Raw genomic sequence first — 55,498 nt, 5'->3', positions numbered from 1 at the left:
GCTGAGCCCTTCGGAAGACGGCGGCAGCGCGTCCGATGCCTCTGCCTGTGCGGTCATGGTGGCCCTCCCTGGCGAGCAGTTGAGCTGACGACGACCGCACCCTGGCGCGCCTCGGCGGCGCGGGAGTGAACGCTGAGTTGCCAGAAGCCCGTTGTGCGGGCCGTGACGGCCCACGGAGGCGATTCTTGCCCCCGCCTTGCCCGCGCCTTGCCCCCGCCTTGCCTCGCCTTTGGGGGCTGCGCCCGCGCCCGCGCCGAACGTAGGCTCGGTACCGGCCGAATCGCAGCCACGGGAGAGGGACGCATGCCGAGTGGGCTCGTAGCGCTGGCACTCGGCGGTTTCGGCATCGGTCTGACCGAGTTCCTCATCGCCGGCCTGCTGCCGCAGGTGGCGTCGAGTTTCGCGGTGTCCGAGGCGGCCGCGGGCCGGCTGATCTCCGGGTACGCCCTGAGCGTCGCGGTCGGGGCGATCGCGCTCACCGCGGCGACCGCGCGGCTGCCCCGCAAGCAGATCCTGGTCGGCCTGGTGGCGTTGTTCGTCGTCGGCAATCTGCTGTCCGCCCTGGCGCCCAGCTATCCGGTGATGCTGCTCGGGCGGATCGTCGCGGCGTTGTGCCACGGTTCGTTCTTCGGTATCGGCTCGCTGGTCGCCCGCAGTCTGGTCGCGCCGGAGAGGAAGTCCCGCGCGGTGGCGGTCATGTTCGCCGGGCTGACGGTGGCGAACGTGCTGGGCGTGCCGCTCGGCGCGCTGGTCGGTGAACGCTGGGGCTGGAGAGCGGCGTTCTGGGCGGTCACCGCGATCGGCGTGCTCGCGCTGGCGGGCATCGCCGCCCTCGTACCCGCTGGCGCGGGAGATGCCCGGCCGCGGACGGTGACGGGCGGCTCGGACCTGATGCCCCCCGACGGCCTGCGGGCCCAGTTCCGCGCGTTCCGGTCCTGGCAGGTGTGGCTGACCCTGACGGCCACCGCGCTCGGCTACGGCGGGATGTTCGGTGCGTTCAGCTATATCGCCTACACGTTCACCGAGGTCGGCGGCTTCTCCCCGGGCGATGTCCCGTGGCTGCTGATGGTGTACGGCCTCGGCCTGGTCGTCGGGAACGTGGTCGGCGGGCGCGCGGCCGACCGGGACCGTGACCGCGCCCTGGTCCTCGCCCTGCTCGGACTCGCCGTCACCCTGGCCGTGTTCGGTCTGCTCGCCGACAGCGCCGTCGCGTCGGTGATATTGGTCTTCCTGATGGGGCTGTTCGGGTTCGCCGGCGTGCCCGGCCTGATCACTCGCGTCACCGACTTCGCCCACGGCGCGGCCCTGGCCGCCGGCGCCAACGTCTCCGCGTCCAACATCGGCAACGCGCTCGGCGCGTGGCTCGGGGGGCTGGCCATCACCGCGGGCCTCGGCTACACCGCGCCGCTCTACGTCGGCTCCGGCATCGTCGCAGTCTCCGTCGCCGTCATGGCCGTAGCCGCCCGCCGGGCCAGGACGCCCGCCCAGGAGCCCGCCCCCCACGGGTGAGCCGACGCGGCGTCGCCGCCGTGTCGCGCGTCACCGTCGCGGGCCGCTCCAGGGTGCGCCGTGTGTGGTCAACCGGTACTTCAGGCAGAAGGCGTGGTCTCGAACCACGTGGGTTCGTCGGAGAGCGCCTGCTTGATGCGGAACAGCTGATCTTCGTGCATGGGCGGCAGGGCGTCCACCGCGAACCAGCCCACCGCGACGGACTCGTCGTCGTTGACCCGTGCCTCACCGCCGACGGCCCGGCAGCGCAGGGTGACGTCCATGAACTGGCACTTGTCGCCGTTCGGGTACTCCAGCTCCCGCCCCGCGCGGACCAGGACGACCCGCTCGGGGACGCAGTGCACGCCCGCCTCCTCGTACACCTCCCGCACGGCGCAGTCGGCGGGCTGCTCCCCCGGGTCCGGGATGCCGCTGATCACGGTCCACTCGTGGTTGTCCGCGCGCTGCCCGAGCAGCACCCGGCCCTCCTCGTCGAAGACGATGGCGCTGACGCCGGGGAGCCAGAGCAACTGGTGGCCCGCGGAGGCCCGGATCTCGGTGATGAAGTCAGGAGTCGGCATGGGCCGACCCTACCGGGGCGTCCTGAACCGGTGCTTCCCGAACCCGGGCGTCCCGAACCCGGGCGTCCTGACCGGTTCGTCGTCCGTCCTTTGTCGGTCCGCGGTCCGCCGTCGTCAGCTCGTCGCGCGGCGTCGGGCCCGCAGCCCGGTGCCGATCGCCCACCCCAGGCCGCCCGCGGCGACGAGCACCAGGGCGATCTCGGGCAGGATGCCCAGCTTCGTCGCCGGCGTCTCCGAAGAGCGCAGGGGCACCTTCTGCACCAGCGAGTCCGCGACGAACATGCCGGTCTTCTGGGTGATCCTGCCGTCCGGCATGATGATCGCGCTGACGCCGCTGGTCACGGGGACCGTGACGGTCCGGCTGTGCTCGACGGCGCGGACGCGGGACATGGCGAGCTGCTGGTAGGTCATCTCGCTGCGGTCGAAGGTGGCGTTGTTGCTGGGCACGGAGATCAGCTGCGCGCCGTGGGTGACCGTGTCGCGCACGGCCCAGTCGAAGGCCGCCTCGTAGCAGGTGGCGAGGCCGACCTTGGCGCCGTCCATGTCGAACACGCCCGGCTTGCTGCCCCGGCTGAAGTCCTGGCGGACCATGGAGGTCCAGTTCTTGTTGATGGCGCCGATGAAGGAGCGCAGCGGAAGGTACTCGCCGAACGGCTGAACCTGCCGCTTGTCGTACGTCTGGGTGGGTCCCTTCACCGGGTCCCACAGGATCTGCTCGTTGTAGAGCTTGCCGTCCCGCCCGACGACCCCGCCGACCGAGATGGGCGCGCCGATCGCCTTGGCCGCGTTGTCGATCACGACGGCGGCGTCGGCGTAGGCGAAGGGGTCGATGTCGGAGGAGTTCTCGGGCCACAGCACGAAGTCGGGCTGTGGGACCTTGCCCGCCTTGACCTCGGCGGCCAGGCGTTGCGTCTCGCGCGCGTGGTAGTCGAGGACGGCCCGGCGCTGGGCGTTGAACTCCAGGCCGAGACGGGGCACGTTGCCCTGGATGAGGGCGACCGTCGCGGTGCCGTCCTGCGCCTTGTCGCTCACCAGACCGCGTGCGGCCACGGCTCCGACGACCGGAACGGCCACGCTGAGCAGCGCCACGGCAGCGGCCGACCGCCGCACCTCGCCTGTGCTGCGGCGCTCCAGGACGAGGCGCACGACCTCGTACAGACCGAAACCGCACAGGACGACCGCGAAGCCGAGGACGGGAGTGCCGCCCAGTGCGGCGAGGGGCAGGAAGACGCCGTCCGCCTGACCGAAGGCGATCTTGCCCCAGGGGAACCCGCGGAAGGGCACACGCGCGCGTGCCGCCTCGCCGGCGATCCAGAGCGCGGCCGCCCACACCGGCCAGGCCGGCAGCTTCGACACGGCGGCGACGCCCACGCCGACCAGCGCGACGAAGACCGCCTCGATCGCCACCAGGGCGAGCCACGGGCCGGGGCCGACCTCGACGCCGGTCCACACCAGGAGCGGCAGCAGAAAGCCCAGGCCGAAGAGGTAGCCGAGGCCGAGCGCGGCCTTCCAGCTGCGCCCGCGCAGGACCCAGCCGAAGCCTGCGAAGGCCGGCAGCGCCAGCCACCACAGGGTGCGCGGCGGGAAACTGACGTAGAGCAGCACTCCGGAGAGCGCCGCGACGGCGGCCGGGACGAGGCGCAGGAGCCGCGCGCCGCGCGAGGGCGGCGCGGTCTGGGGTTCCAGCTGGTCGGGCTGGCCCACGGGAGGTGCGGTGACGGTCACTCGGGGAGTGTACGGCGGGTGCCCTTTCGGCCGACAGCACGGTCCGCGGAGCGGGCCGGTGGGCTACGGCACGCCCCGGCCGTCGCCAGGCGCCCCGGACGGCGCTCGATCACCGCACGAACCGGCGCACAACCCGGCGCAAGTCATCCACAAACCGCCCATCAGCCGTTACGGTGTGGCAGAGCTCCGGTCGTTCAGGCGTTCGGGGTCCGTCACGGTTCAGGTCCGTCACGGTCGGGGGGCGACCGGGTTCGGGGGGACGGGGTGGGTTCCACGGGGATGACGTCTGCGCCCGGCACGGACGCGGACGGGGAGAGACGAAACGTTTCCGACGCGGCGGGCGTGGCCGTGTTCGGGGCCTGCGCCATCTGGTCCCTGATCACCGCCGCGGTGCACGGCGGCCGCCCCGAGGGCGTCCTGCTCGCGGTGCTGGCGCTGACCGCCGGATACGCGGCGGGCCGGATCTTCGGGGTGCTGCTGCCGGTGGCCGCGCCCTGCGCCGGGGCGCTGGCGGGGCTCGCCCTGACGGTGGCCCTGCCCCGGCTCGCGCCGGGACCCGAGATCGTCGAGCCGCTGGGCCACGCCGGCGCCACCGCCGCGCTGCTCACCCTGTCGGCCGGCGCCGCGTGCTGCGCCGCCCGGGCCACCCCGTTCCCCGCGCTGCGGTACGTGCTGTGGCTGCTCGCCGGGGTGATCGCGGTCACGGGGGCTCTCCTGGGCTCGACCACGGCCGTGGTGACCTGTGGCGCGGTGCTGCTGTGCGCGCTGGCCGCCGGCCGGCTGCGCCGCCGGGGACCGGGCCTGCTGGCGCTGGCCGGCGCCGCCTCCCTGGTGACGGGCCTGACCTGGGCGATCGCCGCGGACGCCCTGCCCGCCGGTCTCATCGACGCCCTGCGCGACCGACTGACACCTCGCCGGGTCGACCTCTGGCACGACGCCCTGGGCATGGCCCGTCACCAGGCCGGACTCGGCGTGGGTCCCGGGCGCTTCGGAGAGCTGAGCACGACGGCGGTGCAGTCGCCCCTGTCCGACGGCAAGCCCCATTCCGCGCCGCTGCAACTGGCGGCGGAGCAGGGCGTCGTGGGGGTGCTGCTGCTCGCCGCGTGCTTCTGCTGGGTGGTGTTCGCCCTGTGGCGCGCACCGCGCCCCACGCCGGTCGTCCTCACGGCGGGTGCCGCGCTCACGGCCCTCGCGTGCGTCGCCGCGATCGGCAACGCGCTGAGCTTCACCACGGTGTCGGTCGGCGCGGGGCTGCTGGCGGGCCTGGCCACGGCCCGACCGCTCACCGAGGAGGCCGCGGTGCCCGAGGCGTCGGCGGTGTACGAGAGGAACCTACGGCACGACGACCGCCCGGCCGCCTGACAGCGCCTCGACCCGGAGTGGCACGCCGGACGGCTGTCGAAGGGACGTCAGTGTGCCGCGCCCGCGGCGCCCGTCCGCAGCCGGGCCCTGATGACGCGTACGGCGGACTCCGCGTCGTCCACGGTGATCGTGAACGTATGACCGTCCCACAACCGCAGCACGACGCCTTCACCACGGCGTACGACGACGGCGGTGCCCTTCTCCGGTCGCCAGCGGTAGCCCCAGCCGCCCCAGTGGCGCGGGGTGACGAGCGGTTCGAAGTCGGCGCCGGCGACATGGGCCAGCGGGATGCGGCGGCGCGGCAGGCCGATGTGACCGCACCGTACTTCGAGGGACTCCTTGTCGAGCTTCAGGTCGACGTGGACGAAGGCGAGGGTGCCGAAGAGGACCAGCAGCCCGGCGGCGATGCAGCCGACGACGGCCATGGCGAGCGGGGCGATGCCGGACGTCCACGCCGAATCGACTGCGAGCTCGATGCCGAGCGCCATACAGGCGGCGCCGACGAGCGCGAGCAGCCATTGGAACCGGTTGGTGGCACGCCCGGTCCAGATGTCGGGGTGCGGGGCGTCACGATGCGGGACGTCGGGAAGCGGAGTGCTCTCGTCTTGGGGGTGGTCCCTCATACGAATGAGGTTACTCAGGTTTCGCTGCGCCGGTAGCACGTTGCGCACAGTGACTGCTCCGCGGGGGCGGCGAGCCGGCCGAGGGACGGCGTCGGCCGCCCGTGGGTCACTGCGCGGGACTGACGGCCTGGAGCAGGCGGCCTTCCGCGTAGGCCAGGGCGGGCGCCGGGAGACCGCCCTGGCGGCCGCTGAGGATGACGGTCACCGTGCCCAGGGCCGTCGCCTCGGGTGCGGGGCGCGCCCCGATCCGGCGCAGTGCCTGGGCCGCCACGGCGCCGGCCGAACCGTGCAGGACGAGCGGCGGACGCCCGGGGCGCTGCACGGCGGCACGGATGCGGTCGGCGACCAGTTCGTAATGCGTGCAGCCCAGGACGACGGTCGTCACCTCGTCGGGGGTGAGCGCGGCTGCCGCGGCGACCGCGGCGTCGATCGCCGTCTCGTCGGCGTGCTCCACGGCCTCGGCCAGTCCCCAGCAGGGCACCTCGGTGACCGGGACCCCGTCGGCGAAGTCCTGGATGAGCCCCCTCTGGTAGGGGCTGCCGGTGGTGGCGGGGGTGGCCCAGATCGCGACGGGACCGCCGCCGGCCGCGGCCGGCTTGATCGCCGGGACGGTGCCGATGACCGGGATGCCGGGTTCGAGGCGGGCGCGCAGGGCGGTCAGGGCGTGTACGGTCGCCGTGTTGCAGCCCACGATGAGGGCCTCGGGCCGGTGTGCGGCGGCGGCGTCGGCGACGGCGACGGCACGCTCGGTGAGGTCCTGCGGGGTGCGCGGACCCCAGGGCATGCCGTCGGGGTCGAGGGAGAGCACGAGATCGGCGTCGGGTCGCAGACGCCGTACCGCGGCGGTGGCCGCCAGCAGACCGATTCCGGAGTCCATGAGCGCGATCTTCACCCGGCCACCATAGACGATGTGGTCTTGGCGCCCGGTCGGGTGGGGCAGACTGCGCGCGTGAGCGCCATCGTGTGGATCGCCGCCCTGTCCCTGGCCGCCTGGCTGTGGCTGCTGCTCTGCCAGGGCTTCTTCTGGCGCACGGACGTGCGGCTGCCGGCTCGGGTGGAACCGGAGCGGTGGCCGTCGGTCGGTGTCGTCGTCCCCGCGCGCGACGAGGCGGCGGTGCTGCCCGCCAGCCTGCCCTCGCTGCTCGCGCAGGAGTATCCCGGGCGGGCCGAGATCTTCCTCGTCGACGACGGCAGCTCGGACGGCACGGGCGAGCTTGCGCGCGGTCTCGCCAGGCAACTCGGCGGGCTCCCGCTGACGGTGGACTCGCCGGGTGAGCCGCCCGCGGGCTGGACCGGGAAGCTTTGGGCGGTGCGGCACGGGATCGCGCTGGCACGCGCGCGTGAGCCGGAGTACCTCCTCCTGACGGACGCCGACATCGCGCACGCGCCCGACAGCCTGCGCGAGCTGGTGGCGGCGGCGCGGACCGGGGGTTTCGACGTCGTCTCCCAGATGGCCCGGCTGCGGGTGGAGAGCCGGTGGGAGCGGCTGGTGGTACCGGCCTTCGTCTACTTCTTCGCACAGCTCTACCCCTTCCGGCGGATCGGCCGGCGCGGGGCGCGCACGGCGGCCGCGGCGGGCGGCTGCGTCCTGCTGCGCGACGAGGCGGCCGAGCGGGCCCGGATCCCGGACGCCATCCGGCATGCCGTCATCGACGACGTGGCGCTCGCGCGCGCGGTGAAGGGCGGGGGCGGTCATGTCTGGCTGGGGCTGGCCGACCGGGTGGACAGCGTGCGCCCGTACCCGAGGCTGCACGACCTGTGGCGGATGGTCTCGCGCAGCGCCTACGCGCAACTGCGTCACAACCCGTTTCTGCTGGCCGGTACGGTGCTCGGCCTCGCCCTGGTGTACCTGGCGCCGCCGCTCGCCCTGCTCACCGGGCTCACCGTCGGCAGTACGGCCGCGGCGGTGCTCGGCGGGCTGGCGTGGCTGGTGATGACGGGGACGTACGTCCCGATGCTGCGTTACTACGGTCAACCGCTGTGGCTCGCTCCTCTGCTGCCGTTCACCGCGTTCCTCTACCTCCTGATGACGGTGGATTCCGCGGTGCAGCACTACCGGGGGCGCGGTGCGGCCTGGAAGGGCCGCACCTACGCACGTCCGGACGCCGTGACCGACGAGGGCTGAACCCTGGGCGGGGCCCTACTTGCGGCCCGGCGTCCAGTTCATGCCCCATCCGTAGGCGTGGTCGACGGTCCGCTGCGGGCTCACCCCGCGCTCGGGAACCAGGTAGCGGGCCTCGCGCTGGACGACGAGGTCGCCGCCGTGGTTGGTGATCAGTGCGAGGGCGCACACGGTCGAGGGGACCGTGCACTCGTCCAGGGAGAAGTCGATCGCGGCGCCGAACTGCGGTCGCAGGGTGACCGTGGCGTGCAGGTCGGCGAAGGAGCGGGCGCCCTCGTAGATGGTCACGAAGACGAGGATGCGCCGGAAGTCGTTCTTGTGGTCGAGGTTGACGGTCAGGTTCTCGCCGCTCGCCACCGCGCCGGTGCGGTCGTCGCCGTCGAGGTGGATGTAGGGCGGCTGGTGCAGGGCGCCGAAGGCGTTGCCGAGGGCCTGGACCACGCCCTTGCGGCCGTCGGCGAGTTCGTACAGGGCGCACAGGTCGAGGTCGAGGTCGTTGTGCAGGGCCATCGCCCGCCCGCGTTTGCTGCCCCACCCCGAGAACTGCTTGCGTGTCTCCCAGTTGAGGTTCACGTGGAGGGCGCCCGAGGTGCCGCCCTGCTTGGTCAGGGAGACCGACGGGGCGGCCTTGGTGAGCGTCACCTTGGTCAGCCGGACCGGCGCGGCCGGCGGCGCCGACGGCGGGGGCGGGGCCTGGTGGGCGGGCGGGGGAACCGTGGCCGGGAAGGCGGGCCCGGCCGGCGGCGGAGGGGGCGGGGACTGCGGGGTCGGCGGCGCCGGGGCGGCGGTGTGCTGCGGCTCGTCCACGGTGATCCCGAAGTCCGTGGCCAGGCCTTCGAGGCCGCTGTCGTAGCCCTGTCCGACGGCGCGGAACTTCCAGGCGCCCTGGCGGCGGTAGAACTCGCCCAGCACGAAGGCCGTTTCGACGGTGGCGCCGGAACTGTCGAACCGGGCCACGACGGTGCCCGCGGCCGCGTCCCGTACCTCGATGTAGAGGTCCGGGACCCGGCCGAACGAGCCGCCGTCCGTCGAAGCGGCCAGGACCACGGTCTCGATCGTGGGCTCCACGCGCGCGAGGTCGACGAGAAGGGTGTCCGTGACGCGGCCCGCGGCGTCGCGCTTGCCTTCGTGGCGAACGGCCCCGGAGGAATGGGCCGGCTGGTTGTAGAACACGAAGTCGGCGTCGGAACGGACCTTTCCGCCCACGAGGAGCAACGCCGACGCGTCCGCGTCCGGAACGCCCGGTCCTGAGCGCCAGCCCAGTTCGACTCGCAGTGCCGTGGTCGGCACCGGGGCATTGGACCCCTTCGACATTGACATGCACGTCCCCCTTGTGTCGGTGCGCCCAGGGGGCACGCCCGGCACCCCTCGGGTTGTCTACCCGGCCAACCTATTGCGCGGGACAGCGAACTCCCATCCGGGGCACAGGATCAGCGTCGGCCGAACGTCGGCCGACCCGCCGGTAACCCGCTCGGAACTCGGCCTTTACACGATCTACAGACAGCCTTCCGTCCCTTTTCCCCAACTTCGCTCGCATTAGGGATCCGAGGCCACGACCGACACGGAAAACAACCCTCTTATCGGTCTCCCCAACCAGCACATCGTGGGCTTAACTTATGTGCCATGACCTCCCCCCGCTCCACCTATGGCGGCAGCTACTACGCCTCCTTCCCGGACACTCCGATCTACGACTCGCTCGTGGCCGAGCGGGGGACCCCGCAGATCGCCCCGATCCGGGTCCCCGCCGCGTACGACATGGGCAGCAGCAACCTGCCCGCGTTGCCGTCGGCGCTGCCCGCCCTCCCGGCGGGCCCGTCCCAGGCGCCCTACGGCTACCCGCAGGCGCAGCAGCCCGCTCCGCTGCAGCAGGCCCCGGCGGCGTACATCCCGCCGCAGGCCGCCGCGCCGCGCGGCTATCCCGGGCCCCAGGCGCAGCAGCAGCCGCGCCCGGCGGGTCACGGCATGGGCTACGAGGCGATGCGCCCGGCCGCGCCCCGGCCCGCCGCGCCTCAGTACCAGGACCCGTACAACCAGCAGCAGCAGTACCGCGGCGGCTACTGAGTCGCCCCGCCCCGGGTTGTCGGTGCCGCCTGGCAGGATGACCCCATGGGGAATGCGGAGCTGCTGTCGATACACGTCCATCCGGTCAAGGCGTTCCGGGGCCAGGCGCCCCGGGAAGCCGTCGTGGAGCCCTGGGGGCTGGCCGGTGACCGACGCTGGACGCTGATCGACCACGGGGGAAAGGTCGTCACACAACGCCAGCAGCCGCGCCTCGCGCTGGCCGCCGCCGAGCTTCTGCCCGGCGGCGGCGTGCGTCTGTCCGCGCCCGGTCTGGAGCCGCTGGCCGTGCGGGCGCCCGAGCCGGTGAGCACGGTGTCGCTGGAGATCTTCGGCGACAAGGTGGAGGGGGTCCTCGCCGACGCCGCCGCACACGCCTGGTGCAGCGCCCACCTCGGCGCCGACGTACGGCTGGTGCACATGGACGACCCTGCGACGCGCAGGCCCGTCGATCCCGAGTACGCGCTGCCCGGCGAGACCGTGTCCTTCGCCGACGGATATCCGCTGCTGGTCACCACGACCGCATCCCTCGACGCCCTCAACTCCCTGATCGCGCAGGGCGGGCACGCCGGGGAGGGGCCGCTGCCGATGAACCGTTTCCGGCCGAACCTGGTCGTGGCGGGCACCGACCCCTGGGCCGAGGACGGCTGGTCGCGCCTCGCCGTCGGCGAGGTCGAGTTCCGCGTCGCCAAGTCCTGCGGACGGTGTGTCGTGACCACCACCGACCAGAGCACGGCCGGGCGCGGAAAGGAGCCGCTGTCCACCCTCGGCCGGCATCGGCGCCTCGACGGCAAGCTCGTCTTCGGACAGAACCTGGTGCCCCTCTCCCGGGGCACGGTCAGGGTCGGCGACGCGGTGCGCGTCATCGCGTAGTGATCGCGCAGCCGTCGCCCAGTCATCGCAGGGCTCCGGCCTCGATCAGGGCCTGGGCGATCCGTGGGAACCCCCGCCCCGTCCCGGAGCGTTGGCACTGCGTGAGAAGTTCATGAGAGGTCCCGAGCCCAGGTGATATCGCTCTCTCTTTCACCGGGCTCGCGCGTGAACGGCTCCGACGGGAGTTATCACGGAGGGGGAAGGGGGTGCGGACGGTGGGAACGATCCGCGGAATCTGGCACTGGCGACACAACCCGCTGCGCCGTGCGACGGACCTGGCCGAGGCCTGGGTGGCCCTGTCGGCCCTCCTTCTGATCCTTCTCGTGGCGCCCGTGGTGGGCTCCGTCGTCGGGGCGGTCGCACAAGGCGTCCTGCAGCAGGCGGTCCGCGAGCAGCGCGTGTCCCGCCACGAGGTCACGGCCACCGTGGTGCGGAAGGTGGACGGCTCGCCCCTGGACGTGGACCCCGAGACGGCCACCGGCCGGGACGCGCGTACGCGGGTCGTCGCGGACTGGCCCGCGCCGGACGGCACCACGCAGCACGGCACGGTCCTGGCGGGCCTCAAGACCCCGCACAGCGGCGACCACTTCGAGATATGGACCGACGGCCACGGCCGGCTGGCGGCCCGCCCGCTGGACTCCGCCACGGCGACGACGCACGCCGTGCTCGCCGGTTTCGGCGCGGCCCTGCTCACCGCGGGCCTCGTCGAGGGCGGCCGACGGCTGATCGTCTGGCGCATGGTCCGCCGCCGGTACGCCCGTTGGGATCAGGCCTGGGACCGGGCGGGCCCGGACTGGGGCCGCACCGGCACCGGCAGCTGACGGCCTTCCGTCTCTGGTCAACCCACCACCCGCGCGCACGCTACGGTGGTCCGGCCGAAGCATTTCGGCATCAACCCGCGTACCACGAGGTGGGGGCACAGCAACGCCATGGCACAGGGCACGGTCCAGGTGACGCACACCGGCACATCGAGGTGGCGGCGCCGCACGGGTGAGTACGCATCGCTCGCCGCCGCCCTGGAGGCCGCGGCCGAGGGCGATGTCCTCACCATCGCTCCCGGCACCTACCGGGAGAACCTCGTGGTGCAGCGGTCGGTGACACTGCGCGGCCCCGAGGGCTCTCCCGGCTCCGTGCGCCTCGCGCCCGTGGACGGCGTGCCGCTGACCGTGCGGGCCTCGGCGGTGGTGCAGGACCTGCATGTGGAGGGCCAGGACGCGGCGGCGCCCGCGGTGCTCGTCGAGGAAGGCACACCGGAGCTGCTGGACCTGCGGATCGTCACCCGCTCCGCCGCGGGCATCGAGGTGCGCGGCAGCGCCCGCCCGACGGTGCGGCGGTGCACGGTGGACAACCCGGCGGGCATCGGCATCGCCGTGGTCGACGGCGGCGGCGGTGTCTTCGAGGAGTGCGAGGTCGTCGCGGCGGGTCAGGCGGGCGTCGCGGTGCGCGGGGGCGCCCACCCCAGGCTGGAGCGCTGCCGGGTGCACCACACCTCGGGGGCGGGACTCAGCGCGACCGGCGACAACTCTGCGCTGGAGGCGGTGGGTTGCGAGGTGTACGAGGTCAGGGGCAGCGGTGTGCAGATCACCGCCCGGGCCACCGCGCACCTCACCGACTGCGATGTGCACCGCACGACCGCCGACGGCGTCACCCTCGACACGGACGCCGTGCTCACCCTCGCCGACTGCCGTATCCACGACATCCCGGAGAACGCGGTCGACCTGCGTTCCCGTTCCGTCCTGACGCTGACCCGCACGACGGTGCGTCAGTTCGGGCGCAACGGTCTCTCGGTGTGGGACCCGGGCACACGCGTGGACGCCAACCAGTGCGAGATCTTCGACAGCACCGGCGACTACCCGGCCGTCTGGGTCAGCGACGGCGCCACCGCGGTCCTCGACTCCTGCCGGGTGCACGACGTGCCGGACGCGCTGTTCGTCCTCGACCGCGGCTCGCGCGCGGACGTCGTCGACAGCGACCTCTCCCAGGTCCGCAACACGGCCGTGTCGGTGAGCGACGGCGCGACCGCCCAGCTCGACGACTGCCGGATCCGGGACGCGGCGACCGGCGCGTGGTTCCGTGACCACGGCAGCGGCGGCACCCTCAACAACTGCACGGTGGACGGCACGCAGACCGGCGTGATCGTCACCAAGGGCGCCGACCCCACCGTCGAGCGCTGCACGGTCGACTCCCCCGCCGAGGCCGGGTTCTATGTGTCGGCCGGCGGTCGCGGCAGCTTCCTGAACTGCCGGGTGACCAACAGCGGCGGCTACGGCTTCCACGTGATAGACGGCAGTCGTACGACACTGCGCAAGTGCCGTACGGAGCGCTGCGCACGCGGTGGCTACGAGTTCGCGGACGCCGGGGCGGACACCACGCCCGGTTCCGGCCCCGTGGTCGAGGACTGCACCAGCGACGAGAGCGCGGGGGTGCGGACGCCGATGGCCACGGCGGCGCCGGAGACGGCCGTGCAGACGACCGCCCAGTCGCCCGGTCTGCTCGGGATGATCCCCGAGCAGCGCGTCACCGTGGCGGAGCCGCAGCAGGCCGCCGCCGCACCGCAGCCGTCGGTGCGGACCTCCAAGGACGTGCTCGGCGAACTGGACACGCTGGTGGGCCTGGAGAGCGTCAAGCGGGAGGTGCGGGCCCTCATCGACATGATCGAGGTGGGCCGTCGCCGGCAGCAGGCCGGGCTCAAGGCGGCGTCCGTCAAGCGCCACCTGGTCTTCACCGGCTCGCCCGGCACCGGCAAGACGACGGTCGCGCGTCTCTACGGCGAGATCCTCGCCGCCCTCGACGTCCTGGAGAAGGGCCACCTCGTCGAGGTGTCCCGGGTCGACCTGGTCGGCGAGCACATCGGCTCGACGGCGATCCGCACCCAGGAGGCCTTCCAACGGGCGCACGGCGGTGTGCTGTTCATCGACGAGGCGTACGCGCTGTCGCCGGAGGACGCGGGGCGGGACTTCGGCAAGGAGGCCATCGACACCCTCGTGAAGCTGATGGAGGACCACCGGGACGCCGTGGTCGTGATCGTGGCGGGCTACACGGCCGAGATGGAGCGGTTCCTGTCGGTCAACCCCGGAGTGGCGTCCCGTTTCTCACGGACCATCACCTTCGGTGACTACGGCCCCGACGAGCTGCTGCGGATCGTGGAGCAGCAGGCCGAGGAGCACGAGTACCGGCTCGGCCCGGGCACCGCGGACGCCCTGCTGAAGTACTTCACGGAGCTCCCCAAGGGCCCCGCCTTCGGCAACGGACGTACCGCGCGGCAGACGTTCGAGGCGATGGTCGAGCGGCACGCGAGCCGGGTCGCCCAGGTGGCGGAGCCGAACAAGGACGACCTGACGCTGCTGTACGCGGAGGACCTGCCCGAGCTGCCCTGACCCGCCCCCACCGCGCGCACCGCTCACACCCGCTGCACGGGAACCTCCGGTCGCAGCCGTCCCAGCAGCAGCTCGCGCTCCTCCGCGAACGCCGGGTCGGCCTGGTAGTCGGAGTGGCCCAGGATGGGCGCGGGCAGCGGGTGAGCCGCGGTGCGGCCGTACGCCAGCGGGTCGGCGAGCGGTTCGCGGTCCACCTGGGGGCCGCAGTCGTCGCCGGAGAGCCGTACCGGGCCGCCGATGGGGTCGGTGAGCCGGTACAGGTTGCGCCAGCAGTCGATGTCCTCGTGCAGGGCGGCGAGCGCGGCCGGCCCGAAGTGCGCCGGGAACCAGCGTCCGTAGAGCCGCTCGATCGGGGAGCCGTAGGTGAGCAGGGCGACGCGTTTGCGGTCGGAGGGCCGCAGCTGCCAGGCCGCGGCGGCCGCCAGGACGCTGCCCTGGGAGTGGCCGGAGATGACGAGGCGGCCGCCCGTGGCGCGCGTCCAGGTGGCCATGCGCCAGGTCAGGTCGGGTACCGCGCGCTCGGCGTAGCAGGGCGGGGCGAAGGGGTGAGCGGCGCGCGGCCAGAAGGTGCCGACGTCCCAGAGGATGCCGATGGTGCGCCGCGCCGAGGGGTCCTTGTAGGCGCGCCGGCCCCAGGTGACGAAGAGGACGAAGCCGAGACCGATGAGCCAGGAGCCCAGCGCCTGGGCGGTCTGGGCCGCGCCGTGCACGAAGGGCTGGGCCGTCTCCCCGGCCCGGACCGGGGTCTTTCCGGTGCCGAATGCGCCGACGATCGCGCCCGCGCCCAGGACCAGGGTCGCGGTGGAGGTGACGGCGACCAGCAGGGGCGCACGGTCGGTGAGAGTGGCCATCGCGCGGGCGCGGGCGATACGACGGGTGCGGGCCGGGTCCCCGGGCTTCACCCCGTACTCCCGGACGACCTTGTCCTGCTCGGCCCGGGTCAGCAGCACGGTCCGCCGGCCGAGCAGCCCGCACAGCACCAGCAGGACCGAGATCAGTACGGGGATCATGGACGCCTGCCAGGTCAACAGCACGGGTGGGCCGTCCAGGGAGGTCCTGGTGCCGTCCAGCCAGTCCGACATCCGCTGGGACACGCCGCCCGACATCACCCCGCCCAGAGCACAGGCCAACAATGCGACCGCGGGCCCACCGAGCCCCCGCAGCGCACAGCGATCCAGCAGCCCGCCCCCGCCCCCACCGTTCTCCGCCACGGATGCCGTGCCCGGAGCGACGCCGGCCCCACCCGGGCCACGAGCCCCGCTCCCTCCCCCATCGGTGACGGCTTCCCCGCCCACAGCACCCGCCGCGGATGCCCTGCCCAGGACATCGCCCGGAGCACCCGAGTCAGGCTCCCCGTTCCCTCCCGCAGCGGCGACGGCATCCCCGTTCAGCTCGTCCGGCCCGGCTGCCGCTGCCGGGGCGACGGCGCCCCTGCCCGAGTTCGTGGGCGCTGCGTCCGTTTTCCGGGGTGCGGTGGGGCCGGCGGCGTTGGCGGGCGGTGTGGGCTCCTGGGGGCAGTGGTGCAGGGTGCGGGCGACGACGGCGAGGGTGATGACCAGGGCGCCCTGGGCGAGGGCCAGGCCGCCGAAGGCCGCGTCGCCCGGGAGGCGGCCCCCGGACGTCCAGCCGGGGCGGTCCCACCCGGCGTACACCAGGGTGAGGGCGAGCAGGACGAGGGCGGCCAGCGGAAGACGGTGGACGAGGTGGGCGTCGAGGCGGCGGTCGAGGCGGTGCTCGCTGCGGCCCCGACGGCACACCACCCACACCGTGACCAGGGCGCCCGCGACCAGGGACACCTCCAACAGTCGGCCCAGCACGGCGAGGACGGCGGAGCCGCCGGGCCGACGGTCCTGGCGTGCGGCCGCCGTGCCGACCGCCGCGGCCACCGTCAGCAGTCCCGCCGCGGTGTGCGCCGCGCGCAGCCGGGCCACCAGCCGGCGCCCGTACCAGAAGCCGGGCCGGCCGAGCGCGGTGTGAGCGGGGCCGTTCTCGGGTTCGGGCGTGCGGTCGATGGGTTCCTGGGACTCGTACGCCCGCCAGGTGCGGTGGGAGAGGTACCAGAGGAGGCCGGTGAGGGCGGTCGGGACCAGGGCCGCGAGGGCGAGACGGCGGCCCGGCAGGCTCCACCAGCCGTCGTTCGAGACCGCCGGGGAGAGAAAGCCCAGCCAGGAGTGGCGCTCGGCGCAGGCGGGTGTGCCCGCGCACTGCCAGGCCGTCAGGTCGAGGGCGACCTCGCAGGCCGCGGCGACCAGCAGCACCGTCAGGCTCAGCGCCGCGAGCCGCACCAGCAGTCCGTAGAGACGCACCGCGCGGATGCGTTCCCGGGCGGCGGGGCGCATCCAGTGGGCGAGGTTGACGACCATGAACGGAAGCAGCAGCAGCCACAGGGCGCGGGTGCCGTTGCCGGAGGTGAGGTTGGACCAGACGTAGGCCTCGGGGACCGGCGCGTCGCGGCCGCGGTCGTCGCCGGGGCCGGTGTCCGCGGCGACGTCGTCGGCGCGCCGGTAGACGGCCGCCGTGTCGTCGCCGGTGATCCGCACCGTGCGCGGATCGTTCAGCATCTTCTCGGGCGTGGCGCCACCCACGCCGTGTACCAGGAGTTCCAGGGCCGTTCTGTCCGCAGAGGCACGTTCCACTGTTCGCACTTCCCCCGTGACACGCCTTCGACATGTGTCCGTGCGGGCATAAGGATCGCCGTTTCGCAGGCGTGATACACCTCCCGTCACGGAATCTCCGCGGACAGGGCGAGAAAACGCCGACGCCACCCGTGGACGGCATGCGCGCGTCGGGGTGGTGGCCCGGCTGTGAGCAGGCCGTGCGAGGATGGGACGCCCGCACACCGGCGTCGGGGAGAATGTCCTCGTCGGAGCAGGTGAGCGGGCCTGTCGGACGGCTTGAGGGAAAGGACCGGAGCGTACGTGAGCGAGAATCAGAACCTCCTCGCGGAGCAGCGCCGCGCCCTGATCCTGGACGAGGTACGGCGTCGCGGCGGCGTCCGTGTCAACGAGCTGACCCGCAAGCTCGGCGTGTCGGACATGACGGTGCGGCGCGATCTCGACGCGCTGGCCCGGCAGGGTGTCCTGGAGAAGGTGCATGGCGGCGCGGTGCCGATCGTGGAGGCGAGCACCCACGAGCCGGGCTTCGAGGCGAAGTCGGGCCTGGAGCTGACCGCCAAAGAGGACATCGCGAAGGCTGCCGCGCAGTTCGTCGCCCCGGGCAGTGCGATCGCGCTGTCGGGCGGTACGACGACGTATGCGCTGGCGCATCACCTGGTGGACGTGCCCGATCTGACCGTGGTGACCAACTCGGTGCGGGTCGCCGACGTCTTCCACATGGCGCAGCGCACGTCGGGCCCGCGGCAGGGCGCCGCGACGGTCGTGCTGACCGGCGGGGTGCGCACGCCGTCCGACTCGCTGGTGGGTCCGGTCGCCGACCAGGCGATCGCGGCGCTCCACTTCGATGTGCTGTTCCTCGGTGTGCACGGGATATCGGCCGAGGCCGGTCTGTCGACGCCGAACCTCGCGGAGGCTGAGACCAACCGGCGCCTGGTGCAGTCGGCGCGCCGGGTCGTGGTGGTCGCGGACCACACCAAGTGGGGTGTGGTGGGCCTGAGTTCGTTCGCGGCGCTGGAGCAGGTCGACACGCTGGTGACGGACGCGGGTCTGCCGGGCGCGGCCCGCACGGAGATCTCCGAGCACCTGCGGCGGCTGGTCGTCGCGGGCGAGCCCGATGAGGGTACAGACATCTGAGAGGGCTGCGGATAGGGTGGCGCACCCGTTTTTCCTCGCCATGAGGAGGTTGTGCGCATGGCTCACCGGTTGCGCTCCGAAGAGCTCGACTTCGTGGGGACCGCTCCCGTACGGCTGGTCTTCGCGAGGGAGGTCGCGGCCTCTCCCGAACAGGTCTTCCGCGCGCTCGCCGAGGACGTGTCCGGCTGGGCCGAGTGGTTCCCGGGCGTGAACTCCATCCAGCCGCTGGACGGCGGTGCGGGGCGTGACGTACGGCTGGTGGGCGGCGGGCGCTTTCGCGAGACGGTCCTCGTGGCGAAGGATCCCCAGGTGTACGCCTACCGCGTGGACGTCACCAACGCGCCGGGCCTGAGGGCGCTGGTCGAGGAGTGGCGGCTGGCGCCGGCCGGGACGGGGACGCGGGTGCAGTGGACGTTCGCGGCCGACGGCAACGGGGCGCTCCGGGCCGTCCTGCGGCTGGCCCGGGCGGGTCTGGGACGGTCCTTCCGGGACGCGGTGACGCGACTGGACCGGCGGCTCACCCCTTGAGAGGCGAGCCTTGACGGGTGCGCCTGCCGCTGTGTGTCACGCGGGCCACACGCCCGTGGCCAGCAGTGACTCGATCACTGCGGTGTACGGGGCGATGTCCAGGCCCTGCTCGGCGAGCCAGGCGTCGGAGTAGTACTTGTCGAGGTAGCGGTCGCCCGGGTCGCACAGCAGGGTGACCACGCTGCCTTGGCGTCCGTCGGCGACCATCTCGGCGACGATCTTGAGCGCGCTCCACAGTCCGGTGCCCGTCGAGCCGCCCGCCTTGCGGCCGATGGCCTGCTCCAGGGCGCGTACGGCGGCGACGCTCGCCGCGTCGGGGACCTTCATCATCCGGTCGATGGCGCCGGGCACGAAGCTCGGTTCCATACGTGGCCGGCCGATGCCCTCGATGCGCGAGCCGCAGTCGCAGGTGACGTCCGGATCGCCGGTGGTCCAGCCCTCGAAGAAGCACGAGTTCTCGGGGTCGGCGACGCAGATGCGGGTGTCGCGCTGGGTGTAGTGGACGTAGCGGGCCAGGGTCGCGGAGGTGCCGCCGGTGCCGGCCGTGGCCACGATCCAGGCGGGCACCGGGAACCGCTCCAACTCCAGCTGGCGGAAGATGGATTCGGCGATGTTGTTGTTTCCGCGCCAGTCCGTGGCCCGTTCCGCGTAGGTGAACTGGTCCATGTAGTGGCCCCCGCCGTCCACCGCGAGGCGGGCCGACTCCTCGTACATCGTGCGCGGGTCGTCGACGAAGTGGCACTGGCCGCCGTGGAACTCGATCAGGCGGATCTTCTCGGCGCTGGTCGTACGCGGCATGACGGCGATGAAGGGCACGCCGATCAGCTTGGCGAAGTAGGCCTCGGAGACGGCGGTGGAGCCGCTGGACGCCTCGATCACCGGGCGGCCCGGCCGGATCCAGCCGTTGCACAGGCCGTAGAGGAAGAGGGAGCGGGCGAGTCGGTGCTTGAGGCTGCCGGTGGGGTGGGTCGACTCGTCCTTGAGATACAGGTCGATGCCCCACCTCTCGGGCAGCGGGAAGCGCAGCAGGTGCGTGTCGGCCGAACGGTTGGCGTCCGCCTGGACCTTGCGGACGGCTTCTTTCAGCCAGTCCCGGTAGGTGGTGTCGCTGTGGTCGACGTCGAGGGTGGCGCCGGTCCTGGTGTGGGGGAAGGTGGTCACGGCGGGGGCTCCTTCAGGCTTCGCGCCGACGGTGGTCCGCGCGGCCGACACCTCGATCATAAACACCTTCCACACGCTTCTCACCTGCATAAACACACCTTTGGGACGCTCAAAGCCGGCCCTGGGGAGCGGGCGTCGGCGTTTGGGGGCGCATTCGCGCGAGTGCTCCGGGCGGGTGGCGCCGGGGCGTCGTGCGCACTGGTGCTCGACGCCGGGCGCGGGCAGACTGCACCGGGTCGGGCGAAGGTCCCGGGCGGGGGCGCACACTGGATCACGAAGACGGGTTCGATCACGACGCGGGCTGGATCACGCCCCACGCGGGTGCACGGTCCGGCTCGCCCAGGCGCACAAGGGGGCGGGGAGGCATGGCGGAGCCGGAGTTCACGGCTACGGGCGTGCGCATCGGGAAGCGGCTGCGCTCGCTCACCCGGGCCGGCCAGGTCCGGATCAGCGACGGCAGGCTGGAGTTGCTGACCAGCTACGGCAGCGAGATCGACAGCGCGCCGGTGCAGGCGGTCCGCGCCTCCAAGCCCTGGTTCGCCCCGGAGGACCGGGCGCTGGCCGACGTCAACGGCACGCGGTACCTGCTGACCCTGGGCGAGCACGACCCGGCGCCGGGCGAGGCGGGGCCGCCCGCGGCGCGCCGCTTCATCGAGGCCGTGCGCAGGGCGGCGGGGCGCGGCGGCTGAGCCGACGCAGAGGGGCGGCCCGGGTCGGTGGCCGGATCACCGCGAGTTGCGGCACCGCGACCACTGCGTCACTCTGGTCTCACGTCACTCTGGGTTTACCGGCGATAACGCTGCGAACCAGCCCGCCGGCCACGACAGCAGGCGGCCGCCTTGCGCAGACGCCCTGCTCGATCCGAACTCCGTGTTCTTCCGGACCTCAGTCGGGGAGTCGCAGCCGTGATCACCAACCCAAGCAGGCACTGCATGGTGGAGCTTCAGGCCCTGCCGTCGCGGATCGGCCAGGTCCGCAGAATCGTATCGGCGCAGTTGCGCTACTGGCATCTGGATCCGCTGATCGACCGGGCCGCGCTCGGTGTGACCGAGCTGTTGACCAACGTCCACCTGCACGCCCAGCCCGACAAGGTGTGCGTCGTGGAGCTGGAGCTGCTGTCCGACCGGCTCACCGTCTCCGTGCGCGACCACGATCCGCGGCTGCCGGTCGTGGGTGAGATGAAGGACGCCGCGGCCCTCGACACGTGCGGGCGCGGGCTCGCCATGGTGGCTGCGGTGAGCGAGAGCTGGGGCGCCCGGCCGGACGGCGAGTCGGGCAAGGTCGTGTGGTTCACGCTGCCGACGCCCGTCGCGGTGCGCGAGCTGGCGGCGCGTCCGCCGCGCCGCACGCCCCGGGAGCAGGTCTCGCCCCGGTTCACCGAGGTGGTCGCCGTCGACGAGCTGCGGCCCGCACACGCTCCCGCCCGGTCGGCCGTCGTCGGCTGACCGGGCGGTGACCTCACTCTTCGGGCGTAGGTCGCCCGGTGGAGCCGTACGTCACTCGGTGGCGATCGCCCGCAGGACGTCCAGGCGGGCGGCGCGGCGGGCCGGGCGCAGCCCCGCGAGGGCACCGGCGGCGACGCCCACCAGGGCGATGACGGCGAGTCGGGTGGGCGGCACCGCGAAGGCGAAGGCGCTGCCGCTCGCCCCGTCGGAGGCCCGGACGAGCACCCAGCCGAGGAAGGCGCCGAGGGCCAGGCCGCCCGTCGTGCCGAACGCGGCGACCAGGACGGATTCCCAGCGGACCATGGCCCGCAGTTGGGACCGGGTCTGGCCGACCGCGCGGAGCAGGCCGAGCTCACGGGTGCGTTCGTGGATCGCGAGGGTCAGCGTGTTGGCGATGCCGAGGAGCGCGATGAGGACGGCGAGGGCGAGCAGGGCGTAGACGAGGGTGAGCATCATGTCGATGCCGCCCGCCGAGGACTGCGCGTAGGCGTCGCGGGTCTGCACCTCGGGGTTGCCGTACCTCGCGGCGACCTTCTCGACGGCCGCCCGGCCGGCGTCGGTGCTCACGCCGTCCTTGAAGGAGACGGCGATCAGGGTGTCGGCGTCCTGGGTGCGGTGCGGGGCCCAGGCAGCGCGGGTGATGACGTAGTCGCCCGCGAGTTCGGAGCGGCCGTAGACGGCGCGGACGGTGAAGGTCTTCCGTGCGCCGTCCGTGAACGCCAGTCGGGCCGTGTCACCGGTGGCGAGGTGCTGACGGTCGGCTTCCTGGCGGGTGATCGCGATGCCGTCGGCGCCGAGGGCGCCCAGGTCGCCCTGGACGGTGCCGAGGTCGAAGATGCGCCGCAGGGCGACCGGGTCGGTGACGGTCAACGCCCGCCCCTTGCCGTCGACTTCGGCCACTCCCCTGCCGAGCCCGACGGCCGTGTCCACCTCGGGCAGCTTGGCGAGGGCCGGGGCCAGTTTCGGGCTGAGGCCGCTCCCGCCCGCGCCGAAGGAGGGGGTGCTGACGGCGACGTCGCCCGCGAAGGAGCGGGAGACCGTCTGGTCCATGGTCGCCTTGAGCGAGGCCCCGAACACGGTGAACAGGGACACCACGGCGACGCCGATCATCAGGGCGCTCGCGGTGGCCGCCGTCCGCCTCGGGCTGCGCAGGGCGTTGCGGCGGGCGAGGCCCCCGGTGACGCCCCGCAGCCGGTCGAGCGGGCTGCCGAGGAGACGGAGGACCGTGCTGGAGGCGACCGGGCCGAGGACCACGAAGGCGACCAGGGCGAGGACGGCTCCGCCTCCCGCCGTCCAGACGGAGGGGGAGACGAGGACGCCGGTGAGGGTCAGGGCTACGGCGAGGGCGAGCAGGCCCGTGCCGATGATCGCGCGCGGTCGGGAGGCCCCGGAGGAGTCCACGGCCGTCTCGCGGAGCGCGGCCAGCGGAGCGGTGCGGCCGGCGCGTACGGCGGGCGCAGTCGCGGAGCCCAGGCAGACCAGGACGCCGACGGCCGGCGGCAGGATCAGGGAGAGGGTGCTGATGACCAAGTCGCCGTCGGGGAAGGGGAATCCGATGGCCGGGAACAGCGCCTGCAGGCCGGCCGCGATGCCGACACCGCCTGCGAGTCCGGCCGCCGAGGCGCTCAGGGCGACGGCGCTCGCCTCGACGAGGGTGGCGGCGGTGACCTGGCGGCGGGACGCGCCGAGTGCACGCAACAGGGCGTTCTCACGGGTGCGTTGGGCGACGACGATCGCGAAGGTGTTGTGGATGGAGAACGTGGCGACCAGCAGGGCGACTCCGGAGAAGACCAGCAGTAACGTGGTGAAGACGGTCAGGAACTGACTGGCGATCATGTCGGTGTTCTCCTGCGCCGACTCCTGCCCGGTGATGGCCTCAACACCCTTGGGCAGTACGGGAGTCAGCCGGTCGACGAGCTCCGACTGGCTCACCCCGCAGTCGGCGCGCACGACGATGCTCGCCGCCTGGCCGGGCCGGGCGGCGAGGTACTTCTCGGCGTCGGCGCGGGTCATGCCCGTGTAGGTCACCTGGGCCATGCCGTCCTCGCCGGCGAAGGTCGCGAGGCCGACGATCGTGACGCGCACGGGGTCGGGCGTGCGGAGCGTGGTGGTGTCACCGATCTTCAGGCCGCCCTTCTCGGCGGTGCCGCGGTTGACGACGACCTCGCCCGTCCTGGCGGGGGCGCGGCCCTGCGCGAGCCGGTAGGGGTTGAGCTTCGGGTCGGTGATCCAGTTACCGGCGAGGGTGGGCGGGCCCTGGCCGCCGATCGGCTTGCCGTCGCTGCCGAGAAGTTGGCCCGCGCCCTGGATGTCGGGGGCCGCGGCGGCGACGCCGGGGACGGCCTCCACCGTCCTGACCAGGCCGGTGTCGACGGGCCTGCGCACGCCTTGGCTCTCGCCGGGTGTCGTGATGGTGTCGGCGCCGCGCACGACGGCGTCGGTGCCGGCGGTCGCCTCGCCGAACATCGAGTCGAAGCTCGCGCGCAGGGTGTCGCCCATGACGAGCGTCCCGGCCAGGAAGGCCACGCCCAGGAAGACCGCGAGGAAGGTCCCGGCGAAGCGGCGCCGGTGGGCCCGCAGGGAGAAGCGGCTGAGGCGGAAGGACGCGTTCATGACGGCACCTCGAAGGCTTTCAGCCGGTCCAGAACACGGTCGGCGGTCGGGGACTCCATCCGGTCGACGAGACGCCCGTCGGCGAGGAAGACGACCTCGTCGGCGTGGGCGGCCGCGACCGGGTCGTGGGTGACCATGACGACCGTGCGGCCGGTCCGGCGCACGGTGCGGGCGAGGAGAGCGAGCACCTCTCCTCCGGCGCGGGAGTCGAGGTTGCCGGTGGGCTCGTCGGCGAACACGACGTCCGGCCGGCCCGCGAACGCCCGGGCCACGGCGACGCGTTGCTGCTGGCCTCCGGAGAGCTCCGAGGGCCGGTGGTGGAGGCGGTCGCGCAGGTCGACGACGTCCACCAGGGCGTCGATCCACTCCGACTCGCCGCGCTCGCCCGCCAGGTCCAGGGGCAGCCGGATGTTCTCCTCGACGGTCAGCGTCGGCACCAGGTTGAACGCCTGGAAGACGAAGCCGACCCGGTCGCGGCGCAGGAGGGTGAGGCGGCGGTCGTCCAGGGCGCCCAGTTCGGTGTCGCCGACGTACGCGGCGCCCGAGGTGAGGGTGTCCAGGCCGGCCGCACAGTGCATCAGGGTGGACTTGCCGGATCCCGACGGGCCCATGATCGCGGTGAACCGTCCGGCCGGAAAGGTCACGCTCACCCCGTCCAGGGCCCGTACGGCGGTGTCGCCGACGCCGTACACCTTCACGGCGTCGACGACCCGCGCGGCGTCCCGCGTGAGGGTCGCGGCAGTCGCAGCGGGCGCGGCGCTCATGCCGTACCGCCCTTGCCCGTGCGGCCGAACTGCTCGTCCAGGACGGACAGCCGGCGCCAGTACTCGTCCTCGTCGATGTCGCCGGAGGCGAAGCGACGGCCGAGGACCGCGAGGGGCGAGTCGCCGGTGGGGCGGGGGTCGCCGACCGCGTTCCAGGGGCCGCGACGGCCGCGCCGGACGGTGCCGCGCAGGAAGGTGACGACGCCGATCACCACGGCCGCCCAGATCAGCGGGAAGAGCAGGATCCACGGGCCGGGGCCGCCGCCGTCCCAGTTCGCCAGCGTGTTCATCTCGGATCATCTCCTCGGTGAGGTCCTCGTTCGATGTCTCGAGAGTCCCGCCGGGAGGGGGTCCGGGTCGTCGTACGGGCAGCGGCAGTGCGTGTACCTCCTGGGGAGTACACGCGGGTGACTCGGCTGCCCGCGGTGGGGGTCAGGCGTGCTTGTCGAAGCTGGCGAAGTAGGCGGCGGCCATGTCCTCGTCGCCGTGGCCCTGGGCGGCGGCCCGCTCCAGGCGTTCGGCGCTCGCGGCGGCCACGTCGAGGCGGACGCCGTTCTCGCGGCCGGCCTCGACGATCAGACGCGCGTCCTTCGCTGCCGTCGTCACCGCGAATTGGGCGGGCGAGAGCCGGTCGTCGAGGATCAGGCCCGTCTTCGCCTTCAGGTACCCCATGTCGAGCGGGCCGCCCGCGATCAGTTCGAAGAACGCGTTCGGGTCGACGTCCAGGGACTGCGCCAGGGCGAGGACCTCGCCGGCCGCGGCCGTGGCCGCGATGACCCAGCTGTTGGCGACCAGCTTCAGCCGGGTGGCGGTGCCCGCGCCGCCGTCCTCGCCGGTCCACACCGTGCGCGCGCCGACGGCGTCCAGGACGGGCGCCACGGCGTCCCGGCCCGCCTGCGGGCCCGCCGCCAGCACGGTCAGCTGACCGGCCTCGGCGGGCTGCCGGGTGCCCAGCACCGGTGCGTCGAAGAAGACCAGGTCGTGTGCGCGGGCGAAGGCGGCCAGGTCGCCGATGGCGTCGATCCCTGCGGTCGTCGACTGCAGCCAGGCCGTGCCGGCGCGGAGCGCGGGAGCGGCCTCGCGCATGACGTCCAGTGCGGCGGGGCCGTCGTAGAGCATGGTCAGGACGACGTCCGCGCCTCGGACCGCCTCGGCCGGGGTGTCGACGACGTGCGCCCCGTCGGAGGCGAGGGGCTCGGCCTTGGCGCGGGTGCGGTTCCAGGCGCGCACGGTGTGTCCGGCACGGACGAGGTTGCGGGCCATGGCGGCGCCCATGATGCCGGTCCCCAGGACACTCACGGTCAGTTCGTCTGTCATGACGTCAACCTACTTCCGCCTTCGCCTTCGAGGCGGCCGCGACCAGGCCGGCCAGCCACATCGGGTGGCCGTCGGCCATCGGGTTCGTACGTCCGTGGGCCGGGGCGGCCGCCAAACCGGTCCGCGCCCTGTCTCACACGGGGCTCAGCGCCGCCAGCGGATCGTCGAGGACCGGCTGCCAGGCCAACTCGGCCGCGCCGACCAGGCTGTTGTGGTCGAGGGAGCAGGCGAGGATGGGGACGCCGCCGCTGCGGCCCCACAGGCTGCGGTCGGCGACGACCGCGCGCAGCCGGTCGGGGTCGGCGTCCAGGAGGGTGCGGTGCAGGCCGCCGAGGATGATGCGGTCGGGGTTGAGGATGTTCACCAGACCCGCCAGGCCCAGGCCGAGCCGGTCGGTCAGGGCCTCGGCGGCCGTGCGGACGACCGGGTCGCCGTACTCCTCGCGGATCAGTTCGTTGGCCTGCTGGAGCAGGGAGCCTTCGGGGCCGGGCTCGCGTCCGGCCGCGGTGAGCAGGGCGAGCGGGTCGGCCTCGACGTCGAGGCAGCCACGGCTGCCGCAGTGGCAGGGGCGGCCCTCGGGGTTGACGGTGAGGTGGCCGACTTCGAGGGCGAGGCCCGAACTACCCGTGTGCAGACGGCCGTCGAGCACCAGCGCACCGCCGACGCCGCGGTGTCCGGTGGCCACGCACAGCAGATCGCGGGCGCCGCGTCCGGCGCCGTGCCGGTGTTCGGCCAGGGCGGCGAGGTTGACGTCGTTGGCCGCGAACGCGGGGCCGCTGAGACCGGCGGCGCGTATCCGCTCGGCGAAGATCTCCCGCACGGGCGCCCCCACCGGCCACGCGAGGTGCAGGGGGTTGAGGGCCAGTCCCTCGGGTTCGGTGACGGCGGACGGTACGGCGAGCCCGGCGCCCACACAGCGCCGGCCGGTCTGCCGCAGCAGTTCCGCGCCGGCGTCGACGGCGGCGCCGAGCACCTTGGCGGGGTCGGCGTCGACCGTCTCGCAGCTGGGCGTGGTGGCGACGATCCGCCCGCCGAGGCCGACCAGCGCGGCCCGGAAGCCGTCGGCGTGGACCTGGGCGGCGAGGGCGACCGGGCCCTCCTGGGCGAGTTCGAGCCGGTGCGAGGGGCGGCCCTGCGAGCCGGCGGCGGCGCCGGGCCGCGCGTCCACCCTGATCAGCCCGAGCGCCTCCAGCTCCGCGGCGACCGCGCCGGCCGTGGCGCGGGTGACGCCGAGTTCGGCGGTGAGCACCGCGCGGGTGGGCGCCCGCCCGGTGTGCACGAGCTCCAACGCGGGCCCGAGCGCACCGCGCCCCCGGTCCAACCGCGCTCTCGGGGTGGTCCTCTCCCCCGCCGGCCGGGGGTCCGCCTTGCCGCTCATGAGGGCGAGTCTCCCATGATCCGCTTCGTCAGGTGGTGCCCGGGAAGCCGCTGACGCGCAGCGTGACGTTCAGCCGCCCGCTCAGCCCCAGCCCGGCCGGCGCCGTGCCCGGCAGGACCCGCGGCACGCCGTGGTACGCGAGCCGGGACGGGCCCCCGAACACGAACAGGTCGCCGCTGCGCAGCTCGACGTCGGTGTAGGGGCGGGTGCGGGTCTCGGTGTTGCCGAACCGGAAGACGCAGGTGTCGCCGAGGCTGAGGGAGACCACGGGCGCGTCGGACCGCTCGTCGGCGTCGCGGTGCATGCCCATCCGGGCGTCACCGTCGTAGAAGTTGATCAGCGCGATGTCGTACGCGGCTCCCCCGGCCTCCCGCGGGCCCAGTGCCTCGGCCACCGCGCGCCGGCCGAGCTCGCCCAGCCAGTGCGGGAAGGGTTTGACGGGCGCGCCGTCCCCGTCGGTGACCGTGCGGGCGTAGGCGTACGGGTACCAGTGCCAGCCCAGGCAGACCTGGCGGGCGGTCATCGTGCCGCCGCCGGGGGTACGGACCGTGCGCAGGCCGGCCGGCGGGCGGGCCCAGTCCCGGCAGGCCCGCAGCAGCTCGCGCTGGTGGGTCCCGTCCAGCCAGTCGGGCACGTGCACCGCGCCCGGCGCGACCTGGGCGCGCTCCCGGGGAAACAGCTGGCTGTCCATGGACCCATCCTCCTCCTCGGCTCTGACACCGGGTCTGAGCTGCGGCTCGGTTAGCCTTGACGCACGATGAACGACCGTATGACGACGCCGTGGGGCGAGGTCTCGTTGGCCCGCCACCCCGAGGATCCGCGTGAGACGCTGCGCGCCTGGGACGCCTCCGACGCGTACCTGCTCAGACACCTCGCGGCGCAGGACGTCCCGCTGACCGGCACGGTGGTGGTGCTCGGCGACCGCTGGGGCGCGCTGGTCACGGCGCTCGCGGCGCACGGTCCGACGCAGATCACCGACTCCTGGCTGGGGCAGGAGGCGACCCGGGCGAACCTCGCGCGGGCCGCTGTCGAGCCCGGCGTCGTGCGGCTGCTCACCACCCAGGACCCGGTGCCGGAGCGGATCGACGTGCTCCTGGTCAGGGTGCCCAAGAGCCTCGCGCTCCTGGAGGACCAGCTGCTGCGGCTGGCGCCCGCCGTGCACGCGGACACGGTCGTCGTCGGCACCGGCATGGTGAAGGAGATCCACACCTCGACGCTGACGCTGTTCGAGCGGATCCTCGGGCCGACCCGGACCTCTCTCGCCGAGCAGAAGGCCCGGCTGATCTTCTGCACCCCGGACCCGTCGCTGACGCGTCCCACCAACCCGTGGCCGTACGCCTACGACCTCCCCGGCGACGTCGGCGGCGCTCTGTCGGGCCGTCCGGTCGTCAACCACGCGGGCGTGTTCTGCGCCGACCGGCTGGACATCGGCACCCGGTTCTTCCTGCAGCATCTGCCGGCGACGAGCGGCGTCCGCCGGGTCGTCGACCTGGGGTGCGGCAACGGGATCGTCGGTACGGCGGTGGCGCTGGCCAATCCGGCGGCCGAGGTGCTGTTCACGGACGAGTCGTTCCAGGCGGTGGCGTCGGCGGAGGCCACGTACAAGGCGAACGGGGTGCCGGGGCACGCCGAGTTCCGGGTCGGGGACGGGCTGGCGGGGGTGGCGGACGGCAGTGTGGACGTCGTGCTGAACAATCCGCCGTTCCACTCCCATCAGGCCACGACGGACGCGACGGCGTGGCGGATGTTCACCGGGGCGCGGCGTGCGCTGCGGCCGGGCGGCGAGCTGTGGGTGGTGGGCAACCGGCATCTGGGCTACCACGTGAAGCTGAGGCGGCTGTTCGGCAACAGTGAACTGGTCGCCGGGGACCGGAAGTTCGTGGTGCTGCGGGCGGTCAGGCGGGGCTGAGCCCCACTCCGGCGATGATCCGCTCGACGGTTCTCGCCATGGCCTCCCGTCCGGCGTTCAGGTAGGTGCGGGCGTCGACCGCGTCGGGATGGGTCGCGAGGTGGTCCCGGATCGCGCCGGTCATGGCCTGGTTGAGCGCGGTGCCGACGTTGACCTTGGCGATGCCGCCCGCGACGGCTGCCGTCAGCTCGCGGTCCGGGACCCCGGAGGAGCCGTGCAGGACGAGGGGCACGTCGAGGGTCGCGCCGAGCCGGGCGATCAGGTCGTGGTCGAGGGCGGCGGTACGGGTGGTCATCGCGTGGACGCTGCCGACGGCCACGGCCAGGGCGTCCACGCCGGAGCCCGCGACGAACGCGCGGGCCTCGGCCGGGTCGGTGCGGGCCCCGGGCGCATGCGCGCCCTTGCCGCCGATCTCCCCCAACTCGCCCTCGATCCAGAGCCCTTGGGCGTGGGCCCGGTCGACGGCCGTGCGGGTCGCGGCGAGGTTCTCGGCATACGGGAGGCGGGAGGCGTCGTACATGACCGAGCCGAAGCCCGCGTCGGCCGCCTGGCGGAGCAGGGTGTCGCTGCGGACGTGGTCGAGGTGCAACGCGACCGGTACGGCGGCCCGTTCGGCGGCGACTGCGGCGGCGCGGGCGAGCGGGAGCAGCCGTCCCTGTCGGAACTTCACGGCGTTCTCGCTGACTTGGAGGACGACGGGCGCGTGGGCGGCCTCGGCGCCGGCGATGACGGCCTCGACGTGTTCCAGGGTGATGATGTTGAAGGCGGCGACGGCGCTGTGGGCCGCGTGGGCGCGGGCGACCAGCTCGCCGGTGGTGGTGAGGGGCACGGCGACTCCTGTCAGGGTCCGGGGCTCAGGAGCCGAGGATCACCGAGCGGGTGAGGTGGCGCGGCCGGTCGGGGTCGAGGCCGCGCGCGGCGGCGACGGCCACGGCGAGGCGCTGGGCGCGGACCAGTTCGGCGAGCGGGTCCAGCTCGCCGGGGATCCACAACGCGCCGGTGGCGCAGACCTGTTGGGCCAGGCCGTCGGGCGCGTCGCCGAACATCCAGGTCGCGGTGCCGGCGGTGCTGATGCTGATGGGGCCGTGCCGGTACTCGGTCGCGGGGTAGGCCTCGGTCCAGGAGCGGGCCGCCTCGCGCATCTTCAGCGCGGCCTCGTTCGCCAGGCCGACGCTCCAGCCGCCCCCCAGGAAGGTGAACTGCCCGCAGTCCACGAGCCGTTCGGGCAGCGGCCGGGTGAGCGCGGTGCGGGCGTCGGCGACGACGGCGTCGGTGTGCAGGCCCAGGTGGGCGCGGAGCAGGGTGAGCGCGGTGGTCGCGAACCGGGTCTGTACGACGGAGCGTTCGTCGGCGTAGTCGAGGACGATGACGTGGTCGGCGGCTTTCATGACAGGGGTGTGCGGGTCGGCGGTGACCGCGGTGGTGGGTGTCCTGCCCTTGAGCCGTGCGAGCACGTCGAGGACCTCGGTGGTGGTGCCGGAGCGGGTCAGGGCGATCACCCGGTCGTAGGTGCGGCCGTGGGGGAACTCCGAGGCGGCGAAGGCGTCGGTCTCGCCGTGGCCCGCGCCCTCGCGCAGGGCGGCCGCCGCCTGGCCCATGAAGAAGGAGGTGCCGCAGCCGACGATCGCGATCCGCTCTCCCGGTAGCGGCAACTCCCCCGCGTACTGGGGGGCTTCGGCGGCGGCGCGGGTCCAGCACGCGGGCTGGTCGGTCAGTTCGTCCTCGACGTGGGTCATGCGGTGCCTTTCCGCGACGGTTATCGTTCAGGAACGCTCATGACTGTTCATGCACGATAGAGCCGTCTTTCGAGCAACTTCAAGCATGCGAACGGAGAACGTCGATGTCACGTGACGCCCGCTGGAAGGCGCTGCTGGAGCTGCTCGTCGAGCGCGGCCGGCTGGACGTCGAGGACGCGGCGGCCGAGCTGAGCGTGTCGCCTGCGACGATCCGCCGGGACTTCGACCAGCTCGCCGAGCAGCAGATGCTGTTGCGGACGCGGGGTGGCGCGGTGGTGCACGGGGTGTCGTACGAGCTGCCGTTGCGGTACAAGATCGCCCGGCACGCCTCCGAGAAGCAGCGGATCGCCCGGGCGGTGGCGGATCTGGTCGCGCCCGGCGAGGCGGTCGGGCTGACCGGCGGCACGACCACCACGGAGGTGGCGCGCGCCCTGGCCGTGCGGGGTGATCTGGCGTCGGGCTCGCCCGCGCTGACCGTGGTCACGAACGCGCTGAACATCGCGGGCGAGCTTGCCGTACGCCCCCAGTTCAAGATCGTGGTGACGGGCGGGGTGGCGCGGGCGCAGTCGTACGAGCTGGTCGGGCCGCTCGCCGACGGGGTGCTGGGGCAGATCACGCTCGACGTGGCGGTGCTCGGGGTGGTGTCCTTCGACGTGACGCACGGCGCCGCCGCGCACGACGAGGCCGAGGCGGCGGTCGACCGGCTGCTGTGCGAGCGCGCCCAGCGGGTCGTGGTGGCCGCCGACTCCAGCAAGCTGGGGCGGCGGGCGTTCGCCCGGATCTGCGCGGCCGACACGGTGGACACCCTGGTCACGGACGCGGCGGCCGACGCGCAGACGGTGGAGCGGTTCGAGGAGGCCGGGATCAGGGTCGTCCTCGCCTGAGCCCGTGCCGGACCGCCCCGGAGGTGACTGCGCCCGGTGACCGGCGGAGGCGGTGAGGCGGTGAGGCGGTGGGGGCGGTGGGGGCGGTGGAGCGGTGGTCTGCGGCTGTACCCGGGGCTGCCGCCGCGTCGCTGTCGGCGGGCCGGGCGTAGCCGAGGCCGCGGCTGCCGGAGGGGGCTCCGGCAGCCTGCCGTCGGTGAACTACTCGCCGGCGTGGGCGAGTTCGATGTCGTGGTCGTCCACGTCGCCGCCGAGGCTGATACCGGTCGCCCGGGGCGGGTAGCCCGTCGCGATGACCGTGTACTGACCGCCGTCGAGGTCGGTGAACGCGTACGCCCCGTCGCTCCCGGTCGTGGTCGTCGCCACGACGTTGCCCGCGGCGTCGACCAGGGTCACCCGTGCGTCGCCCAGCGGAGCGCCCGCGCCGCGTACGGTCCCCCGCACCTGGGCTCCGGGCCGCAGCTCGACGTCGACCCGGGTGACACCGGTGACGCCGATCTCCACGGGCAGGGCCAGCGGCCGGTGCTTGGGCGAGCTGACGGCGAGGGTCACAGGCCCGGGCACCAGGTCGGCGACGGAGAACTCGCCTATGCCGTCGGTCCGGGTGGTGGCCAGCACGTCGCCGCGGACATCCGTGAGGATGACGACGGCCCCGGCGACCGGCGCCCCGCTGTCCGCGGACCGCACCGCGCCGGCGAGCCCGCTGGAGCCGCTGAGCAGCACGTCGTACGTCACCGGGGTCGCCCCGACGACGACCGTCGTCGCCTGCGGCTGGTGGCCGTCGGCGGAGGCGATGAGCACGTACGTGCCCTCCCCGGGCGCCTCGACGGCGTAGGCGCCGTCGGCCTCGGCGACCGCTCGGCTCACCTGCCGTCCGCCCAGCGAGATCAGCGTCACCGCGGCCCCGCCCACCGGCACGCCCTCCGCGCCCCGCACCTGCCCGCGCACCGGCCGCCTGCCACCGGCCGGATCGTCGTCGGACAGCCCCGGCACGGTCGCCACCAGGTCCGCCACGGCGCGGGCCAGGGGCACGGCGACCGCGGCGCCCGCCGCATGCCGTTCCTCGTCCGGTGCGATGGCGACCGGCTCGGCGGTCACGGGCCCGGCGGTCACGGGCCCGGCGGCCACCGGATCCGCGGTGACCGGCAGCGCGACGGTGTCCGTGCCGGCCGTCCGCTGCCGGGGGATGAACGCGGCGACGAGGAGGGCGAGGAGGGCCGCGCCGGAGCCGACGGCCATGACGACCTTGAAGCCGTTCTCCGACGGCAGGGCGGTGCCGCCGAACGTGGTGGTCATCTGGGCCAGGATCACGCCGGCGACGGCGCTGGCGGTGGAGGTGCCGATGGACCGCATCAGGGTGTTGAGGCTGTTCGCGGCGGCCGTCTCGGAGGGGTCCACGGCGCCCATGATGAGCGCGGGCATGGCCCCGTAGGCGAACCCGATGCCGGCGCCGATGACGCAGGAGACCAGGACGAGCTGCCACACCGCGTCCATCAGCACGATGTTGAGGCCGTAGCCCGCGGCGACGATGACGGCGCCCAGCATCAGGGTCACCTTGGGGCCCCGCGCCTTGGAGACCAGCGCGGACACGGGCGCGGTGGCCATCATGACCAGGCCCGTTGGGGCCATGACCAGGCCGGCGGCCAGCAGCGACCTGCCCAGACCGTAGCCCGTCGCCTCGGGCAGCTGCAGGAGCTGGGGCAGGACCAGGGACATCGCGAACATGGAGAAACCGAAGGCCATCGAGGCGAGGTTGGTCACCAGCACCTGGCGGCGGGCGGTGGTCCGCAGATCCACCAGGGGTTGCTTGACGCGCAGTTCGAACACGCCCCACAGGAGCAGGACGACGAACGCGGCGCCGAACAGCCCGAGGGTGGTGGCGCTGGACCAGCCCCAGTCGGCGCCCTTGGAGATGGCCAGCAGCAGACAGATCAGCCCGGCCGCCATGCCGAGGGCGCCGACCAGGTCGAAGCGTCCGCCCGTGCGCACCTTCGACTCGGGCACGATCAGCGGGACGAGCAGCAGGGCGACGGCGCCGAGGGCGGCGGACGTCCAGAACAGCATGTGCCAGTCGAAGTGGTCCGCGATGAGCGCCGCGGCGGGCAGACCGAGGGCGCCGCCGATGCCGAGGGAAGCGCTCATGAGGGCGGTGGCCGAGCCGAGCCGCTCGGCGGGCAGCTCGTCGCGCATGATGCTGATGCCGAGCGGGATGACCCCGGAGGCGAGCCCTTGCAGGGCCCGGCCGACGATCATCGGGGCGAGCCCGTCGCTGAGGGCGGCGGTGACCGATCCGGCGATCAGCATGAGCAGGCTGACCAGCAGCATGCGGCGCTTGCCGTACATGTCGCCGAGCCGGCCCATGACGGGGGTGGCGACGGCGGCCGCGAGCAGGGTGGCGGTGACCGCCCAGGCGGTGTCCGAGGCCGGGGCGTCCAGCAGCTTCGGCAGCTTCGGGACGATCGGGATCACCAGGGTCTGCATCAGCGAGACCACGATCCCGCCGAAGGCCAGCACCGCCACGACGAGGTCGGACCGGGGCGCGGTGGGCCCCTGCCCCGTCTCCGCGGGCCGGGGTTGCGCATGGGACATGGTCGAGCCTCCGGGGGATGCGGTTCCGCACGACTGACAGAGCATCGTAAGCCCGGTTGATTGACTCAAGCAACTAGAACTTCTGGTGTGCGGAGCGTGAAGAAACCGGGCAGGCCCCCCTGCCCGGTTTCCTCCGCCGGTGGTTACAGCGCGCGCTCCAGGTGGTCCGCCACCAGCTTCACGAACCGTCCGGGCTCCTTCGGCCGGCCGCCCTCGGCGAGGACCGCCAGCCCGTGCAGCAGTTCGGCGGTCTCGGCGAGCCCCGCGTGGTCCTCACGCTCCTGATAGGCCTTGTTGAGGCCCTTCACGAGCACGTGGTCGGGGTTGAGTTCGAGGATCCGCAGGGCGCGCGGCACCTCCTGCCCCATCGCGCGGTACATGTTCTCCAGCGCCGGGGTGAGATCGTGCGCGTCGGAGACGATGCACGCCGGGGACACGGTGAGGCGGGACGACAGCCGCACCTCCTTGACGTCCTCGGCCAGCTGCTCCTTCATCCAGCCGAGCAGACCCGCGTACTCCTCGCTCTGCTTCTCCCGCTCGACGTCGGCCTTCTCGTCGTCCTCCCCGCCGAGGTCGACCTCGCCCTTGGCGACGGACCGCAGCGGCTTGCCCTCGAACTCGCCCACCGCGTCGACCCACACCTCGTCGACCGGGTCGGTGAGCAGCAGGACCTCGATGCCCTTCGCCCGGAACGCCTCCATGTGCGGGGAGTTCTCGATGCTCTGCCGGGACTCGCCGGTCAGGTAGTAGACGGCGTCCTGCCCGTCCTTCATCCGCTCCAGGTAGCTCTTCAGCGTGGTCGGCTCGTCCTCGCTGTGCGTGGTCGCGAACGAGGAGACGGCGAGCAGGGTGTCGCGGTTGTCGGAGTCGGTCAGCAGTCCTTCCTTCAGGACCGCGCCGAACTCCCGCCAGAACGTGGCGTACCGGTCGGGGGCCGCGGTCATCATGTCCTTGACCGTGGACACGACCTTCTTGGTGAGCCTGCGCTGCATCATCTTGATGTGCCGGTCCTGCTGCAGGATCTCGCGGGAGACGTTCAGCGAGAGGTCCGCCGCGTCGACGACGCCCTTGACGAACCGCAGGTACGGCGGGAGCAGCGCCTCGCAGTCGTCCATGATGAAGACGCGCTTCACATACAGCTGCACACCGCGCTTGTAGCCCTGGTTGTACAGATCGTGCGGCGCGTGCGAGGGGACGAACAGCAGCGCCTGGTACTCGAAGGTGCCCTCCGCCTGGAGCCGGATCGTCTCCAGCGGTTCGCGCCAGTCGTGGCTGATGTGCTTGTACAGCTCGTGGTACTCGTCGTCGGACACCTCGTCGCGCGGGCGCGCCCACAGGGCCTTCATCGAGTTCAGCGTCTCGGGTTCGGGCGTGCCGGCGTCGCCGTCTGCGGTTTCCGAGGTGTCGCCGGCCGCCGCCTTCGGAACCATCCGGATCGGCCAGGTGATGAAGTCCGAGTAGCGCTTGACGATGTCCTTGATCGTCCAGTCCGAGGTGTAGTCGTGCAGCTGGTCGTCGGAGTCGGCCGGCTTGAGGTGCAGCGTGACCGTCGTGCCCTGCGGCGCGTCCTCCACCCGCTCCAGCGTGTACGTGCCCTCGCCGCGCGACGACCAGCGGGTGCCGTGGCCCTCGCCGGCGCTCCGGGTCAGCAGCGTCATCTCGTCGGCGACCATGAAACCGGAGTAGAAGCCGACGCCGAACTGTCCGATCAGCCCCTCGGCGCCCGCCTCCTCCTGGGCCTCGCGCAGCTCCTGCGCGAACTTGGCCGTGCCGGAGTTGGCGATGGTGCCGATGAGCCGTCCGACCTCCTCGTACGACATCCCGATGCCGTTGTCCCGCACCGTCAGGGTGCGGGCCTCGGCGTCGGTCTCGATCTCGATGTGCAGGTCGGAGACGTCGGCGTCGAGCGTGTCGTCCCGCAGTGCGGCGAGACGCAGCTTGTCCAGCGCGTCGGAGGCGTTGGAGACGAGCTCGCGGAGAAAGACGTCCTTGTTCGAGTAGACCGAGTGGATCATCAGCTGCAACAGCTGACGGGCCTCTACCTGGAACTCAAACGTTTCGGTCGACATGGCTGGTGTGTACCTCACAGGTTCCGGAGTCTCCTGGACTGGCGAGAGCCACTGTAAAACACCAAGTCAGGGTGGCATGCCCGTTGTTCCGAGGTCGCCCCTTCGGGTGCTACGGACGGTCGGCCGCCGTCAGCGCATGAGCGCGCCGCGGAGCGTGAGACCGTAGCCGACGCGCAGCCGTCGCAGTTCCCACAGGGCCACCGCGGTGACCGAGACCGGGGCGCCCAGCACGAGCGCGATCCGCAGCGGTCCCGGCACACCCTCGTACGCCCCGGTGAGCAGGTCGAGAAGTGCCATCTCCCATACGAGCACCAGCGCCAGCAGCGGCGGGACCGTCTCATGGATGTCCGCGGTGCGGAAGACGTGCACGAGGGACAGGCCCACGCCGTAGACGACGAACGGGAGGATCCAGACGAACGTGAACAGTGTGACGAGGGCGGTGACCGCCGTCATGACGGGGTTGGTGGCGAACCGCCCGCCGACGAAGCCGGTGAGCACGGACGCCGGGAACACGGCGACCGCCGCGATGATCGCCACGATCGAGCCGAACGGCTTGGCCGCCCGCCGCAGCAGCTCCTGCCGGGCCGGTGGACGGGCCACACCGATCAGCACACCGACGATCACCGGGAAGGTCACGGACAGGACCAGGACGTTGATCCAGGACTGGTGGGCGCGATCGCTCGCGAAGTCCCCCACGGACGCGACGAGTCTGTAGGAGACCATCACCCACACCACGGCGCCCAGACCGACGAGGGTACGGATCTTCTGCATGCGGGCGACCACCGGATCGTCCACGCGTCCGGGCCGTGACGGCCGGAAGACCTTGCGTCCCACGGCGATCGGGCCGACGGCCCGCCACAGCCGGCGGACCGGCCCCACGCGTGGCGCGGGCGGCGGCATCGGCGGCGGACCGTACGGCGGCTGGTACGGGTGCTGGTGAGGGGGCTGGTGAGGCGGCTGGTACGGGTGCTGCTGGTAGGGGTCGTACGGTGGTCGGCCGCCCTGTTGGTTCCAGGCGTTCATGTGGAGAGCTCCCCCGAGTCGCGGCTCATACGACGGATGCGTCACGTCGCGTCGCGGAAGCTTAGTGGTCGCATGCGCGTATGCCGGAGATACCGGGAAATCAGCGCGGAATCTCCTCCACTTCCGCGAAGCCCTCCGGCCGGCTCCACCGAAGCCGGGTCGGCGACCGAGTGGAGGCCTCGCTGAAGACCAACTGCCGTGCGTCGTCCACGGCTACGACCTTCGTCCAGCCGTCGCCGACCCCCAGGACATCGTCGCGGGCGTAGCGCCCGGCTGGAGCGGCGTCCTGCACCGGCTTCCCGCCCGGCGTCCGACTCCGTCCCTGGTGACGGCCTGCCGGCGGGTGGCCGACGTCGTCGCCGCGCAGCACGGTCTCGCCGCCCGCGCGGGCATCGGTGAGCCGGCCGCCTCCGTGGGCGGTCTGCACGAGTCCTACCAGGACGCGAGCGACGCCCTCCGGCTCGGCGGCCGGTCTTCGGACGGGTGCCCGGTCCACCTGATCGCCGACCTCAGGGTCCATCAGGTCCTGGCGGCGGTGAGCCAGTCCGCCCGCACCCGCCTGCTCGACCTCACCGTCGGGGGTCTGCGGGCCCAGCCGGACTGGCCGGTGCTGCGCGACACGATCACCGCCTGGTGCGAGAGCGGCTTCAACCTCGTACGGGCCTCCGCCGCCCTGCACATCCACCGCAACACCGTCGTCTACCGGATGAACGAGATCGAGCAGCTCACCGGTCGTCCGCTGCGCTACCACCGGGCCGCCATGGCGCTCTACCTCGCCTGTCTGGCGGACCGACTGGGCGGCGACTGAGCCGCATACGCCGGTCGGCGGCCGCCCGCGCCGGTCACCAGGCCACCGGCAGCTCCCGCACGCCGTGGACCGCGCGTCCCTCGAACGCGAGTTCCTCCGTCGCCGGGCCGGTCAGCCGCAGGTCGGGGAGGCGCTCGAACAGCATCGGCAGCGCGATCTGCAGCTCGGCCCGGGCCAGCGACTGGCCGAGGCAGTGGTGCAGACCGTGACCGAAGGCGAGGTGCTGGCCGGCGTCCCGGGTGAGGTCGAGCGTGTCCGGGGCGGCGAACACCGCGGGGTCCCGGTTGGCCGCCTGCAACGCGACCACCACGCCCTCACCGGCCCGGACGGTGACCCCGCCGACCTCGACGTCCTCGGTGGCGATACGGCGCAGCCCGATGTGGACGACGGTCAGATAGCGCAGGAGTTCCTCCACCGCGCCCGGCACGAGGTCCTTCTCGGCGCGCAGCGCGGCCAGTTGGTCCGGGTGGCGCAGCAGCGCGACGACGCCGAGGGAGAGCATGCTCGCGGTCGTCTCGTGCCCGGCGATGAGCAGTTGGACGAGCAGACCGGCCGCCTCCGCCGGGGTGGCCTCGCCGGTGGCGACCCGCTCGGTGGCGAGCTTGCTCATCAGATCGTCGCCCGGTTCGCCCGACTTGGCGGCCAGGAGTTCCTGCAGATAGCCGAAGAGCGCCGCCCAGCCGGCCCGCATCGCCTCCGGTCCGGCCGAGACGGTGGCGAAGGCGGCGGCCTGCCGGTGGATGAAGTCCCGGTCCGCGTACGGCACTCCGAGCAGCTCGCAGATGACCAGGAGGGGCAGCGGCAGGGTGAAGTGCTCGACGAGGTCGGCGGGTTGATCCTGCTTGACGAGGGCGTCGAGGAGCTCTCCCGTGATCTTCGCGATGGCGGGCCGCAGTTGCTCGACCCGGCGGAAGGTGAACTCGGGGATGAGCAGGCGGCGCAGCCGGGTGTGGTCGGGCGCGTCCATCGCGAACAGCTGTCCGGGGGTGCGCGGCGGCGGCGTCGGCTGCAGTCCGGGGAATCCCGGCCGGACGTTCTCCGAGCTGAACCGCGCGTCGCTGAGGACGGCGCGGGCGTCCTCGTGCCGGGTGACCAGCCAGGGGTGGGTGTCGCCCCACAGGCTGATCCGGGTGAGGGGCCGCTCCCTGACCCAACGCCCGTACTCGGCGGCGGGATCGAGGAGGGGGCGGTGCCGGGGCAGGGGCGGCGGGGTGTCCGTCGAGTGCATGTGGGGGGGCTCCGGTGGTCAGGGGGCGGTGATACCGGCCAGTGTGAGAAGGAGGTCCTTGACGTCCGTCGCGTCGATCTCGCCCGTGGCGAGGTCCGGCCGCGAGCAGAGCAGGACGGGGCTGTCCTGCGGGTCCTGGGGCAGCCGGCCGTGGCTGCCGCGCACCCCGGAGGGGTCCAGCGGGACGGTCCTGATGCGGTAGCGCAGGCCGGCCTTCTTGCGGACGACCTGGCCGACGGCGCGTGCCTTCACGCCGGGCACGGTGGGGTCGTAGAGGAGTTCGGCGGGGTCGTAGCCGGGTTTGCGGTGGATCTCGACCTGCCGGGCGAAGTCGGGGGCCCGCTCGTCGTCCAGCCAGTAGTAGTACGTGAACCAGGCGTCGGAGTCCGCGACGGCGACCAGCTCGCCCGAGCGTTCGTGCGCGAGTCCGTGCCGGGCCTTGCCCTGCTCGTCGAGCACCTCGTCCACGCCGTCGAGCCCGGCGACGATCTCGGCGGTCTTCGCGAGGTCGGCGGGGTCGCGGACGTAGACGTGGGCGATCTGGTGGTCGGCGACGGCGAAGGCACGGGACGTCCAGGGGTCGAGGTACTCCATGCCGTCCTGGGTGTGCACTTCGAGGAGCCCGGCCCTGCGCAGGGCGCGGTTGATGTCGACCGGCCGGGAGGCGGGCGCGATGCCGTACTCGCTGAGGATCACGACCGTGGCATCCTCGCGCCGGAAGTGGTCGAGCAGGGGGCGCAGGGCGTCGTCGAGCCGTCGGGCCTCGCGGGCGGTCTGCGGCGAGTCGGGTCCGGAGCGCTGGGGTTCGTAGTCCAGGTGCGGTACGTACACCAGGGTCAGGTCGGGGCGGTGCTCGTCGAAGATCTGGCGGGCGGCGGCCAGGATCCACTGGCTGGAGGGCAGGCCCGCGTTGGGTCCCCAGTAGGTGAACAGCGGGAACGGGCCGAGCCTGGTGGTGAGTTCATCGTGCAGGGCGGGCGGCCAGGTGTAGCAGTCGGGTTCCTTGCGGCCGTCGGAGTAGTAGACGGGGCGCGGGGTGACGGTGAGGTCGACGTCGGCCCCCATGGCGTACCACCAGCAGACGTTGGCGACCTTGTAGTCGGGCCTGCTGCGGCGGGCGGCGTCCCACAGCTTCTCGCCGCCGACCAGCGCGTTGTGCTGCCGCCACAGCAGGACCTCGCCGAGGTCGCGGAAGTACCAGCCGTTGCCGACGATGCCGTGCTCGGCGGGCGGCGCGCCGGTGAGGAGGGTGGACTGCACCGAGCAGGTCACGGCGGGCAGCACGGGGTTGAGCCGGGCCTGGAAGCCCTGTGCGGCGACGGCCGAGACGGCGGGCATGTGGCGCAGCATGCGGGGGGTGAGGCCGACGATGTCGAGGACGACGGTTCTCGTCATGAGACACGCTCCTTTCGCGGGTGTGCGGTGGGTTCCCGGACTAGGCCGAGCTCCTCGAACCGGTCGCGGGTCCAGGCCAGTTCGGCGGCGAGACCCTCGACGAGGCTCGCGCGGTCGTGCGGCCGCAGATGTCCGGGCAGGACCGACCAGGTGTAGGTCTCGACCTCGACGTGGTCGCAGACGGCCTGCGGGCCGCCGAGCAACTCGCCGAGGGTGGTGGTCAGTTCGTCGGCCGTGGTGCGCAACGGCGGTGCGGGCTCGGCGTGCAGCGGGGCGTGGAAGTGCACGCGCCAGGCGGAGCCGGGGTCCAGGTCTCCGGCGAGGGCGTCCGGCAGGTCGTCCACGCCGGAGACGACGCCGTGCGGGGCGGTACGGGTCTGGTGCAGGAAGCGGGGCTCGGCGAAGCGGGCGAGGGCCGCCCGCGCCTGCGGGTCGGCCGGGTCGTCGGCCTGGAGGGCGCTGGACGCCTGCACCTTGACGACGGGGAGTCCGGCGTCGGCGAGGCGGCGCAGGGCCGCGGCCGGCTCCTCGAACTGCACGGCGAGATGGCAGGTGTCCAGGCAGACACCGAGCCGCTCCGGGTCCAGTCCCCCGAGCTCCCGGGCCGCCTGGACGGTGTTCTCCACCACGCAGCCCGGTTCGGGCTCGAAGCCGACCCGGATGGTGCGGCCGGTCTCGCGCTCCAAGTCGCCCAGTTCCCGGGCCAGTTGGTCCGTCGCCCGGCGGGCGGTGTCGCGGGCGGCCGTCGGCCAGGGGGCGCGCCAGGCCAGCGGCAGGGTGGAGACGCTGCCGCGCCGCGCGTCGTCGGGGAGCAGCCCGGCGAGCACCCGGGCACAGTCGACCGTGTAGCGCAGACGCGCGGGGTCGGTCCAGTCGGGCAGGTAGACGTCTTTCTTGACCACCTCGCGGTGGAAGCCGCCGTAGGGGAAGGCGTTGAGGGTGACGGTCTCCAGACCGCGTGCGGTCAGTTCGGCGCGCAGGCGGCGTACGGCGTCGGGCCGGGCGGTCAGTTCGGTGACGACGTCGTGGGCCAGCCACAGGCCGATGCCGAGCAGGTCGACGCCGAGGGTCTCCCGTACGGGCTGGGCGTAGGCGGCGAGCTGGTCCACCACTCCGTCGAGGTCCTCGGCCTGGTGGACGTTGCTGCAGTAGGCGAGGTGGACGGTCGTGCCGTCGGGGTGTCGGAAGCGCATCGCCGGTTCACGCTCCGCCGCGCTTGATGGAGTTCCCCTCGAACTGAGCGGTGTCGTCCGGTTTGACGTCCTCGAGGTCGAGCCGGCCGCTCTGGCCGTAGAAGGCGACGGGGTTGCGCCACATGACCTGGTCGACGGTGTCGTCGTCGAAGCCCGCGGCGAGCATGGCGTCCGCCGTCCTGCGGGTCTTGAGCGGGTCGCTGCGGCCCCAGTCGGCGGCGGAGTTGACGAGCATGCGCGCGGTGCCGTGCTCCTGGAGGATGCGCACCATGCGGTCCTCGCTCATCTTGGTGTGCGGGTAGATGGAGAAGCCCATCCAGCATCCGCTGTCAGCGACCATGGACACGGTGAGTTCGTTGAGGTGGTCGACGAGGACGCGCTCGGGCGCGATGCCGGACTCGCGGACCACGTCGAGGGTGCGCCGGGTGCCGACGGCCTTGTCGCGGTGCGGGGTGTGGACCAGGACCGGCAGGTCGTGCTCGATGGCGAGTTCGAGCTGACGGGCCAGGGCGACGTCCTCCTCGGGGGTCATGGAGTCGTAGCCGATCTCGCCCACGGCGACCACCCGGTCCTTGGCCAGATAGCGTGGCAGGACGTCCAACACGCCCGCGCAGCGCGGGTCGTTGGCCTCCTTCGGGTTGAGGGCGATGGTGCAGCGGTGCTGGATGCCGAACTGCGCGGCGCGGAACGGCTCCCAGCCGAGGAGCGCGTCGAAGTAGTCGGTGAAGCTGTCCACGGAGGTGCGCGGCTGGCCGAGCCAGAACGACGGCTCCACGACCGCCCGGACGCCGGCCTCGTACATCGCCTCGTAGTCGTCCGTGGTGCGCGAGGTCATATGGATGTGGGGGTCGAAGATACGCATCATGCGGCTCCTGCGGGCGCGGTGGGGGTGGGGGCGGGGCCGAGGGTGGGGGCGGCGGAATCGGGGGCGGGAGCTGCGGCGGCGTAGGCGTCGAGAGCCCGCTCCGCCGCGGCACGGCGCTCGGGTACGGGTGAGTGGGCCTCCGCGGGCAGCCCGCAGGCGTCCAGCGTGCCGGGGTGGGCGTGCAGCAGCGGCCAGACGTCGACGGGGACGTCACGGCCGGCGGCGACCCGTTCATGGGCGAAGTCGGCGAGCATACGGGCGAGTTCGCGGTCGGCGCGCTCGTCGAGACCGGCCACCCGGTCGAGGGGGATGTCGCAGAAGACGCACTTCAGCACGGCGTGCCGGTACCCGTCGTAGTCCAGGTGACGTGCCGCGTACGGGCCGAGGGCCGCCTCGATCAGATCGGTGTCGTTGCCGCGCAGCGCCTCGCGCACCAGCGGCAGTCCCCGGTCGGCGAACGACGCGTCCGCGTCCTGAAGCAGGGCCAGCGAACGCAGCACCGCCCGCTGTTCGGCGGCGTCACCGTACCGGTGGAGAGCGGTGATCTCCTCCGCGAGCGCCGCTCCGCGCAGCGGCAGGGCGGCGAGCAGTCGGGCGCGGGCGGCGTCCGCCACCGTCCAGCCGTCGACGAGGGGGCCGCGTCCGCAGCGCCGGCCGACCGCCGGGAAGGCGGCGCGCACGGCCGCCGAGTCCCGGCCGACGCGGGCGACGGCGTCCGCCAGCCAGTTCCGGGCGTCGGCGGTGAGCTGCCGGTCGAGGGCGGAACGCATAGGGATGTCTGGGTCCACCGCGCATACCTCCTGTTTGGCTGCGCGTACGACAACGGCCGTACGGTGGGTGGGGGGTGATGGTGCTCGACGGAGCGACGGGACCGTCACGGCGTCAGAACGGCTCGGCGGCCTTGAGGAACTCCAGGGACCGGCGGGCGACTTGGGGGGCGTCCAGGGCTGCGCCCTGGATCTCCACCGAGACCGGTCCTCGATACCCGGCGGCCTTGAGGGCGGCCAGGACGGGCGGGAAGTCGATCTCGCCCGCGCCGAATTCGAGGTGGTGGTGCACACCTCGCCGCATGTCCTCGATCTGCACGTTCACCAGGTACGGCGCGGTGCGTGCGACGCAGTCCAGCAGCGGGAGGTCGTCGACACAGTGGGCGTGGCCGATGTCCAGCGTGACGCCGAACAGGTCGGGGCCGCCGAGTCGTTCGCGCAGCTCCAGGACCCGTTCCACGGTGTCGACGAACATGTACGGCTCGGGCTCGAACCCCAGGGCCACGCCGTACTCGTCGGCGATGTCCAGCACCTCTTCACAGCCCGCGGTCAGCCGCTTCCAGGCCTCGTCCTCCGACACACCCTCCGGTGCCGGACCGCTGCACAGGTGGACGGCCGGGGCGCCCAGGTCGGCCGCGATCCGCACGGCGCCGGCCAGCAGCTCGACGCGTCGCTCGGCGCCCTCGGCCGACATCAGCGTCGGGATGTGCTTGTGCCACGGGTCCAGCAGGTACGGCGCCCCGGTCTCCACCACGACCGCCAGCCCGAGCCGGTCCAACCGCCGTGCGAGGGCGTCGACCTGGCGGGGCAGGTCGGCCGCGAACGGATCCAGATGACCGTGGTCGAGGGTGAGCCCGACCGAGTCGTATCCCAGGTCGGCAAGCACGGTCAGCATGTCGTCGAGCCGGTGATGAGCGAACCCGTTGCTCCCGAACCCGTACCGAAGCCGCCCCGGGTGAGGCGAAACAGGGCCGCCGGGTTCCGGCTTCATGTGGGCGACACCTTCCGGGCGAGTCTGCGCGCCAGTGGGTGTGCCCCGGCCAGCGCTCCCGCCAGGGCCGCGGCTCCGCCGCCCGCGGTGAGCGCCGCCTGCAGGGGCATCAGGGACATGATCCCGGTGCCGACGGCGCCGCGGACGTTCGCCGCGGACGGCTCCCGTGCCGCCCGCGCCTGTGCCGTGCCGTACGAGGCGAGGTAGCCGAGCGCGCCGACGGCGGCGCCGATCCGGGCCGCCGGGCTCCGACGCCGCAAAGACGGAAGGGCCGCGGCGGCCAAGGCGGTTGCGGTGCTGCCGGCCAGCGTGGCGGCGGGCACGCCGCGGGGCGCGCCGGACACCTCGTGGCGGCTCAGCGCCGTGACGGTGTAGGTGTGCGCGCCGACCAGCAGCGCCGCCGGCACCGCGGCCGACCGGCGCCCGGGGTCCGCTCCGGCCAGCACGTTCAGCGCCCGTGCGCCCGCCATCGCGGCCGGGCCGGCGGCGGTGGACTTCAGCCGCAGGTCGTACGCCCAGACCAGTCCGGTCAGCGGAAGCGTCACCCCGAGGGCACGCCGTCCACCGGCCAGCGCGGCGAGTCCGAGGCCGGCCGCGGTGAGCCCACATGCGGTGGCCAGCGCGGTGGAGCGGGCAACTCGCCCGGAGGGTATGGGGCGTTCGGGGCGTTCCACCGCGTCGACGGTGGCGTCCGCGTAGTCGTTGAGCGCCATCCCGGCCCAGTAGAGAGCCACCGACGAGGCCATCGTCGCGACCGCACGGGGACGGGCCGTCCCGGCACTCGCGACGGCGCCGGCGAGGATGTCACCGGGCACGCTCAGCGCCGCCGGCAGCCGGATCAACTGCGCCAGATCGGCCAGGCGCGGAGAAGGCGAAAAATTGTTCGGGCCGTCCATGATCGGACTCTACTTCGATCATTTTAACCTTCATACACGTCCCTCCCATCATTTCCGTGAAGAAACCGTGTGCACGCGGGCAGGCCGAGCGTGCCCGGGCCCCTTGTCCAGCCCCGATCAACCCCCTAGCCTTATTTTGTGCCGCTGATAAACAAAATCCGATCGCACAACGCCGTGCCGGACGACCACAACCACCTCATCTCTCTCCGTATCGCCCTGACCACCTTCTTCGCCCTCGACGGCTTCATCTTCGCCGGATGGGTCGTCCGCATCCCTGCCATCAAGCAGCAGACCGGCGCCTCCCCCAGCACCCTCGGACTCGCGCTCCTCGGTGTCTCCGCGGGCGCGGTGATCACGATGATGCTCACCGGGCGCCTCTGCCACCGTTACGGCAGCCACCCGGTCACCGTGGTCTGCGCGGTGCTGCTCTCCCTCAGCGTCACGCTCCCGCCACTCACCCACTCCGCCGCCGCCCTCGGCGCCGTCCTGCTGCTCTTCGGCGCGGCCTACGGCGGGATCAACGTCGCCTTCAACAGCGCCGCAGTCGCGCTGGTCGCGGCGCTGCGCAGGCCGATCATGCCCACGTTCCACGCGGCGTTCAGCCTGGGCGGCATGATCGGCGCCGGGCTCGGCGGCCTGGTCGCGGGATCCCTGTCCCCCACCCGCCATCTGCTGGTCCTGGGGATCATCGGCCTGCTCGTCACCGCGCTCACGGGCCCCACACTGCTCCGGCACGAGCCACCGCGCCCGCCCGCCCCCGACGCCACCGCCGACGCCTCCGGCACCGCAGGCACCGCAGGCACCGAGCTTCCGGCCGCCGCGAAGGCGCCCCGCGACACGCCGTCGCAGGCGGGCCCGCACCGCCCGACCGCCCGCACCCGCCGGCTCGTCCTCGTCTTCGGCCTGATCGCCCTCTGCACGGCGTACGGCGAAGGCGCTCTCGCCGACTGGGGCGCCCTGCACCTGGAACAGGACCTGGGTTCCTCCGCCGGGGCCGCCGCGGCCGGTTACTCCTGCTTCGCACTCGCCATGACGGTCGGCCGGCTCACCGGCACCACCCTCCTCGAACGGCTCGGCCGTACCCGCACCGTGGTCGCCGGCGGCGCGGTCGCGTCGGCCGGGATGCTGCTCGGCTCCCTCGCCCCGGCCCTGTGGGCGGCGCTCCTGGGCTACGCGATCGCAGGGCTCGGCCTGGCCAACCTCTTCCCGGTGGCCGTCGAACGCGCGGGCGCCCTGGCCGGCCCGAGCGGAGTCGCCATCGCCTCCACGCTCGGCTACGGCGGCATGCTCCTGGGCCCGCCCGCCATCGGCTTCATGGCGGACTGGTTCTCCCTCTCCGCCGCCCTCACCAGCGTGGCGGTCCTGGCCGCAGTTGCCGCAGCGATCGGCTTCGCCACACGCCAAACCACGGCCGACTGACCACTGCGACCCGACGACCTACGCCTCGCCAACTCGGCGACTCGGCGACTCGGCGACTCGGCGTCTCAACCGCTCAACGACTCGGCCACTCGACGGCATGACGGCTCGGCCGCCCGCCCGCTCGGCGGCTCGACGACTCGCCCACTCGCCCACTCGGCGACTTGCGGCGTCACGACCGCTCGACGGCTCGGCCACCCGCCCACTCGACGACTTGGCCGCTCGGCGACTCACGGCTTCACGACGGCTCGGCCCGTCGACGGCTCGGCCCGACGACAGCTTCGCGGCCGTTGGTTTCGACTGCGCTCCATCCGGCAGACTCCCCCGTATGGAGACTGCCGAGTTCATCCGCGCCCTGGACCGCGAGGGCCGGTCGCTGGCCTCCGCCGCGGCGGAGGCGGGCCCCGGGGCGAAGGTGGTGACCTGCCCGGACTGGCAGGTCAGGGACCTGCTGCGACACACGGGCACGGTGCACCGCTGGGCGACGTCGTTCGTGGCCGAGGGCCACCCTTCGTTCCGGCCGCCGACCGAGCCGCCGGATCTCGACGGCGACGCGCTGCTGGCCTGGTTCCGCGAGGGGCACCGACGACTCGTCGACACGCTCTCCGCCGCCTCGCCCGATGTGCGGTGCTTTCACTTCTTCTCCGCGCCGTCACCGCTCGCGTTCTGGGCCAGACGGCAGGCGCACGAGACGGCCGTGCATCGCGTCGACGCGGAGTCGGCCCGCGGCCGGACGCCCGAGGAGATCGCCGGTGAGTTCGCCGTCGACTTCGCGGCGGACGGCATCGACGAGTTGCTGCGCGGGTTCCACGCGCGCGCCAGGAGCAGGGTGCGCACCGAGGAGCCCCGGGTCCTGCGGGTGCGGGCGACGGACACGGCCGACGCCGTGTGGACCGTCCGCCTGTCGCCGGAGCCGCCCATGACGGAGCGCAATGCCGAAGGGGCCGCCGACTGCGAGGTGTCGGGGCCGGCGGCACTGCTCTATCTGTCCCTCTGGAACCGGCTGCCGCTCCCGAGCGCGACCGGCGACGCCGCACTGGCGACGCTGTGGCAGGAGACGTCCGCCATCTGAGGAACCGTGGGGTCAGTCCGCCAGCATCCGGGTCAACACCGCGCGCTGTACCGGCCGTACGTCGCCGTGCAGCGCGCGCCCCTTCCCCGTGAGCGCCACCCGCACGCCCCTGCGGTCCTCCGCGCACATGCGGCGCTCGACCAGACCGTCCTTCTCCAGTCGCGCGACAAGCCGGGACAGCGCGCTCTGACTGAGGTGGACCCGCTCGGCGATCTCCTGGACGCGATAGCTGCACGTGCCGTCCGGCGCGCCCGACTCGGCGAGGACGTCGAGCACCTCAAAGTCGCTGGCGCACAGGCCGTGTTGATGAAGTGCCCGGTCGAGTTCGCACTGGGTGCGCGCGTGCAGCGCCAGCATGTCCCGCCACTGTTCCACCAGCGCCTGCTCGGCCTCGGTCGCGCCCGTCTTCGCCGCCATGGGGCGCACCGTAGCAGAGAACGGAATTCATTGCACCGGAATTAAATGCGCTTGCATTCGATGCGTGCGCATGTAATGTCTCCGGCATGACCTCTCCGCTCCCCTCCCCCGCGTCTTCGCTCGCCGAGGGCCGCTGGACCGCCCGGCTGTGGGGCACCCTGCTGGTGCTGTGCGCCGCGATGTTCCTGGACGCGCTGGATGTGTCGATGGTCGGCGTCGCCCTGCCGTCCATCGGCTCCGACCTCGACCTGACCACCTCGACCCTGCAATGGATCGTCAGCGGCTACATCCTGGGCTACGGCGGCCTGCTCCTCCTCGGCGGCCGCACGGCCGACCTGCTCGGCCGCCGCCAGGTCTTCCTGGTCGCTCTCGGCGTGTTCGCGCTGGCCTCGCTGCTCGGCGGGCTCGTCGACTCCGGTCCGCTGCTGATCGCGAGCCGGTTCATCAAGGGCCTGAGCGCAGCCTTCACGGCACCGGCCGGCCTGTCGATCATCACCACGACGTTCCCGGAGGGCCCGCTGCGCAACCGCGCCCTCGCCATCTACACCACCTGCGCCGCGACCGGCTTCTCGATGGGCCTGGTCCTCTCCGGCCTGCTCACGGAGGCCAGTTGGCGCCTCACCATGCTGCTGCCCGCGCCGATCGCCCTGCTCGCGCTCGCGGCGGGACTGAAGCTGCTGCCCCGCAGCGAACGGGAGAAGGACCACAACGGCTACGACGTGCCCGGCGCCGTCCTCGGCACCGCCTCGATGCTGCTGCTGGTCTTCACCGTGGTCCAGGCCCCGGAGGCCGGCTGGGCATCCGCCCGCACCCTGCTGTCGTTCCTCGCCGTCGCCGTCCTGCTGACCGTCTTCGTCCTCGTCGAGCGACGCTCGGCCGGCCCGCTGATCCGGCTCGGCGTGCTGCGGTCCGGCAGTCAGATCCGCGCCCAGCTCGGGGCGATGGCCTTCTTCGGCAGTTATGTCGGCTTCCAGTTCCTGGCCACCCTCTACATGCAGACGCTGCTCGGCTGGTCGGCGCTGCACACGGCGCTCGCCTTCCTGCCGGCCGGTGCGCTGGTGGCGGTGTCCTCGACCAAGGTGGGTTCGATCGTGGACCGCTTCGGCACCCCGCGGCTGATCGCGGCCGGCTTCGCCTTCATGGTCGCCGGGTACGCACTGTTCCTGCGCGTCGATCTCGACCCGGTCTACGCCGCTGTCATCCTGCCCTCGATGCTGCTGATCGGCGCGGCCTGCGCACTGGTCTTCCCCTCGCTCAACATCCAGGCCACCAACGGTGTGGCGGACCATGAGCAGGGCATGGTCTCGGGGCTGCTCAACACCTCGGTGCAGGTCGGCGGCGCGATCTTCCTGGCAGTGGTGACCGCGGTGGTGACCGCGGGCGCCCCGGCCGACCCGACCCCGCAGGCCGTCCTCGACAGCTACCGCCCCGGGCTGGCGGTGGTGACGGTGATCGCCGCGGCGGGCCTGCTCATCACCCTCCCCGGGCTGCGCGCCCGACGCCCCCAGGGCTCGGTCGTCGTCGCCAAGTCCACCGTAACGGAGGCGGACGTGAAGACGGACGTGGGGACCGAGGCGGTGGGGGTCCGCGACTAGCGGAGATCCTCCACCTGTGCGCCCGGCCGGGCCGATTGCTCGCCGGGCGCACTCCTGTGAGACTCGCCGTATGAGCGGTTACGGGGGACGGCGCACACAGGCCGAGCGGGACGCGATCACCGTCGAGATCGGATACGCGCTGTGCAGCGCGGTGTTCGCGGCGGCGGTGCTCTTCGGGGCGGTCGCCGGACCGGCGCTGCTGTTCGAACTGCCGGACCTGGCCGAGAAGTCGCTGCTGCGGGCGGGCCTCGCCCTCGCACCCCTGGTGTTCGTGGCCCGGGTGGTCTCCGTGCTGCTCCGCTTCCGTGCGCAGGCTCAGCCCAGCCAGCCCGGCCGCACCAACCCCGACTCGTAGGCCAGCACGACCAGTTGGGCCCGGTCCCGGGCGCCCAGCTTCACCATGGTGCGGCTGACATGGGTCTTGGCGGTGAGCGGGCTGACGACCAGCCGACGGGCGATCTCCTCGTTGGTCAGGCCGATCCCGACCAGCGCCATCACCTCCCGTTCCCGTTCGGTGAGCCGGACCAGCGCATCGGCGGCTGCCGGCTCCTTGGAACGGGCGGCGAACTCGGCGATGAGCCGACGTGTCACGCCCGGCGAGAGCAGCGCGTCCCCGGCCACCACCGCCCGCACCGCACGCAGGAGTTCGTCCGGCTCGGTGTCCTTGACCAGGAAGCCGGAAGCACCCGAGCGGATCGCCTCGAAGACGTACTCGTCGAGTTCGAAGGTGGTGAGCATGACCACCTTGACCTGGCAGAGCGCCTCGTCCTCACTGATCCGGCGGGTGGCGGCCAGGCCGTCGAGGAGGGGCATCCGGATGTCCATCAGGACGACGTCGGGCCGCAGTTCACGCACCGCGCGCACCGCTTCCTCCCCGTCGGCGGCCTCCCCGGCCACCTCGATGTCCGACTGCGCGTCGAGCAGCGCCCGGAACCCCGCCCGGACCAGCGACTGGTCGTCGGCGAGCAGTACGCGGATCACCGGTCCTCCCTCGCTCACGGGTTCGCCCCGGTCTCCGGGCCCGTCCGGATCGGCAGTACCGCGAGCACCCGGAAGCCGCCGTCGGGCCGCGGCCCCGCCTCGATCGTGCCACCGAGGGCCGCGGCCCGCTCCCGCATTCCGGCGAGACCGTTGCCGCTGCCGCCCGCGTCGGCCCCGGTCGCCGGTCCCTCGTCGTCGATACGGAGCCGTAGCGTCCCGCCGCTGCGATCGAGCCGCACGCGCGCCTGGCGCGAGCCGGAGTGGCGTACGACGTTGGTCAGGGCCTCCTGGACGATGCGGAACGCGGCGAGGTCGGCGCCGGGCGGCAGCCGGGGCGGCTCCCCTTCCACCTGGACCGTGAGGCCCGCACGCGCCGCCTGTTCCACCAGCTCGGGCAGCCGGTCCAGGCCGGGCGCCGGAGTGCGCGGCGCGTCACCCGGCGTGCGCAGCGTGTCGAGCACCTGGCGCACCTCGCCCAGCGCTTCCTTGCTGGCGGACTTGATGGTGGTCAGCGCGGTGCGCGCCTGCTGTGGATCGGAGTCGAGGAGTGCGAGGCCCACGCCCGCCTGCACGTTGATGACCGACAGGCTGTGCGCGAGGACGTCGTGCAGTTCGCGGGCGATGCGCAGCCGCTCCTCGTCGGCGCGCCGCCGGGCGGCCTGGGCGCGTTCGGCCCGCTCGCGGTCCCAGCTCTCGCGCCGGATCCGGGCCAGCTCCGCCATCGCCACGATCGCCACGACCCAGCCGGCGACGACGATCTCCTGCCCGAAGGGCGCCGGGGCGTCGCCGGCGGGCGGCAGCCACCGGTACAGCCAGTGCGCGACCACCAGATGCACGGCCCACAGCATGCCCAGGGCCGTCCAGGCGGCCCGGCGGTGCCCGGCGACGACGGCGGCGAAGCAGGCCACGGCCACGGTCAGGAACACCGGCCCGTAGGGGTAGCCGGCGCCCAGGTAGAGCGCTGCGGCGGCCGCCGTGCCGAACACGACGGCCACCGGGTGCCGTCGCCGCCACAGCAGCAGCCCGCAGGCAACGACCAGCAGCACCCGTGCGAACGCGTCGAGCGAGGCCCGCTGGCCCTCCTGCGCGTGCGCCGCGAAGTTCGAGCCGACGAGGACGAAGACGGTGACCGCCACGGTGGAACGCCAGGGCCACCGCACCGCGCCCGGCACCGTGTCCTCCCGGCCGTCCCGGCCCTCCCGGCGACGCGGCCACGGTGGCCCGTGCCGCCACCACCGCAGCGGGCCACCACGCCCGCGCACCTGCTCTTCGTCCATGTCGGCCACGCTAGACGCCGCCGCCCGTGCCGGACGTCCACCGGACGAGGTGATCACCCGTACTCCCCTGGAAGTACGCGCCGGCACCCCCGCGCGCCGTGTACCGGGGAGCGACCCTCACGCCTGGCGCAGCCCCACGTCGCGGGCGAGCCGTGTGATCGCGTACCGGAAGAACGGCTCGCGTTCCTCGACAAGACGGTGGAACTGCCCGAACAGCTCGAAGCCGACCAGTCCGTACAGCTGGGCCCAGGCCGCGACGAGTGCGGCGACCGCGCCCGGGGGCAGGTCGGGGGCGAGATCGGCCGCCATCCGCACCGCCTCGGGGACCAGGTCGTCCGTCAGGAGCGGCGCCTGAAGCCCCTGCGCCCGGTGTGCGTCGCGCACGATGTCGATGAGGAGGACGCCGACGCGGGCTGCGGCCGGGACGGTCGCGTCGGGTGCGCTGTATCCGGGCACCGGCGAGCCGTAGATCAGCGCGTACTCGTGCGGGTGCGCCAGTGCCCAGCGGCGCACCGCCTCGCCGACCGCGATCCAGCGCTCGACGGGGACGGCGTCGGCGACCGCGGCGTGGGCGGCCTCCGCGCTCTCGCCGAGAGAGTCGTAGGCGTCGATGATGAGTGCGGTGAGGAGGTCGTCGCGGCTCGGGAAGTAGCGGTACAGCGCGGACGAGACCATGCCGAGTTCGCGGGCGACGGCGCGCAGCGAGAGCTTGGCGGCGCCCTCGGACGCGAGCTGTCTGCGGGCCTCGTCCTTGATGGCGGCGGTGACCTCGATCCTGGCGCGGGCACGGGCCCCTCGAACGGTGTTGCTCATTCCCTCACTGTGCCATGAACGAGGAGCGGTGCACACAATCGAGAACGGTGAACAAAAAAGAGAGCGGCGCTCTTGCCCTGGCGCGCTGCTCTCAGGCAGACTCTCCTCAAGCGAGAGCAGTGCTCACACTTTCCGCCTCAGGAGGCAGCAGCCATGTCCACCCACGTGCAGAAGCCCGGCTGGTTCACCGTCAACGTCTTCAACCGTGCCGTGGCCTGGCTGACCCGTCGCGGTCTCAGCGTGTGGGGTTCGAGGGTGCTGGCGGTCCGCGGCCGCAAGAGCGGCGCATGGCGAACCACCCCGGTGAACCTGCTGACCGTGGACGGCCAGCAGTACCTGGTCGCGCCGCGTGGCCACGTCCAGTGGACGCACAACATGCGCGCGGCGGGCGGCGGCGAGCTCCATCTCGGCAAGGCCGTGGAGGAGTTCACGGCCATCGAGGTCGCCGACGACGACAAGACACCTCTGCTGCGCGCCTACCTCAAGCGCTGGAAGGCCGAGGTAGGCGTCTTCTTCAACGGGGTGGGCCCGGACTCCTCCGAGGCCGAGTTGCGCCGTATCGCCCCTGACCACCCGGTGTTCCGGGTCACGGTCACGAACCGGCGGTGATCCGCGTCGCGCGCCCGGGTTCGGGATCCGTCAGGAACCGGCCTCTTCGGCGGTCTGCGCCGGCGCCGTCGCCGCAGACCGCCGGTCCATGGCGGTGAGTGCCCGCTGGGCCATCGGATGCGTGCGGACGAGCTCGCCCAGCGTCGTGTGGCCGCGTGTGATGTCGGCGAACGCCCGCCACGCCGGGCGGAAGCCGGTGAGGGCGGCGTGGAAGAGCCCGGGCCGCCGCTCGAAGAGGGTGAGCATCCGCTTGCCGACGCTCATCTCCACACCGAGGCCCGCCTTGACCGCGAAGGCGTAGTTCAGCGCCTGGCGGCGGGCGTCCACCGCGTCGTGCGCCTCGGCGATACGGACCGCCCACTCGCCGGCGAGCCGGCCCGACCGCAGCGCGAAGGAGATGCCCTCGCGGGTCCACGGCTCCAGCAGACCAGCCGCGTCCCCGCACACGAGTACCCGACCGCGCGAGAGCGGGGAGTCGTCGGCGCGGCAACGGGTGAGGTGACCGGAGGAAATGCTCGGCTCGAACCCGGCGAGACCGAGCCGCCCGATGAAGTCCTCCAGGTAGCGCTTGGTGGCGGCGCCTTCGCCGCGCGCCGAGATCACGCCCACCGTCAGCGTGTCCCCCTTGGGGAACACCCAGCCGTAACTGCCGGGCATCGGGCCCCAGTCGATGAGGACACGGCCCTTCCAGTCCTCGGCGACCGTCTCCGGCACCGGGATCTCCGCCTCCAGGCCGAGGTCCACCTGATCGAGCTTCACGCCGACGTGCGCGCCTATGCGGCTCGCGCTGCCGTCGGCGCCGACCACCGCCCGCGTCAGGAGCGTCTCGCCGCCCTGCAGCACGACCGCGACCGTGCGCCGGTCGGGAACGGCCGAGCCGTGCTGCTCGACGCGCGTGACCGTGACGCCCGTACGCAGCTCGGCGCCCGCCTTCTGGGCGTGCTCCACGAGCTGCTGGTCGAACTCGGGCCGGTTGATCAGCCCGAACAGCATCTGGCGGGAGCGGCGGGTCCGGGTGAAGCGCCCGTTGTTCGAGAACGTCACCGCGTGCACCCGGTCCCGGAAGGGCAACTCGAAGCCGGGTGGCAGGGAGTCGCGCGAAGGGCCGATGATGCCGCCGCCGCATGTCTTGTAACGGGGCAGCTCCGCCTTCTCCAGCAACAGCACGCGCCGCCCCGCGACCGCCGCCGCGTAGGCGGCCGAAGCCCCCGCGGGCCCCGCGCCCACCACGACGACGTCCCACACCAGCCGCATGTCGTCCGCCGAAGAGTTCTCGTCGTCCGCCGAAGAGTTCTCGCTGCTCACGATGGTCTACTGCTCCCGATCAAGCCGCCTGCCGCACCTGTCCCCCGCATCCTACGGCGGAGATCGTCACGGTCCCATGACGGTCCGCTGTGCGAGGATCGGCGGCGTGCGCGCCCCCATCCCGGCAGCGCGTACGCTCGCACGGTCCCCCGAACGGACCAGTGCCACCCCGTACAACGTCGCACCCACAAGGAGCGTGCCCATGTCGTCGAATCCGGTCGCCGAGACCGTCGCCTCGCTCATGCCCAGGGCGCGGGCGGAGCTCACCGAACTGGTGGCTTTCAAGTCGGTGGCGGACTTCGACCAGTTCCCCAGAAGCGAGAGCGAGGCCGCCGCGAACTGGATCACGGCCGCGCTGCGCGCCGAGGGCTTCGAGGACGTGGCCCTGCTCGACACCCCCGACGGCACCCAGTCGGTCTACGGCTACCTGCCCGGCCCCGAAGGTGCGAAGACCGTCCTGCTCTACGCCCACTACGACGTGCAGCCGCCGCTGGAC

At 72.9% G+C, this 55,498-nt stretch carries 52 protein-coding genes (2 of these 52 running past the window's edge); 20 read left to right on the top strand and 32 right to left on the bottom strand.

The window, feature by feature from the left end; all coding sequences use genetic code 11:
* Positions 1–57: the start of a purple acid phosphatase family protein gene (locus tag ACZ5SK_RS05595; protein WP_334582538.1), read on the bottom strand. It extends 1,554 nt beyond the left edge of the window; 57 of the gene's 1,611 nt are visible here — the first part of the coding sequence; it begins with the start codon at positions 55–57; its stop codon lies off the left edge, out of view.
* 246 nt (positions 58–303) lie between these two features.
* Here ACZ5SK_RS05595 and ACZ5SK_RS05590 point away from each other — a divergent pair, with 246 nt between their 5' ends.
* Entirely contained in the window at positions 304–1,509 is a 1,206-nt protein-coding gene (locus tag ACZ5SK_RS05590) for an MFS transporter (RefSeq protein WP_361706343.1), read from the top strand.
* 80 nt (positions 1,510–1,589) lie between these two features.
* Here the strand turns inward: ACZ5SK_RS05590 and ACZ5SK_RS05585 are convergent, their stop codons facing one another.
* Together ACZ5SK_RS05585 and lnt are read right to left on the bottom strand one after the other, a co-directional pair.
* Positions 1,590–2,069: an NUDIX hydrolase gene (locus tag ACZ5SK_RS05585; protein WP_334582540.1), complete on the bottom strand. Its 480-nt coding sequence runs from the start codon at positions 2,067–2,069 to the stop codon at positions 1,590–1,592.
* Between the two features lie 114 nt (positions 2,070–2,183).
* Positions 2,184–3,794 (bottom strand): apolipoprotein N-acyltransferase, encoded by a 1,611-nt coding sequence (lnt, locus tag ACZ5SK_RS05580; RefSeq protein WP_334582541.1) that lies wholly within the window; start codon positions 3,792–3,794, stop codon positions 2,184–2,186.
* A 279-nt stretch (positions 3,795–4,073) separates the two neighbouring features.
* On the opposite strand from lnt, the gene ACZ5SK_RS05575 reads away from it, so the two are divergent.
* Positions 4,074–5,156, top strand: a complete 1,083-nt coding sequence (locus tag ACZ5SK_RS05575; RefSeq protein WP_334582542.1) for an O-antigen ligase family protein — start codon at positions 4,074–4,076, stop codon at positions 5,154–5,156.
* Positions 5,157–5,203: 47 nt separating this feature from the next.
* Here the strand turns inward: ACZ5SK_RS05575 and ACZ5SK_RS05570 are convergent, their stop codons facing one another.
* A complete protein-coding gene (locus ACZ5SK_RS05570) occupies positions 5,204–5,779 on the bottom strand; it encodes a hypothetical protein (RefSeq protein WP_319676207.1) in 576 nt (191 codons plus the stop codon).
* 106 nt (positions 5,780–5,885) lie between these two features.
* Complete coding sequence (locus tag ACZ5SK_RS05565) at positions 5,886–6,671, bottom strand: glutamate racemase (protein WP_334582543.1); 786 nt, start codon at positions 6,669–6,671, stop codon at positions 5,886–5,888.
* Positions 6,672–6,728: 57 nt separating this feature from the next.
* Between ACZ5SK_RS05565 and ACZ5SK_RS05560 the strand changes: the two genes are divergently transcribed.
* Positions 6,729–7,904, top strand: coding sequence for a glycosyltransferase (locus tag ACZ5SK_RS05560; protein WP_334582544.1), 1,176 nt, complete (start codon positions 6,729–6,731; stop codon positions 7,902–7,904).
* A 15-nt stretch (positions 7,905–7,919) separates the two neighbouring features.
* Here ACZ5SK_RS05560 and ACZ5SK_RS05555 read toward each other — a convergent pair whose 3' ends face one another.
* Positions 7,920–9,215: a TerD family protein gene (locus ACZ5SK_RS05555; protein WP_334583785.1), complete on the bottom strand. Its 1,296-nt coding sequence runs from the start codon at positions 9,213–9,215 to the stop codon at positions 7,920–7,922.
* Between the two features lie 309 nt (positions 9,216–9,524).
* On the opposite strand from ACZ5SK_RS05555, the gene ACZ5SK_RS05550 reads away from it, so the two are divergent.
* From ACZ5SK_RS05550 to ACZ5SK_RS05535, 4 genes are all read left to right on the top strand, one after another.
* On the top strand, positions 9,525–9,962 hold the full coding sequence (locus ACZ5SK_RS05550) for a DUF6643 family protein (RefSeq protein WP_334582545.1): 438 nt from the start codon (positions 9,525–9,527) through the stop codon (positions 9,960–9,962).
* 45 nt (positions 9,963–10,007) lie between these two features.
* Positions 10,008–10,832: an MOSC domain-containing protein gene (locus tag ACZ5SK_RS05545; RefSeq protein WP_334582546.1), complete on the top strand. Its 825-nt coding sequence runs from the start codon at positions 10,008–10,010 to the stop codon at positions 10,830–10,832.
* A gap of 206 nt (positions 10,833–11,038) precedes the next feature.
* Positions 11,039–11,653 (top strand): Rv1733c family protein, encoded by a 615-nt coding sequence (locus ACZ5SK_RS05540; protein WP_334582547.1) that lies wholly within the window; start codon positions 11,039–11,041, stop codon positions 11,651–11,653.
* A 108-nt stretch (positions 11,654–11,761) separates the two neighbouring features.
* Positions 11,762–14,209: a right-handed parallel beta-helix repeat-containing protein gene (locus ACZ5SK_RS05535; protein WP_361706351.1), complete on the top strand. Its 2,448-nt coding sequence runs from the start codon at positions 11,762–11,764 to the stop codon at positions 14,207–14,209.
* A gap of 23 nt (positions 14,210–14,232) precedes the next feature.
* On the opposite strand, the gene ACZ5SK_RS05530 is transcribed toward ACZ5SK_RS05535, so the two are convergent.
* Entirely contained in the window at positions 14,233–16,770 is a 2,538-nt protein-coding gene (locus ACZ5SK_RS05530) for a hypothetical protein (protein WP_334583786.1), read from the bottom strand.
* Positions 16,771–17,127: 357 nt separating this feature from the next.
* Between ACZ5SK_RS05530 and ACZ5SK_RS05525 the strand changes: the two genes are divergently transcribed.
* A complete protein-coding gene (locus tag ACZ5SK_RS05525) occupies positions 17,128–17,958 on the top strand; it encodes a DeoR/GlpR family DNA-binding transcription regulator (protein WP_079664332.1) in 831 nt (276 codons plus the stop codon).
* 57 nt (positions 17,959–18,015) lie between these two features.
* Positions 18,016–18,486 carry an SRPBCC family protein gene (locus ACZ5SK_RS05520; protein WP_334582549.1) on the top strand — a complete coding sequence of 157 codons (471 nt, stop codon included), beginning with the start codon at positions 18,016–18,018 and terminating at the stop codon, positions 18,484–18,486.
* A gap of 36 nt (positions 18,487–18,522) precedes the next feature.
* Here ACZ5SK_RS05520 and cds1 read toward each other — a convergent pair whose 3' ends face one another.
* Positions 18,523–19,647: an L-cysteine desulfhydrase Cds1 gene (gene cds1, locus ACZ5SK_RS05515; RefSeq protein WP_334582550.1), complete on the bottom strand. Its 1,125-nt coding sequence runs from the start codon at positions 19,645–19,647 to the stop codon at positions 18,523–18,525.
* 365 nt (positions 19,648–20,012) lie between these two features.
* Between cds1 and ACZ5SK_RS05510 the strand changes: the two genes are divergently transcribed.
* Together ACZ5SK_RS05510 and ACZ5SK_RS05505 are read left to right on the top strand one after the other, a co-directional pair.
* A complete protein-coding gene (locus ACZ5SK_RS05510) occupies positions 20,013–20,336 on the top strand; it encodes a hypothetical protein (protein WP_079664330.1) in 324 nt (107 codons plus the stop codon).
* A gap of 216 nt (positions 20,337–20,552) precedes the next feature.
* Positions 20,553–21,092 carry an ATP-binding protein gene (locus ACZ5SK_RS05505; RefSeq protein WP_334582551.1) on the top strand — a complete coding sequence of 180 codons (540 nt, stop codon included), beginning with the start codon at positions 20,553–20,555 and terminating at the stop codon, positions 21,090–21,092.
* A gap of 51 nt (positions 21,093–21,143) precedes the next feature.
* Here ACZ5SK_RS05505 and ACZ5SK_RS05500 read toward each other — a convergent pair whose 3' ends face one another.
* From ACZ5SK_RS05500 to ACZ5SK_RS05475, 6 genes are all read right to left on the bottom strand, one after another.
* On the bottom strand, positions 21,144–23,705 hold the full coding sequence (locus ACZ5SK_RS05500) for an ABC transporter permease (protein WP_468575389.1): 2,562 nt from the start codon (positions 23,703–23,705) through the stop codon (positions 21,144–21,146).
* Positions 23,702–24,469 (bottom strand): ABC transporter ATP-binding protein, encoded by a 768-nt coding sequence (locus ACZ5SK_RS05495; RefSeq protein WP_361706360.1) that lies wholly within the window; start codon positions 24,467–24,469, stop codon positions 23,702–23,704. Before ACZ5SK_RS05495 ends, ACZ5SK_RS05500 begins: the two co-directional genes overlap by 4 nt.
* Positions 24,466–24,759, bottom strand: a complete 294-nt coding sequence (locus ACZ5SK_RS05490; protein ID WP_334582554.1) for an SHOCT domain-containing protein — start codon at positions 24,757–24,759, stop codon at positions 24,466–24,468. The genes ACZ5SK_RS05495 and ACZ5SK_RS05490 overlap by 4 nt, the downstream gene beginning before the upstream one ends.
* A gap of 142 nt (positions 24,760–24,901) precedes the next feature.
* Entirely contained in the window at positions 24,902–25,786 is an 885-nt protein-coding gene (locus ACZ5SK_RS05485) for an NAD(P)-dependent oxidoreductase (protein WP_334582555.1), read from the bottom strand.
* Positions 25,787–25,919: 133 nt separating this feature from the next.
* Positions 25,920–27,164, bottom strand: a complete 1,245-nt coding sequence (locus ACZ5SK_RS05480) for an ROK family protein (RefSeq protein ID WP_334582556.1) — start codon at positions 27,162–27,164, stop codon at positions 25,920–25,922.
* Positions 27,165–27,192: 28 nt separating this feature from the next.
* Positions 27,193–27,855, bottom strand: a complete 663-nt coding sequence (locus tag ACZ5SK_RS05475) for an alpha-ketoglutarate-dependent dioxygenase AlkB family protein (RefSeq protein WP_334582557.1) — start codon at positions 27,853–27,855, stop codon at positions 27,193–27,195.
* 78 nt (positions 27,856–27,933) lie between these two features.
* Here ACZ5SK_RS05475 and ACZ5SK_RS05470 point away from each other — a divergent pair, with 78 nt between their 5' ends.
* Positions 27,934–29,073: a methyltransferase gene (locus ACZ5SK_RS05470; RefSeq protein WP_361706364.1), complete on the top strand. Its 1,140-nt coding sequence runs from the start codon at positions 27,934–27,936 to the stop codon at positions 29,071–29,073.
* Here the strand turns inward: ACZ5SK_RS05470 and ACZ5SK_RS05465 are convergent.
* On the bottom strand, positions 29,060–29,902 hold the full coding sequence (locus ACZ5SK_RS05465) for a class II fructose-bisphosphate aldolase (protein ID WP_334582559.1): 843 nt from the start codon (positions 29,900–29,902) through the stop codon (positions 29,060–29,062). The two genes, ACZ5SK_RS05470 and ACZ5SK_RS05465, sit on opposite strands and share 14 nt — an antisense overlap.
* 25 nt (positions 29,903–29,927) lie before the next feature.
* Entirely contained in the window at positions 29,928–30,809 is an 882-nt protein-coding gene (locus ACZ5SK_RS05460) for an SIS domain-containing protein (protein ID WP_334582560.1), read from the bottom strand.
* Positions 30,810–30,913: 104 nt separating this feature from the next.
* On the opposite strand from ACZ5SK_RS05460, the gene ACZ5SK_RS05455 reads away from it, so the two are divergent.
* The gene (locus ACZ5SK_RS05455; RefSeq protein WP_361706369.1) at positions 30,914–31,693 is read left to right on the top strand and encodes a DeoR/GlpR family DNA-binding transcription regulator; all 780 of its coding nucleotides are present in this window, start codon (positions 30,914–30,916) and stop codon (positions 31,691–31,693) included.
* Positions 31,694–31,894: 201 nt separating this feature from the next.
* Here the strand turns inward: ACZ5SK_RS05455 and ACZ5SK_RS05450 are convergent, their stop codons facing one another.
* The 4 genes from ACZ5SK_RS05450 to ACZ5SK_RS05435 form a co-directional block, all read right to left on the bottom strand.
* A complete protein-coding gene (locus tag ACZ5SK_RS05450; protein ID WP_468575385.1) occupies positions 31,895–34,282 on the bottom strand; it encodes an MFS transporter in 2,388 nt (795 codons plus the stop codon).
* Positions 34,283–34,425: 143 nt separating this feature from the next.
* Complete coding sequence (gene htpG / locus ACZ5SK_RS05445; RefSeq protein WP_361706375.1) at positions 34,426–36,351, bottom strand: molecular chaperone HtpG; 1,926 nt, start codon at positions 36,349–36,351, stop codon at positions 34,426–34,428.
* Between the two features lie 129 nt (positions 36,352–36,480).
* Complete coding sequence (locus tag ACZ5SK_RS05440; RefSeq protein WP_468156093.1) at positions 36,481–37,374, bottom strand: hypothetical protein; 894 nt, start codon at positions 37,372–37,374, stop codon at positions 36,481–36,483.
* Between the two features lie 100 nt (positions 37,375–37,474).
* Positions 37,475–37,666 (bottom strand): hypothetical protein, encoded by a 192-nt coding sequence (locus tag ACZ5SK_RS05435; RefSeq protein WP_361706578.1) that lies wholly within the window; start codon positions 37,664–37,666, stop codon positions 37,475–37,477.
* 33 nt (positions 37,667–37,699) lie between these two features.
* Here ACZ5SK_RS05435 and ACZ5SK_RS05430 point away from each other — a divergent pair, with 33 nt between their 5' ends.
* Positions 37,700–38,182, top strand: a complete 483-nt coding sequence (locus ACZ5SK_RS05430; protein ID WP_468417883.1) for a PucR family transcriptional regulator — start codon at positions 37,700–37,702, stop codon at positions 38,180–38,182.
* A 34-nt stretch (positions 38,183–38,216) separates the two neighbouring features.
* On the opposite strand, the gene ACZ5SK_RS05425 is transcribed toward ACZ5SK_RS05430, so the two are convergent.
* The 7 genes from ACZ5SK_RS05425 to ACZ5SK_RS05395 all read right to left on the bottom strand — a co-directional run bounded on the left by ACZ5SK_RS05425 (position 38,217) and on the right by ACZ5SK_RS05395 (position 45,517).
* On the bottom strand, positions 38,217–39,410 hold the full coding sequence (locus ACZ5SK_RS05425; protein WP_361706380.1) for a cytochrome P450: 1,194 nt from the start codon (positions 39,408–39,410) through the stop codon (positions 38,217–38,219).
* An 18-nt stretch (positions 39,411–39,428) separates the two neighbouring features.
* On the bottom strand, positions 39,429–40,805 hold the full coding sequence (locus tag ACZ5SK_RS05420) for an alkaline phosphatase family protein (RefSeq protein ID WP_334582566.1): 1,377 nt from the start codon (positions 40,803–40,805) through the stop codon (positions 39,429–39,431).
* The gene (gene eboE, locus ACZ5SK_RS05415) at positions 40,802–41,998 is read right to left on the bottom strand and encodes a metabolite traffic protein EboE (protein ID WP_334582567.1); all 1,197 of its coding nucleotides are present in this window, start codon (positions 41,996–41,998) and stop codon (positions 40,802–40,804) included. Before eboE ends, ACZ5SK_RS05420 begins: the two co-directional genes overlap by 4 nt.
* 7 nt (positions 41,999–42,005) lie before the next feature.
* On the bottom strand, positions 42,006–42,860 hold the full coding sequence (locus tag ACZ5SK_RS05410; RefSeq protein WP_334582568.1) for a TatD family hydrolase: 855 nt from the start codon (positions 42,858–42,860) through the stop codon (positions 42,006–42,008).
* Positions 42,860–43,651, bottom strand: coding sequence for an EboA domain-containing protein (locus ACZ5SK_RS05405; RefSeq protein WP_334582569.1), 792 nt, complete (start codon positions 43,649–43,651; stop codon positions 42,860–42,862). The genes ACZ5SK_RS05410 and ACZ5SK_RS05405 overlap by 1 nt, the downstream gene beginning before the upstream one ends.
* A 94-nt stretch (positions 43,652–43,745) precedes the next feature.
* Positions 43,746–44,621 carry a sugar phosphate isomerase/epimerase family protein gene (locus ACZ5SK_RS05400; protein ID WP_334582570.1) on the bottom strand — a complete coding sequence of 292 codons (876 nt, stop codon included), beginning with the start codon at positions 44,619–44,621 and terminating at the stop codon, positions 43,746–43,748.
* A complete protein-coding gene (locus ACZ5SK_RS05395) occupies positions 44,618–45,517 on the bottom strand; it encodes an SCO3242 family prenyltransferase (protein ID WP_361706386.1) in 900 nt (299 codons plus the stop codon). Before ACZ5SK_RS05395 ends, ACZ5SK_RS05400 begins: the two co-directional genes overlap by 4 nt.
* 138 nt (positions 45,518–45,655) lie before the next feature.
* Here ACZ5SK_RS05395 and ACZ5SK_RS05390 point away from each other — a divergent pair, with 138 nt between their 5' ends.
* The gene (locus ACZ5SK_RS05390) at positions 45,656–46,936 is read left to right on the top strand and encodes an MFS transporter (RefSeq protein ID WP_443041372.1); all 1,281 of its coding nucleotides are present in this window, start codon (positions 45,656–45,658) and stop codon (positions 46,934–46,936) included.
* A 325-nt stretch (positions 46,937–47,261) separates the two neighbouring features.
* Positions 47,262–48,005, top strand: coding sequence for a maleylpyruvate isomerase family mycothiol-dependent enzyme (locus tag ACZ5SK_RS05385; protein ID WP_334582572.1), 744 nt, complete (start codon positions 47,262–47,264; stop codon positions 48,003–48,005).
* A gap of 12 nt (positions 48,006–48,017) precedes the next feature.
* Here ACZ5SK_RS05385 and ACZ5SK_RS05380 read toward each other — a convergent pair whose 3' ends face one another.
* Positions 48,018–48,422 (bottom strand): MarR family winged helix-turn-helix transcriptional regulator, encoded by a 405-nt coding sequence (locus ACZ5SK_RS05380; protein WP_334582573.1) that lies wholly within the window; start codon positions 48,420–48,422, stop codon positions 48,018–48,020.
* An 86-nt stretch (positions 48,423–48,508) separates the two neighbouring features.
* Between ACZ5SK_RS05380 and ACZ5SK_RS05375 the strand changes: the two genes are divergently transcribed.
* Both ACZ5SK_RS05375 and ACZ5SK_RS05370 read left to right on the top strand, forming a co-directional pair.
* Positions 48,509–50,017 carry an MFS transporter gene (locus tag ACZ5SK_RS05375; RefSeq protein WP_334582574.1) on the top strand — a complete coding sequence of 503 codons (1,509 nt, stop codon included), beginning with the start codon at positions 48,509–48,511 and terminating at the stop codon, positions 50,015–50,017.
* A 70-nt stretch (positions 50,018–50,087) separates the two neighbouring features.
* On the top strand, positions 50,088–50,372 hold the full coding sequence (locus ACZ5SK_RS05370; protein WP_334582575.1) for a DUF6332 family protein: 285 nt from the start codon (positions 50,088–50,090) through the stop codon (positions 50,370–50,372).
* Here ACZ5SK_RS05370 and ACZ5SK_RS05365 read toward each other — a convergent pair.
* From ACZ5SK_RS05365 to ACZ5SK_RS05355, 3 genes are all read right to left on the bottom strand, one after another.
* Positions 50,333–50,998, bottom strand: a complete 666-nt coding sequence (locus ACZ5SK_RS05365; protein WP_334582576.1) for a response regulator transcription factor — start codon at positions 50,996–50,998, stop codon at positions 50,333–50,335. The two genes, ACZ5SK_RS05370 and ACZ5SK_RS05365, sit on opposite strands and share 40 nt — an antisense overlap.
* 14 nt (positions 50,999–51,012) lie before the next feature.
* Positions 51,013–52,275, bottom strand: a complete 1,263-nt coding sequence (locus ACZ5SK_RS05360; RefSeq protein WP_334582577.1) for a sensor histidine kinase — start codon at positions 52,273–52,275, stop codon at positions 51,013–51,015.
* 117 nt (positions 52,276–52,392) lie between these two features.
* Positions 52,393–53,088, bottom strand: a complete 696-nt coding sequence (locus ACZ5SK_RS05355; RefSeq protein ID WP_334582578.1) for a TetR/AcrR family transcriptional regulator — start codon at positions 53,086–53,088, stop codon at positions 52,393–52,395.
* Positions 53,089–53,241: 153 nt separating this feature from the next.
* On the opposite strand from ACZ5SK_RS05355, the gene ACZ5SK_RS05350 reads away from it, so the two are divergent.
* Positions 53,242–53,697, top strand: a complete 456-nt coding sequence (locus ACZ5SK_RS05350) for a nitroreductase family deazaflavin-dependent oxidoreductase (protein ID WP_334582579.1) — start codon at positions 53,242–53,244, stop codon at positions 53,695–53,697.
* A gap of 30 nt (positions 53,698–53,727) precedes the next feature.
* Here ACZ5SK_RS05350 and ACZ5SK_RS05345 read toward each other — a convergent pair whose 3' ends face one another.
* Positions 53,728–54,951 carry a geranylgeranyl reductase family protein gene (locus ACZ5SK_RS05345; RefSeq protein WP_334583789.1) on the bottom strand — a complete coding sequence of 408 codons (1,224 nt, stop codon included), beginning with the start codon at positions 54,949–54,951 and terminating at the stop codon, positions 53,728–53,730.
* Positions 54,952–55,204: 253 nt separating this feature from the next.
* On the opposite strand from ACZ5SK_RS05345, the gene ACZ5SK_RS05340 reads away from it, so the two are divergent.
* Positions 55,205–55,498: the beginning of a dipeptidase gene (locus ACZ5SK_RS05340; protein ID WP_334582580.1), read on the top strand. 1,062 nt of this gene lie beyond the right edge of the window; the window shows 294 of its 1,356 coding nt (coding positions 1–294); the start codon lies at positions 55,205–55,207; the stop codon falls past the right edge of the window.

This window comes from Streptomyces sp. NPDC031474 (assembly GCF_055581185.1).
Note: the sequence above shows the minus strand (reverse complement) of the source record. Positions and strands in the feature narration are given on the sequence as shown.

What these genes read in the sequence shown, in the direction of transcription:
- ACZ5SK_RS05480 (WP_334582556.1), bottom strand. Translation starts at nt 27,164, where the DNA reads ATGAGCGGCAAGGCGGACCCCCGGCCGGCGGGGGAGAGGACCACCCCG.
- ACZ5SK_RS05570 (WP_319676207.1), bottom strand. Translation starts at nt 5,779, where the DNA reads ATGAGGGACCACCCCCAAGACGAGAGCACTCCGCTTCCCGACGTCCCG.
- ACZ5SK_RS05355 (WP_334582578.1), bottom strand. Translation starts at nt 53,088, where the DNA reads ATGAGCAACACCGTTCGAGGGGCCCGTGCCCGCGCCAGGATCGAGGTC.
- ACZ5SK_RS05550 (WP_334582545.1), top strand. Translation starts at nt 9,525, where the DNA reads ATGACCTCCCCCCGCTCCACCTATGGCGGCAGCTACTACGCCTCCTTC.
- ACZ5SK_RS05350 (WP_334582579.1), top strand. Translation starts at nt 53,242, where the DNA reads ATGTCCACCCACGTGCAGAAGCCCGGCTGGTTCACCGTCAACGTCTTC.
- ACZ5SK_RS05410 (WP_334582568.1), bottom strand. Translation starts at nt 42,860, where the DNA reads ATGCGTATCTTCGACCCCCACATCCATATGACCTCGCGCACCACGGAC.
- ACZ5SK_RS05360 (WP_334582577.1), bottom strand. Translation starts at nt 52,275, where the DNA reads ATGGACGAAGAGCAGGTGCGCGGGCGTGGTGGCCCGCTGCGGTGGTGG.
- ACZ5SK_RS05520 (WP_334582549.1), top strand. Translation starts at nt 18,016, where the DNA reads ATGGCTCACCGGTTGCGCTCCGAAGAGCTCGACTTCGTGGGGACCGCT.
- eboE (WP_334582567.1), bottom strand. Translation starts at nt 41,998, where the DNA reads ATGCGCTTCCGACACCCCGACGGCACGACCGTCCACCTCGCCTACTGC.
- ACZ5SK_RS05575 (WP_334582542.1), top strand. Translation starts at nt 4,074, where the DNA reads ATGACGTCTGCGCCCGGCACGGACGCGGACGGGGAGAGACGAAACGTT.
- ACZ5SK_RS05425 (WP_361706380.1), bottom strand. Translation starts at nt 39,410, where the DNA reads ATGCACTCGACGGACACCCCGCCGCCCCTGCCCCGGCACCGCCCCCTC.
- ACZ5SK_RS05495 (WP_361706360.1), bottom strand. Translation starts at nt 24,469, where the DNA reads ATGAGCGCCGCGCCCGCTGCGACTGCCGCGACCCTCACGCGGGACGCC.
- ACZ5SK_RS05400 (WP_334582570.1), bottom strand. Translation starts at nt 44,621, where the DNA reads ATGAAGCCGGAACCCGGCGGCCCTGTTTCGCCTCACCCGGGGCGGCTT.
- ACZ5SK_RS05370 (WP_334582575.1), top strand. Translation starts at nt 50,088, where the DNA reads ATGAGCGGTTACGGGGGACGGCGCACACAGGCCGAGCGGGACGCGATC.
- ACZ5SK_RS05395 (WP_361706386.1), bottom strand. Translation starts at nt 45,517, where the DNA reads ATGGACGGCCCGAACAATTTTTCGCCTTCTCCGCGCCTGGCCGATCTG.
- ACZ5SK_RS05385 (WP_334582572.1), top strand. Translation starts at nt 47,262, where the DNA reads ATGGAGACTGCCGAGTTCATCCGCGCCCTGGACCGCGAGGGCCGGTCG.
- ACZ5SK_RS05380 (WP_334582573.1), bottom strand. Translation starts at nt 48,422, where the DNA reads ATGGCGGCGAAGACGGGCGCGACCGAGGCCGAGCAGGCGCTGGTGGAA.
- ACZ5SK_RS05450 (WP_468575385.1), bottom strand. Translation starts at nt 34,282, where the DNA reads ATGTCCCATGCGCAACCCCGGCCCGCGGAGACGGGGCAGGGGCCCACC.
- ACZ5SK_RS05500 (WP_468575389.1), bottom strand. Translation starts at nt 23,705, where the DNA reads ATGAACGCGTCCTTCCGCCTCAGCCGCTTCTCCCTGCGGGCCCACCGG.
- ACZ5SK_RS05470 (WP_361706364.1), top strand. Translation starts at nt 27,934, where the DNA reads ATGACGACGCCGTGGGGCGAGGTCTCGTTGGCCCGCCACCCCGAGGAT.
- ACZ5SK_RS05510 (WP_079664330.1), top strand. Translation starts at nt 20,013, where the DNA reads ATGGCGGAGCCGGAGTTCACGGCTACGGGCGTGCGCATCGGGAAGCGG.
- ACZ5SK_RS05530 (WP_334583786.1), bottom strand. Translation starts at nt 16,770, where the DNA reads ATGCTGAACGATCCGCGCACGGTGCGGATCACCGGCGACGACACGGCG.
- ACZ5SK_RS05475 (WP_334582557.1), bottom strand. Translation starts at nt 27,855, where the DNA reads ATGGACAGCCAGCTGTTTCCCCGGGAGCGCGCCCAGGTCGCGCCGGGC.
- ACZ5SK_RS05460 (WP_334582560.1), bottom strand. Translation starts at nt 30,809, where the DNA reads ATGACCCACGTCGAGGACGAACTGACCGACCAGCCCGCGTGCTGGACC.
- ACZ5SK_RS05455 (WP_361706369.1), top strand. Translation starts at nt 30,914, where the DNA reads ATGTCACGTGACGCCCGCTGGAAGGCGCTGCTGGAGCTGCTCGTCGAG.
- ACZ5SK_RS05440 (WP_468156093.1), bottom strand. Translation starts at nt 37,374, where the DNA reads ATGAACGCCTGGAACCAACAGGGCGGCCGACCACCGTACGACCCCTAC.
- ACZ5SK_RS05485 (WP_334582555.1), bottom strand. Translation starts at nt 25,786, where the DNA reads ATGACAGACGAACTGACCGTGAGTGTCCTGGGGACCGGCATCATGGGC.
- ACZ5SK_RS05420 (WP_334582566.1), bottom strand. Translation starts at nt 40,805, where the DNA reads ATGACGAGAACCGTCGTCCTCGACATCGTCGGCCTCACCCCCCGCATG.
- ACZ5SK_RS05535 (WP_361706351.1), top strand. Translation starts at nt 11,762, where the DNA reads ATGGCACAGGGCACGGTCCAGGTGACGCACACCGGCACATCGAGGTGG.
- ACZ5SK_RS05590 (WP_361706343.1), top strand. Translation starts at nt 304, where the DNA reads ATGCCGAGTGGGCTCGTAGCGCTGGCACTCGGCGGTTTCGGCATCGGT.
- ACZ5SK_RS05345 (WP_334583789.1), bottom strand. Translation starts at nt 54,951, where the DNA reads ATGCGGCTGGTGTGGGACGTCGTCGTGGTGGGCGCGGGGCCCGCGGGG.
- ACZ5SK_RS05545 (WP_334582546.1), top strand. Translation starts at nt 10,008, where the DNA reads ATGGGGAATGCGGAGCTGCTGTCGATACACGTCCATCCGGTCAAGGCG.
- ACZ5SK_RS05375 (WP_334582574.1), top strand. Translation starts at nt 48,509, where the DNA reads ATGACCTCTCCGCTCCCCTCCCCCGCGTCTTCGCTCGCCGAGGGCCGC.
- ACZ5SK_RS05490 (WP_334582554.1), bottom strand. Translation starts at nt 24,759, where the DNA reads ATGAACACGCTGGCGAACTGGGACGGCGGCGGCCCCGGCCCGTGGATC.
- ACZ5SK_RS05555 (WP_334583785.1), bottom strand. Translation starts at nt 9,215, where the DNA reads ATGTCGAAGGGGTCCAATGCCCCGGTGCCGACCACGGCACTGCGAGTC.
- ACZ5SK_RS05585 (WP_334582540.1), bottom strand. Translation starts at nt 2,069, where the DNA reads ATGCCGACTCCTGACTTCATCACCGAGATCCGGGCCTCCGCGGGCCAC.
- htpG (WP_361706375.1), bottom strand. Translation starts at nt 36,351, where the DNA reads ATGTCGACCGAAACGTTTGAGTTCCAGGTAGAGGCCCGTCAGCTGTTG.